Consider the following 48,804-nt stretch of genomic DNA (forward strand, 5'->3'; position numbering starts at 1 on the left):
GCATAAACTCCCAGCCGCCTATCAGCAGACTCGGTTTAACCGAGGACAACCTCCTGAGGCTCCACAGCTAACAAGCCCGGACACCGGGGAGACTGCGTATAAGTCGGAAGCCCATCGCGCAGGGAAGGCCGGGTCGTCCGGCTGACCTGTGGTACCTGCCGCCTGCATTTTTTTCGCAGGCGGGCCACGGGCCTCAGTCGAGGTCTGGCCTTCCCTGCGCCCTCTGTTAGATGAGGGTGATCGATCCTGATAGCTCGGGCGCCGATGGCGTCGCGAGACGGCAGACACGCATGCGGTCGTCATTGCGAGGACCCGAAGGCGACTAAGCAATCCAACCGCAGTGCCGGCTCTGGATCGCGTCGCTGCGCTCGCGATAACGGCAATTGTAGAACGCAATCATCGCCCGCGCAGGCGGGCGACCCAGCAATCACCGGCCGTCCGGGAGGAGTCGGATGTTAAGGCGTACGGGACCCCCCCGCCTACGCGGGGGGTGACGCGGTGTGTGAAATGCGCGACGAGATCGCGGTAAACCTAGCCCCTGATGAACGCCAGCAGGTCCGCATTGATCACATCAGCATGCGTCGTTGCCATGCCATGCGGAAATCCCGGATAGGTCTTCAAGGTCCCATGCTTCAACAGCTTGATGCCGATGCGCGCGGAATCGTCGATCGGGACGATCTGGTCGTCCTCGCCGTGCATCAGCAGCACCGGCACGTCGATCGCCTTCAGGTCCTCGGTGAAGTCGGTCTCCGAGAAGGCCTTGATGCAATCGTAGTGGGCCTTGGTGCCGCCCATCATGCCCTGGCGCCACCAGTTGCGGATCACGCCTTCGGAGACCTTGGCACCGTCGCGGTTGAAGCCGTAGAACGGGCCGGTCGGAATATCGAGGAAGAATTGCGCGCGGTTGGCGGCGAGCGCCGTGCGGAAGCCGTCGAACACCTCGATCGGCAGTCCGCCGGGATTGCTCGCCGTCTTCAGCATGATCGGTGGTACCGCTCCGAGCAACGCGGCCTTGGCGACGCGGCCCTTGCCGTGCTTGGCGACGTAGCGCGCGACCTCGCCGCCGCCGGTGGAGTGGCCGACATGGATCGCGTCTCGCAGGTCGAGCTTCGCGGCAAGCGCAGCGACATCGGCGGCGTAGGTGTCCATTTCATTGCCGGTCTCCGTCTGGCTGGAGCGGCCGTGACCGCGCCGGTCGTGCGCGATGACGCGAAAACCCTTGTCGAGGAAGAACAGCATCTGCGCGTCCCAATCGTCGGACGACAGCGGCCAGCCGTGGTGGAAGACGATGGGCTGGCCCGATCCCCAGTCCTTGTAGAAGATCTGCGTGCCGTCCGATGTCGTCAAGAATCCTGAGCTCATGGAGCATCTGCCTTTCTCACTGGATGGGATCTGCCGCGTTCAAGGCGCGGCGCGATGGCTCTCCTCGCAGGGCCGTTGCGTCGGCGAGGATGAGCGCCGTCACCTTAGCGACGGCGGGTGACGATCTCAGCTACACAGACTCGTGTGCGACATCGTTGCACCTCAACGGGACGCGGGTCGGCTGCTCAATCCGTGAGCGTTGCGACATGCGTCGGCGTCACGTGAACTGCATGATTTTCGGGCCGGGTTGCGGTCCGCGGCCGAAGTCCCGGCTTTTTCCTCGGGGAACCGGGCAGGGCCGTCATTGCGCCCCAGCGCATCATCGCATAAAGCCTGTTCCCAAATCGTTCACGCTAGCTCAGGCTCAAGGGCTAACCCACTGAAAGCTCAACGCGAATGGGAAAATCACTGATTCCGCCGGAACCAGCCGAGATTCACGAGGTGACGCTCCGGGATGCGCTGGAAGAGCGCTATCTCGCCTACGCGCTCTCGACCATCATGCACCGCGCACTGCCGGACGCGCGCGACGGCCTCAAGCCCGTGCACCGGCGCATCCTCTACGGCATGCGGCTGCTGCGGCTCGACCCGGGCACGGCGTTCAAGAAATCCGCCAAGATCGTCGGCGACGTGATGGGCTCGTTCCATCCGCATGGCGACCAGGCGATCTACGACGCGATGGTCCGCCTCGCGCAGGACTTTTCCTCGCGCTATCCGCTGGTCGACGGCCAGGGCAATTTCGGCAACATCGACGGCGACAATCCGGCAGCCTACCGCTACACCGAAGCGCGCATGACCGATGTCGCGCGGCTGCTGCTGGAAGGCATCGACGAGGACGGCGTCGAGTTCCGGCCGAACTATGACGGCCAGTCGAAGGAGCCGGTCGTACTGCCCGGCGGCTTCCCGAACCTGCTGGCCAACGGCGCGCAGGGCATCGCGGTGGGCATGGCGACCTCGATTCCGCCGCACAATGCCGCGGAGCTCTGCGACGCGTCGCTGCATCTGATCGAGAAGCCTGACGCCAAGTCGCGCGCGCTGCTGCGCTGGGTGAAGGGGCCGGACTTCCCGACCGGCGGCACCGTGATCGATTCCAAGGAGTCGATCATCGAGGCCTACACCACCGGCCGCGGCTCGTTCCGTGTCCGCGCCAAGTGGAAGCAGGAGGAGGGCAACCGCGGCACCTGGATCGTCGTCATCACCGAGATTCCCTATCTCGTGCAGAAGTCACGGCTGGTCGAGAAGATCGCAGAGCTGCTCAACGAGAAGAAGCTGCCGCTGGTCGGCGACGTCCGTGACGAGTCGGCCGAGGACGTGCGGCTCGTGATCGAGCCGAAGTCGAAGAACGTCGATCCGGTGCTGATGATGGAATCGCTGTTCCGGCTCACCGATCTCGAGAGCAAGATTCCGCTGAACCTCAACGTGCTGATCAAAGGCCGCATCCCCAAGGTGGTGGGCCTAGCCGAGTGCCTGCGCGAATGGCTCGACCATCTGCGCGACGTGCTGCTGCGGCGCTCGAACTACCGCAAGAAGCAGATCGAGAACCGGCTGGAGATTCTCGGCGGCTATTTGATCGCCTACCTCAACATCGACGAGGTGATCAGGATCATCCGCACCGAGGACGAGCCCAAGCCGGTGCTGATGAAGACGTTCAAGCTCACCGAGGTGCAGGCCGAGGCCATCCTCAACATGCGCCTGCGTAGCTTGCGCAAGCTCGAGGAAATGGAGATCCGCACCGAGGACAAGAATCTGCGCGGCGAGCTGAAGGGCATCAATGCGCTGCTCGGATCCGAGGAGCTGCAATGGGCCAAGGTCGGCGAGCAGGTCAAGACGGTCCGCGACATGTTCGGGCCGAAGACGCCGCTCGGCAAGCGCCGCACCAATTTCGCCGACGCGCCCGAGCACGATCTCGCCGCTATTGAAGAAGCCTTCATCGAGCGCGAGCCGGTCACAGTCGTCGTCTCCGACAAGGGCTGGGTGCGCACCTTGAAGGGCCACGTCGCCGACCTGTCGAACCTGCAGTTCAAGACCGACGATCAGCTCGGCCAGGCGTTCTTCGCCGAGAACACATCCAAGGTGCTGCTGTTCGCCAGCAACGGCAAGTTCTACTCGCTCGATGTCGGCAAGCTGCCCGGCGGGCGCGGTCATGGCGAGCCGATCCGCATGTTCATCGACCTCGACCAGGACGCCTCGATCGTGTCGATGTTCGTCAACAAGGGGGAGCGCAAGTTCCTCATTGCCGCCTCGGACGGCCAGGGCTTCGTGGTCAAGGAGGAGGATTGCGTCAGCAACACCCGCAAGGGCAAGCAGGTGCTCAACGTGACCGCGCCGGCGGAAGCGCGCGCGATCACGACGGTCGCGGGCGATCAGGTCGCGGTCATCGGCACCAACCACAAGATGGTGGTGTTCGGGCTCGACCAGGTGCCGGAGATGGCGCGCGGCCGCGGCGTCCGGCTCCAGAAATACACCAGCGCGCAGCTCTCCGACGTCACCACCTTCGAGCAGAAGCAGGGACTGGCCTGGAAGGATTCCGCCGGCCGCGACCAGGGGCTGAGCTGGAAGGAGCTGGCCGACTACCGCGGCAACCGCGCCGATGCCGGGCGCATCGCGCAGGGGCTGCCGAAGTCGAACAAGTTCAACCGGCCGATCGAGTAGCGACGTAATAGTATCCGTCGAGCGGCCGTCTATATCAGACAGCGGGCGATCGCGAGGCGCGCGATCGCCCGGGGGCACGTTGGATGGCGCACTCGCATTCTCATCATCACGGCCATGACCATTCCCATGATCATGGCCCCTCACATGCCCACGGCCATGCCGGCCACAGCCATGCGCCGGTGAGCTTTGGTTCGGCCTTTGCGATCGGCGTGTCGCTCAACACGGCCTTCGTCATCGCGGAGCTTGTGTTCGGCTATGCCGCGCATTCGCTGGCACTGATCTCGGACGCCGTCCACAATCTGTCCGACGTGATGTCGTTGCTCCTGGCCTGGGGCGCCCTATGGCTGGCGGGCCGGCGGCCGACCGACCGCCATACCTACGGCTATCGCCGCGCCTCGATCCTGGCGGCGCTGATCAATGCGGGGCTGCTGTTGGTGGTGGTCGGCGGCATCGCCGTCGAGGCGTTCGATCGCCTGCGCAATCCGGGCGAGGTGGCTGGCACCACCGTGCTGTGGGTCGCCGCGCTCGGCATCGCCATCAACGGCGCCACCGCGATGCTGTTCATGCGCGGCCGCGACACCGACCTCAACATTCGCGGCGCCTACCTGCACATGGCCGCCGATGCCGCCGTGTCGTTCGGCGTGGTCGTGGCGGCGCTGGTCACGATCTGGACGGGGTGGCTGTGGATCGATCCGGTGGTCAGCCTGGTCATCGCGCTCGTTGTGCTCCTGAGCGGCTGGGATCTCGCCCGCGACAGCGTCAATCTGGCGCTCGACGCCGTGCCGCGCGACATCGCGCTGCCGGAGGTGCGCGAATATCTCGCCTCCCTCGACGGCGTCAGCGAGGTGCACGACCTCCACATCTGGGCGATGAGCACCAACGAGACCGCGCTGACGGCGCATCTGGTACGGGCAGGCGGAACGGATGATGCATTCCTGCATCGCGTTTGCGCCGAGCTGTCACATCGCTTCAACATCCAGCATCCGACCCTCCAGATCGAGGCCGATGGCTGCGCCTGCAAGCTCGCTCCTGCCGACGTGGTGTGAGCCGCGATGGGTCAGTTCCTTCCTGCCAGTCTGCACAGCGCGCCGGCGATTTCGCTCGACCGGCGGAGTTCCCATTCCGGCCGGCGGCGGCGCCGTGATAACAGTGACCAATTCCCGCATCGCGGCCGCACCATCAGGGACACGATGCGTGGGGGGAGACGCATGGCACGGGAATGTGCCTTTGGAACGCAACGACTGGACAGCCCATGCCCGTGACGATCTTTCACAATCCGGCCTGCGGCACGTCGCGCAACACGCTCGCGATGATCCGCGCCTCGGGTGAGGAGCCTGAGGTGATCGAATATCTGAAAAGCCCGCCGAGCCGCGAGCAACTGATTGCGCTGATCAACGCGATGGGCGTCAAGGTGCGCGACGTGCTGCGCGAAAAGGGCACGCCCTATGCCGAGCTTGGGCTGGGCGATCCCAAATGGACCGACGACCAGCTGATCGAGGCGATGCTCGCGCATCCGATCCTGATCAACCGGCCGATCGTGGTGACCAGCAAGGGCGCGCGGCTCTGCCGCCCGTCCGAACTTGTGCTCGACCTGCTCGATCATCCCGTCTCCTCCTTCACCAAGGAGGACGGCGAGGTGGTGAGCCGGCCTGCCTGAAGCTTTCCGGATCGTGACGCGTTGGTGAGCTGAAACCATGGACACGGCGACCCGTCTCGAAGTGGCGAACTGGCTCGTGGCTCAGAGCCTGACCGGCATGCCGGAAAATGAGATCCTGCGCGGCTTCTGCGAGCGCTGCCGCGTGGCCGGGCTTGAATTGTCGCGCAGCCTTGCGATCATCGATACGCTGCATCCGATTTTCGAGGGGCGTGGCTTCCGCTGGAACGATTTCGACACGAACGAAGCCGACAGCTTTGAATATGGCTCCAGCAATGAGGGAGAGGCGGCACAGAATTGGCGGCGCTCGGTCTTCCACCACATGCTGGAGAACGGCCATGACGAGTTCAGCATCGACTTCACGAATTGTGCGCATCTCGATTTTCCGGTCATCGAGGAGCTTTCCGCACAGGGGCATCGGCACTATCTCGCCTTCGTGCACCGGTTCGGGGAAGCCGGAACGCTCGGCCAGATGGACTGCTTCTATTCCAACTGGCTGACGCGACGTGACGGCGGCTTCACCGACACGCAGATCGGCGCATTGCGCGACCTGGTCCCGCTGCTCGCGCTGACGATCAAATCCGCGCAGCAGGTCGATATCGTGCGAACCCTTGGCCGCGTCTATCTCGGCCGCGATGCGTCGGAGCAGGTGCTGCGCGGCCGGATCTCCCGCGGTGTCACCGAGCGCATCAATGCGGTGCTGTGGTTCTCCGACCTGCGCAGTTCGACTGCGATCAGCGAGAGCATCTCGCCGGACGAGATCATCCCGCTGCTCAACGACTATGCGGAGGCATCGATCGACGCGATCTACGAGTCGGGCGGCGACGTGCTGAAGCTGATCGGCGACGGCGTGCTGGCGATCTTCACCGGCGGCGACATGGCCTCGGCCCGTCACGCTGCGCTGCGCGCCGAGCATCGCTTTCGGCTGAACATCATGAAGCTGAACGCGCGGCGCGCCGGCGAGGGACGGCCCGTCACCTCGGCCTATGTCGGCCTGCATGTCGGCGAGGTGTTCTACGGCAATATCGGCAGCGAGGACCGGCTCGACTTCACCGTCGTGGGACCGGCCGTCAACGAGGTCAGCCGCATCGCCTCGATGTGCCGCTCGGTCGATCGCGAACTGTTGGCATCCTCCGAGTTCTGCGAGGGGCTCGACGACGAAGGTCGCCGCTATCTGGTGTCGACCGGTCGCTACGCGCTGCGCGGCATCGGCCGCGCGCAGGATCTCTTCACTCTCGATCCGGAACTTGCCGGCAGCGCGTCGGCCACGCGGGCCTACGAGAACTACCTGGCGGACGAGATGTCGCACCCTTGACCCACGTCAATGCCCCGCAGAAGCGAGTCTGCCCAGCATCCTCTGCCGGGAGGTGAAAGCTCATGTACAAACATATTCTGCTGCCGACCGATGGGTCCGACCTTTCCAAGGCCGCAATCAAGCACGGTATCGCGCTCGCCAAGGCGACCGGGGCCAGGGTCACGGCGCTGGTGGTGTCGACGCCGCTGCATTCGCTGGTCGTCGATCCCCACGCTGCGACCAAGGCGCTTGCGCAATACAAGTCGCTGGTGGCCGATCAGACCGCGAAATACCTCGATCATGTGAAGGACGACGCGGAGCAGGCCGGCGTCGCCTGCGCCACGCTCTGCGTCGAGCACGACAAGCCCTATGAGGCGATCGTCGAGACCGCGCGCAAGCAGCATTGTGATCTGGTGCTGATGGCCTCGCATGGGCTGCGCGGCGTCTCGGCGATCCTGGGCAGCGAGACCTTGAAGGTGCTGACGCATTCGACCGTGCCGATCCTGGTCTATCGCTAGGCGGGCTGCGGCTCCGGCTGGCGTGCGATCGCGACGACCGGCGAGGCGAGGATGACGAGCGCCTGCAGGCCGAAGATGGCGGCCACGAGGTAGAGACACATGTCGGCGCCGTAACGGCCGCCGACGACCGCGCCGAGCAGCGAGCCCAGCGGACGGGCGCCGTAGCTGAGGATGTTGATGGCCGACACCCGCCCGAGCAGGCCCGCCGGAGTCACCGACTGCCGCAGCGTCGTGGTCGAGATCACCCAGAGGATCGGCCCGGCGCCGAGCAGGAAGAAGCTGAGGGCGGCAAGGTAGGGCGAGGGGACGAACGTGGTCAGTGCCATGATGAGTGCCGCGGCGAAGCCGGTGACGGGGCCGAGCCCGATGACGGTGCCGAACGGCAGCCGCCGCATGATGCGCGTCGCCAGCAGCGCACCGCACACCATGCCGACGCCGAACATCGACAGCACCGTGCCGACGCCTCCCGCCGACAGGCCGAGCCGATGCACCGCATAGGGCACGAACACCGCGAGCAGCAGGAAATGCGCGGTGTTGAAGATGAACTGGGTGACGAACACCGGCCGCAGCAGCGGATGATGCAGCACGAAGGCAGCGCCTTCGCGGATGTCGGCGAGCGGATGGCGGCGCGGCACCGGCGCACGGGCGGGCTCGGCGATGCCGGCCAGGCACATGGCTGCGATCAGCGAGAGCGCCGCGGCGCAGCCGAAGGCCGGAGCGCCGCCGATCCAGCCGACCAGCATGCCGCCCAGCGCGGGCCCGGTGGCAAAGGCGATGGTGCGGGCAAGCTCGATGCGCGCATTCGCAGGGGCCAACTGGGCCGGGGCGACGAGGCTCGGCACCAGGGCAGGCGCTGCGACGCTGAACACGACCGTGCCGCACACCGCCGCGAATCCGAGCGCCGCCAGCAGCGGCAGCGTGAGCGCGCCGGACGCGAAGGCGATGAGGATCGCGAGCAGCGCGAGCGCGCGAAGCGTCTCTGCCAGGGCCATCAGCAGCCGTCGCGACATCCGGTCGGCGAGCAGCCCCGCAGGGATCGCGAACAGCACGAAGGGCGCGGTCAGTGCCGTCTGCAGCAGGCCGGTCGCGCCCTCGCCAACGCCGAGTGCGAGCACCGCGACGATCGGTGCTGCGGCGAGCGCGATCTGCTCGGCCGATTGCGCGGTGAGGTTCGACCAGGCGAGGCGGTGGAAGCCGGCGGGCAGGACGGGAGAAGGAGGCATGAAGAGGAACCTGATTTGATGATGTGGCCATCATCGCCGCTCCGTCTCCCTGCGCCCACCCGCTTCCTGATCTCCGGCATCGGCCGTCGTGCTGTGGACGGCCTATGCCGCGGTCGGTGCCTCGGCCAATCCCCATTCCGGGGGCAGCGTGCGGAACGCCAGATGCGTGCCGGCATTCAGCGGCGCCGTCTTGAAGCCGAACCGGTGCCAGGCCAGCGCCAGCGCATGCTGGGTGTAGATCGAGATGTGGCCGTTGCGCGGCGCAATGTACCACCAGGACATGCCCTGGCTGTCGAAGTCGTCCGGCTGGGTCAACGTCGAGTAGAACACCGCGCCCGGTTCGGCCACGCAGGCCGCCATGGCTCCGATCGTCGCCAGCGGATCGGGCACGTGCTCCAGCGTCTCGAAGCAGGTGACGAGATCGAACTTGCGATCGGGGCGGGTGGCGTGCTCGGCCACCATCGGATCATAGGTGACCGCTTCCGCAAAGCCTTGAGCACGCAGGCCGGTGCAGAACACGTCGTTGCCGCCGCCGAAGTCGAGCACCCGCATGCCGGCCTTGTGTGGCGCCCAGAAGCGGGCGACGGCCGCCGCATTGTCGGTCGGGCGCTTGACCCGATAGTCGGGATCCACGGCTTCGTAGCCGTCGTTGTAGATGTGCGTCTTGAACTGCTCGATGCTCCAGTCGTCGAATGCGTCGGTGAACAGAAAGCCGCAGTCCGCGCAGCGCCGGTAATAGATGGGCACGCCCGAGAGCGGCGCGCGATACGCATGCGCCGTCTGGCATGGGCGGTTCATGTCGACGACGCCGTAGAGGTCGGCAGGACCGTCACAGATCTTGCAAGGAACAGGCGCGTTGGAGATCGGTCGGAGGCCAAGGTGGGCAGACATGTTGGATCCGGTCAGTGGGGAGACGGGGACCCGGCCGCGCCGATTCGTGTGTGCTTCAGGCGCTCTCGCGAATCGGCAAGGGCGAGCAGCTGCCATGATGGAATGGTATTGGATTAATACCAACGCTCGCGGGCACCCACCTGCAGCGCTCCTCTACTTGCAAATCAGTTGCATTAAAGGTCGGTTTCGTTCAGGATAGCGGAATGGACGCAAAACCGTCAGATCTTTCGCAACTGCAAGCCTTGGTTCCGCCCAGCGACGGCCGCTCCGGCTGGCGCGGTGAGCGCGGTGAGCCCTCTCTCGGCGACATGTTCGCGACGGTGCGAACCGCAACCAAGGGGTCGCTCTGGCGAAAGCTGCTCGCCTTTCTCGGACCCGGCTATCTGGTCGCGGTCGGCTACATGGACCCCGGCAATTGGGCGACCTCGCTCGCCGGCGGTGCCAAGTTCGGCTACGTGCTGTTGTCGGTCGCGCTGCTGTCCAACCTGATGGCGATCGTGCTGCAGTCGCTGTGCACCCGGCTCGGCGTCGCCACCGGCCGCGACCTGGCCCAGGCGTGCCGCGATTCGACGCCGCGCTGGGTTTCGTTGCCGCTGTGGCTGTCGGCGGAGATCGCGATCACGGCCACCGACCTCGCCGAGGTGATCGGTACTGCGATCGGTCTCAGCCTGCTGTTCGGGCTGCCGCTGTCGATCGGCGTCTGCGTCACCGCGCTCGATGTTTTCCTGATCCTGGCGCTGCAGGCCTTCGGCTTCCGTTGGATCGAGGCGTTCGTGGTCGCGCTGCTCGGCATCATCGCGCTGTGCTTCGCGATCCAGATCGCGATGGCGCAGCCGGACTGGGCCGAGGTGGTGAAGGGCTTCGTCCCCAGCGGACAGCTGATCGCCAACCCAGAGATGCTCTATCTGGCGCTCGGCATTCTCGGCGCTACCGTGATGCCGCACAATTTGTATCTCCACTCGGGTCTGGTCCAGACCCGCGGCTACGGCGACAGCCCAGAGGACAAGCGCGAGGCGATCACGCTCTCCACGATCGATTCGACCATCGCGCTCTGCCTTGCGCTGACCATCAACGCCTCGATCCTGATCCTGGCGGCGGCGACGTTCCACCGGACCGGACAACGCGACGTCGCCGAGCTTGATCAGGCGCATTCCTTCCTGGCGCCGCTGCTCGGGTCGACGCTGGCACCGACGCTGTTTGCGATCGCGCTTTTGTGCTGCGGCCTGAATTCGACGATCACCGCGACTCTGTCCGGTCAGATCGTGATGGAAGGCTTTCTTCACTGGCGGATCGCGCCCTGGCTGCGCCGGCTGATCACCCGCATGATCGCCATCGTGCCGGCCGTGGTGGTGACGATCTGGGCCGGCGAGAAGGCCACCGGGCAACTGCTGATCCTCAGTCAGGTCGTGCTCAGCCTGCAATTGCCGTTCGCGATCGTGCCGCTGGTGCTGCTCACCGCGAGCCGGGCCAAGATGGGGCAGTTCGTGGCGCCGCGCTGGCTGACGGCGATCGCGACCTTGATCGCGGTGGTGATCATCGCGCTCAATACCAAGCTGGTGTGGGATCTGGCCACGGGATGATGAGGAGAGGCGAATAGCGAAGGGGAAAAGCGAATAGGGACGTTCGAAGCGCTCTATTCGCTACTCCCCATTCGCTATTCGCCTCCTCTAGTCCTGCGGCTCGGGCGCGGTGTCGCCTTCGGCATCCACGCGCAGCCAGCCGGCAGCCGCGAGACGTTGTTGCGGCAGATAGCGACTCTTGTAGTCCATCTTCTTCGAACCCTCGATCCAGTAGCCCAGATAGACGTAGGGCAGACCCTGGCGCCGCGCCCGGGCGATGTGGTCGAGGATCATGAAGGTGCCGAGCGAGCGCGTGGTCTCCGAGGGGTCGAAGAACGAGTACACCATCGACAGGCCGTCGCTGAGCACGTCCGTCAGCGCCACGGCGACCAGTTCGCCGCCGCGGGCATTCGGACCGTTGCTCAGATTGCGGCGGCGGTACTCGATGATTCGCGTCTCGACATGGCTGTCCTCGACCATCATGGCGTAATCGAGCACCGTCATGTCGGCCATGCCGCCATGACGATGGCGCTGATCGAGATAGCTGCGGAAGATCGAGTATTGCTCGGAGGTCGGCACGGCGCTGCGCTGCTCGCCGACCAGATCGGAATTGCGCGCGAGCACCTTGCGGAAGTTGCGCGAGGGGCGGAATTCGTTGGCGATCACGCGGACGGACACGCAGGCGCGGCATTGGTCGCAGGCCGGCCGGTAAGCGATCGACTGGCTGCGGCGGAAGCCGCCATGGGTCAGGAGGTCGTTGAGATCGGTCGCCTTGTCGCCGACCAGATGCGTGAACACCTTGCGTTCCTGCCGCCCCGGCAGATAGGGGCAGGGCGAGGGCGCGGTCAGGTAGAATTGCGGGGTGTCACGCGAATGCTGGGTCAAGGAACGTCGTGAGCCTCCGAGGCGATCATCAACAGAATTGCGCTCCGGAGGCGGCCGGTCAATCGCTTTTGCAGTGCCACCGGACGTCTCATCAGGTGCGAGCCGGTTCAGTCAGTTGCGAGCGCACGGACGTGTTGATCACGACGGTACCGAGCACGAAATCGTGCAGCAGCCGGCGGCGGCTGTTGAACAGTCCGATCAGCAGCACGAACGGCGACAACGCCGAGACCGAGATCCAGAAGCAGACCGCGTGCACGGCACCGAGCACGAAATAGCCCGGCGCGCCGTACCAGGTCCGTACCTCCAGATCCATCACCCGCATGCCGATCGTCGCCGAGTTCGGCCCGCCGATCGTTGCGCCGTAGTAGACGATGGCCCAGATCACCGCAGCCGGCGACACCAGCCAGAACAACGCCCAGCCGAGACCCAGCGTGACCACGCCGAACACGGCAATGAAGATCACCGCCAGGATCACCGGGACCGAGAGCACCAGGAGATCGATCAGGAATGCAATCATCCGCCGCGTCAGCACGCCGCGAAACAATTCCGGCTGCTGATAGGGATCGTAGGCGTGTGGCCGAGCACCGGGACCGCCATTGCTATCGCCTGAACCCATATACGCCATGAATAAGCCCTCCGGATTGGCACCCAGGACATGGGAACCCCTCTTGCGCTTGCAAGGGCCGTTCGTGCATGGGACGCGGCAAATTTCCGGCTATTTCGCGACTTGTAAGCCAGAACTTCGCGAGCCGGCGGCCCGCGCAGGCGAAAGGAGCGGCGCGCTCAAGGAGCGTGGGGGTCTCGGAAAGATCCCAGCGCCTCCTCAACGCTGCTGCCGCAGCCGCTCGGCAGCTTGGGGGGCGAAATAGGTGAGCACGCCGTCGGCGCCGGCGCGCTTGAAGGCCAGCAGGCTCTCCATCATCGCCCGGTCGCCGTCGATCCAGCCATTGTTGGCGGCGGCCGTGATCATCGCGTATTCGCCCGACACCTGATAGGCGAAGGTCGGCATGCTGAACGTGTCCTTCACGCGCCTGACGACGTCGAGATAGGGCATGCCCGGCTTCACCATCACCATGTCGGCGCCCTCGGCGATGTCGAGCTCGACCTCGCGCAGCGCCTCGTCGGAGTTGGCGCTGTCCATCTGGTAGGTGCGCTTGTCGCCGGTCAGCGTCTTGGCCGAGCCGATCGCGTCGCGGAACGGGCCGTAGAAGGCGGAGGCATATTTGGCCGCATAGGCCATGATCTGCACGTCGAGGAAGCCGGCTTGATCCAGGGCCTGGCGGATCGCGCCGACCCGGCCGTCCATCATGTCCGACGGCGCGATGATGTCGCAGCCGGCTTCGGCCTGGACCAGGGCCTGGCGCACCAGCACGGCGACCGTCTCGTCGTTGAGAATGCGGCCGTCCTTGATGAGGCCGTCATGACCGTGGCTGGTGAACGGATCGAGCGCGACGTCGCAGAGCACGCCGATCTCCGGGAACTCCTTCTTGATCGCACGCACCGCCTGGCAGACCAAATTGTCCGGGTTGCAGGCCTCGGAGCCGTGCTCGTCGCGCAGCGACGGCTCGGTATAGGGGAACAGCGCGATGCAGGGAATGTCGAGCTTGGCGGCGCGCTCGGCGTCGCGGACGATCTCGTCGACGCTCAGCCGCTCCACGCCCGGCATCGAGGCGACGGTGCTGCGGGTCCGGTCGCCCTGCACCACGAACAGGGGCCAGATCAGATCGTCCGTCGTGAGCACGTTCTCGCGCACCAGCCGGCGGGCCCATTCAGCTTTGCGGTTGCGGCGGGGACGGATGGTGAGGTCGAGCGCCGGCGTCAGTCCAGTGGCCGGATTGCGCGCGGTGTCGCGCAGGTCGATCGGGCGCCCGAATTTGATCGCCATGGGGGGCTGGCTCCTTGCTGACCGGCGAGCCGGATTTTGACTTGTTGTAATTCCAACAATCTGTAGCACTTTGCCCGTCGCCCGTCACTTGACCTGACGCAAGCGGCCCGGTTGATTTCCGGCCCGGTTGATTTCACGGTGCCGGCCGGCCAAGAATCGCCATGCTCCTGGTCTTGAGAGGCCCCAATGACGACCCGCCTGTTCTGCTCGAGCTGCCATGGCTGAGATTCCCTCGGCGCGAGATCTGGCGCGTGACAACGCCGCCATGTCGATTGCCGCCATGTCCTCGGATCGGCGCGAGAGCGACGACAATGTCTGGACGCGGCGGCTCGTGCTGTTCCTGCGGGTCATGGCCATGCTCTCGATTGCCAAGGGCCTTTACCATTGGGCCCAGGTGACCGGCTTCATCGGCGGCGAGGACGACGCGTTCGAGAACCAGGCGATGGCCTGGCAGGCCGCGACGGTCTATTTCGCGGTGATCGAGCTCGTCGCCGCCGTGGGCCTGTGGCTAGCCACGCCGTGGGGCGCGGTGGTGTGGCTCACCACGGTCGTGTCGATGGCGGTCATCGAGCTCATGTTCCCGGGCATCTATGGCGGCAATCTGCTGGTGGTCGCGGGCGAGGCGGTCATGCTCGCCGCCTACCTCGTACTGGCCTGGATGGCGGCCCGGGAGCGGCCACCATAGGTCGTGCGGAAAATTCGTTGCACGCTGTAAATCTTTTCAGCGCGATGCAAGTAATGTTTCGAACACCTTAAGAGCGTCTGCCACAGCCGTTACAGAGACCTTAGCGGCGCTACCCAAGCGTGTTTTGTAATGCGACAGGTGGGTGAAACGAACCGCGAACATCGCTCCTCGACCGTCAACGGACTATTGCAAAAGCCTCTGTAATTACTGAATTAAAAGAGGATTCACTCTCCGCGATTCATTCTCTCTTTATGCTCTTATTTAAGGCGATCTTCAAAGCACGCCCCTTAAGTTCGTTCTATCAGACGGGACAAAAGTTTCGTCGAATAAGTCGACAAAAACGACGACAGGGGAAGTGTCATGATGAAAGCCGTTGCGACGGCCGTGGAGACTGCTGCGCCGGGCCAGGGCGGCACCGTGCAGTCGCTCTATCTGGAAGCACTGACGCTGGTGGAGCGGCTGCATCGCCGTCTGCTCGACGTCATCAAGGACGAGTTCGACCGCCGTGGTCGTTCCGATATCAATTCGGTCCAGGCGCTGCTGCTCTATAACATCGGCGACAAGGAGCTGACCGCGGGCGAGCTGCGCACGCGCGGCTACTATCTCGGCTCCAACGTCTCCTACAACCTGAAGAAGCTGGTCGAGCTCGGCTTCCTCGACCACCAGCGCTCGCGCGTCGATCGCCGCTCGGTCCGCATCCGCCTGACCCCGCAGGGGCAGGAGATCCGCCGCATCGTCGACTCGCTGTATCAGAAGCACGTCAAGACCGTGGAGCAGGTCGGCGGCATTTCGAGCGAGGAGTTCTCCACGCTCAACAAGTCGCTGCATCGTCTCGAGCGGTTCTGGACCGACCAGATCCTGTATCGCCTCTGAGCCGGTCTCACCGTTTCGGCTGAGCCGGCCTCAGACATCGAGAGCCAAGACCGGACAGCCGTTGATCGTCTGGAAGTCGTTCTTGCGCCGGCCCCTTCGGGCCGGCGTTTTCTTGTTCGCCTTGGCAAAAACCTTGGCAAAAACCCCGGTCCGAATTGGAACCAATCGAGGCTCCTGGGCTTATGTCCCTGGACCGGAGGTCGGACCATGCTGCACGATGCCGGAATGCAAGTCATGAACGTGGCGATGGTTGGGGATGCCTATGCCATCGCCTCCAACTATCTGCGTCTCTCCGGCGAGCTGCCAGAGGAGTTCGCGCCGAACGAGAGACTTGTCGACATCATTGTTCAGCTGATTCACCGCGGAGAATTCAACAAGCTCAAGCTCGCCAACAAGGCGATCTCGATGTTCAAGTCTGCCTGACGGCCTGACGTTCAAGAGGGGATGATATGGAAGCCGCCATCGATCGCATCATGCACACTTACGACCTGCTGGCGAACCGCACCGCCGCGGCGAGCGACGAGGCGCGCCGCAAGGTGAGCGCCTATATCCAGACCTTGTTCGAAGCCGGCGAGCGCGATCCGCACCGCCTGACGGTATGCGGCCTGACCTATCTGCGTCAGCTCGATGGCCGCGTCGATCCGGTGAAGGCGGGCTACACCGGCCTCTGATTTCTTTCGGTGCGGCATTGCTCGCCGCGCGCTTGCCTCACAACCTGTATGAGACCGTCCGGTTTCATGCAGGTTGTTTGTATTTGGGGGGGCGATGCATTTGGTGTCCCGAGTCATTGTCGTGGCAGGAATCTTGGCCTTCGCGTGCGGTGAGCTGAGCCTGCCCACGAAGAGTATGGCTGAGACGGTTTAACCCCAGAAGGGACCGAACAGTCGAGAAGCACTGGCCAGAATAGGCGCCTGCGCAGAGACGACGATCACGAAAATTGCTGATCGGTTTGATGAGCCGCTGTCGCCTACCCCGTTCAAGCGCGGCGAGAAGCGCGACAAGTATGGTGATCCCATTATGGATCCGGGGAGGCCCGTGCTGTACCAGAACGGTGCCGAGCAGATCGACGCAGAGTGGAACGCCGCCGTGGCCCATTCCAAACGGGGCGATCCCGTGCGCCTCTGCACCGTCTGGAAGCCGAAGAAATGCCCGCCCGGCGATGATCGGGGGCGAATCTACAAGGCGACCAATCTCCGGACCAAGGAAACGTGGCAGATGTCGGAAAGCTGGCACTCCTGCGGCGGGGCTTGAGCAGGGCTTGCTCCGGACCTCGTCCACCATATCTGGCGCAAATATCCGGTTTGACCCGCAACCGCTTGGCCTGTCCCTTGGCCTGCCGCCGCCCATATGGTAAGGGCAGGGGTCTTTTCCGACCGACTTCACTGAACCGACCGCAGGCCACCTAAGGCCTTGCGGACGTGGAGATATTCCGCCGATGACCGCTTCCAGCGCCAAGCCCGCCTCGTCAGTCGATTCCTTCTTCTCCGCCACCCTGGCCGAGGCCGATCCCGAAATCGCCGCCGCCATCAAGGGTGAACTCGGTCGGCAACGGCACGAGATCGAGCTGATCGCCTCGGAAAACATCGTCAGCCGGGCGGTCCTGGAGGCCCAGGGCTCGGTGATGACCAACAAGTACGCGGAAGGGTATCCGGGCGCGCGTTATTATGGCGGCTGCGAATGGGTCGACGTCGCCGAGAACCTCGCGATCGACCGCGCCAAGAAGCTGTTCGGCGCCAATTTCGCCAACGTCCAGCCGAACTCCGGCAGCCAGATGAACCAGGCCGTGTTCCTGGCGCTCCTGCAGCCCGGCGACACCTTCATGGGCCTCGACCTCGCCGCCGGCGGCCATCTCACCCACGGCTCGCCGGTCAACATGTCCGGCAAGTGGTTCAAGGCCGCGCACTACACGGTCCGCCGCGACGATCATCTGATCGATATGGATGCGGTCGCCAAGCAGGCCGAGGAGGTCAAGCCGAAGCTGATCATCGCCGGTGGCAGCGCCTACTCGCGCCCGTGGGACTTCAAGCGCTTCCGCGAGATCGCAGACCACGTCGGAGCCTACCTCCTGGTCGACATGGCGCACTTCGCCGGTCTCGTCGCCGGCGGCGTACATGCCTCGCCGGTGCCGCATGCCCACGTCACGACGACCACGACCCACAAATCGCTGCGTGGCCCGCGCGGCGGCCTGATCCTCTGGAACGATGAGGCGCTGACCAAGAAGCTGAACTCGGCGATCTTCCCGGGCCTGCAGGGCGGTCCGCTGATGCATGTGATCGCGGCCAAGGCGGTGGCCTTCGCCGAGGCGCTGCGGCCGGAGTTCAAGACTTACGCGAAGAACATCGTCGAGAACGCGAAGGCGCTGGCGGAATCGCTGCGCGCGCACGGCTTCGACATCGTCTCCGGCGGCACCGACAACCATTTGATGCTGGTCGACCTCCGGCCCAAGGCTCTGAAGGGCAACGTCTCGGAGAAGGCGCTGGTCCGCGCCGGCATCACCTGCAACAAGAACGGCATCCCGTTCGACCCCGAGAAGCCGTTCGTCACGTCGGGCCTGCGCCTCGGCACCCCCGCGGCGACCACCCGCGGCTTCGGCGTCGCCGAATTCCAGCAGGTCGGCAGCCTGATCGCCGAGGTGCTGAACGCGATCGCACAGGCGCCGGACGGCAGCGCGCCGCTGGTGGAAGCTGCGGTCAAGGAGAAGGTGAAGGCGCTGACCGACCGGTTCCCGATCTATCAGTAAGGCTTAACGCGAAATGCGCTGCCCGAGCTGCAACAGCCTCGATACGCAGGTGAAGGACTCCCGCCCCACCGAGGATTCTTCGGTGATCCGGCGGCGCCGGGTCTGCGTCACCTGCAATTTCCGCTTCACGACCTTCGAGCGGGTGCAGCTGCGCGAACTGACCGTGATCAAGCGCAACGGCCGCCGCGTGCCGTTCGACCGCGACAAGCTGATGCGCTCGGTGCAGATCTCCTTGCGCAAGCGCTCGGTCGATCCGGAGCGGGTCGAGAAGATGGTCTCGGCGATCGTGCGCGAGCTCGAGAGCGGCGGCGAGTCGGAGGTGTCCTCGGAGGCGATCGGCGAGATCGTGATGGAGCATCTGCGCGATCTCGACGACGTCGCCTATGTCCGCTTCGCCTCGGTCTACCGCAATTTCCGCGAGGCCAAGGATTTCGAGGCCGTGCTCGGCGAGCTCTCGGCGGAGGACGAAGCACCGCGCCTCGCGCCGGTCCGCAAATGATCTTCCGGGTTCTGGTCGATCAGGTCGGCGAGAAGCTGAAGGCTCAGAAGGACGCCGACCGCCGCTTCATGCAGCTCGCGCTGACGCTCGGCCGCCGCGGGTTGGGGCGGACCTGGCCCAATCCCGCCGTCGGTGCCGTGGTGGTCAAGGACGGCGTGATCGTCGGCCGCGGCTGGACCCAGCCCGGTGGACGTCCTCATGGCGAGCCCGAGGCGCTGCGCCGTGCCGGGGAGGCAGCCAAAGGCGCCACGCTCTACGTGACGCTGGAGCCGTGCTCGCATGTCGGCAAGTCGCCGCCTTGCGTGGACGCGGTTATCGCAGCCGGAATCAGCCGCGTCGTCTCGGCGATCGAGGATCCCAATCCGGAGGTCGCAGGGCAGGGACATGCGAAGCTCCGCGCCGCCGGCATCCAGGTCGAGGTCGGCCTCTGCTCGGCGGACGCCAAGCGCGACCATTCGGGTCATTTCCGACGCATCCGCGACGGGCGGCCGCATGTGATCCTGAAGCTTGCCGTCTCGGCCGACGACAAGATTGCAGCCGCGGGCAACACGCCGGTCGCGATCACCGGCGAAGCGGCGCGGACGCGCGTGCATGTGTTGCGTGCCCAGAGCGACGCGATCCTGATCGGCGTGCGCACCGCGATCGCCGACGATCCGCTGCTGACCTGCCGGCTGCCCGGCATGGAATCCCGCTCGCCGGTCCGTGTCGTGCTCGACCCCGTCCTGCGCCTCCCGACCGCCAGCCGTCTGGTGCAGTCAGCGCGGACGACGCCGCTTTGGCTCGTTGCCTCTGAGGTGGCGGAGCCCGCCGCAGCGACCAAGCTGGGAGCCGCCGGCGCGCAGGTGATCCGCCTGCCGCCGCAGGTCGCACCGTCGGCACTGGAGCCACCCGCCGTGCTCAAGGCGCTCGCCGAGAAGGGCATCACCCGTTTGATGATCGAAGGCGGCAGCCGCGTCGCATCATCTTTCATGGCAAGTGGCCTGGTCGATGAAATCTGGCTGCTGCGTGGTCCCAGGGAGATCGGAGCGGACGGGATCGCTGCGCTGGATGCATTGCCGCTGACCGCAATCACGCAGTCGCCGGCCTATCGCGTTCGTGCTAGCGAAACGCTCGATCCCGACACCCTTACGATTTACGAGCGCGCCTAATGTTCACAGGCATCGTCACCGACATCGGCGAGATCGTCAGCCTGACGCCGCGGACCGAGGGCAAGCTGCACCGGCTGCGCATCGCCTGCAGCTACCACCAGGCCACGATCGCCGACGGCGCGTCGATCGCCAACAACGGCGTCTGCCTCACCGTCGTGCGGTCGGGCCTCACCGACGGCAAGACCTGGTTCGAGGTCGATGCCGCCGCCGAGACGCTGGCGCTGACCACGGCCAAGCACTGGCGCGTCGGAACGAAGCTGAACCTGGAGCGGGCGCTGAAGATCGGCGACGAGCTCGGCGGTCACATCGTCTCGGGTCATGTCGACGGTATTGCGACCATCGTCAGCCGCGACGACCTGCCTGATATGGCGCGGTTCGTGCTGAAGACAACGCGGGATCTGGCGCGCTTCATCGCCACCAAGGGTTCGGTTACCCTCGATGGCGTGTCGCTGACGGTCAACACCGTCGACGAACTGGCCTTCTCGGTGCTGATCATTCCGCATACGCTGTCGGTCACCACGCTGTCGTCCTGGCAGGCCGGCAGCGAGGTCAATCTCGAGGTCGACCTGATGGCGCGCTATGCCGCGCGCCTTACGGAAATGAAGTAGCCTCGAAGGGGGCTTTCCGTCTTGGCTTTGCGGGCGCTGGCGCCTACAAGGCCAGCCCTGATTGCGAGGAGGCGCTGATGTGTCGTCTCGCAGCATGAGGCCGATTTCATCTCGCCCTTCGCGAGGCGGCCGGATGGCCGCTCCCTTGGGACGAGGCACCTGAAGACAATGGAAACAGAACCATGGCAGACGCACGGCGCGCGCCGCTCAAAGACCAGACCGACATCTCCGGCGCCCGGGCGCTGATCGTCGAGGCCCGCTTCTACGACGATCTTCAGGATGCCCTGCTGGAGGGCGCCACCGCCGAGCTGAAGGCGGCGGGCGTGGGCTATGATGTTCTCACGGTCACCGGCTCGTTGGAGATTCCGGCGACCATTGCCATTGCGCTCGATGCGGCCGCCAAGAACGGCAAGCCCTATGATGCGGCGATCGCGCTCGGTTGCGTCATCCGCGGCGACACCATCCATTTCGAGATCGTGTCGCAGGAGTCCTCGCGGGCGCTGATGGACCTGTCGGTGGCGCGCGGCCTGCCGCTCGGCAACGGCATCCTGACGGTCAACACCGAGGACCAGGCCTGGGCGCGCGCCCGCGTCTCGGAAATGAACAAGGGCGGCGATGCTGCGCGGGCCGCGCTCGCCGTGCTGCGCATCAAACGCCGTCTGGCGCGAGGCTGAGATGGCCGAGAGCAGCAACAAACCGTTCAAGGGCCCGGTCAGAGCAAACGATCGGAAGGCCAACCGGCGCGGCGCGGCGCGGCTTGCCGCCGTGCAGGCGCTCTACCAGATGGACATCGCCGGCGCCGGCATCAACGACGTGCTGGCCGAGTTCGAGAGCCACTGGCTCGGCAACGAGGTCGAGGGCGAGCAGTATCTGCCGGCCGAGGCCGCCTTCTTCCGCGACATCGTCTCCGGCGTGGTGCGCGACCAGACCAAGATCGATCCCGTGCTGGACAATGCGCTGGAGCGCGGCTGGCCGCTGCAGCGGATCGAGGCGATCTTGCGCGCGGTGCTGCGTGCCGGCGCCTATGAGCTGGAGCAGCGCAGGGACATTCCGGCGAAGGTCGTGGTGTCTGAATATGTCGACATTGCCCATGCCTTCGTCGAGCGCGACGAGACCGGCATGGTCAACGCCGTGCTGGAGCAACTCGCCCGGCAATACCGAGCCGACGAGATGGGGCCGAAGTAGCGATGGGGGGCGCCGGAGCACGATCGCTGCGAACCGGCGCGATGCCAGTCTCTTTCCTCGACTGTCATCACCCGCGACGGCGGGTGATCCCGTATTCCAGAGACGTTCAAGGGATACGGAAGGGCCGTGGCGTACTGGATCGCCCGGTCGAGCCGGGCGATGACAGCAGAGTGTGCAAAGTGTGGGGGACGAGCGCGTGACCCACAACCTCTCCGGCGAAGACTCCCTGATCGCCCGCTTTTTCAAGCCGCTGGCGACCGACCCCGGCGCCTTCGGCCTCGTCGACGATGCCGCGATCATTCCGGCCAATGGTGACGACATCGTCGTCAAGACCGACGCCATCGTCGAAGGCGTCCATTATCTCGCCAACGATCCCCCCGACACCATCGCGCGCAAGGCGCTGCGGGTGAACCTGTCCGATCTCGCCGCCAAGGGCGCCGTGCCCACCGGCTTCGTCCTGACGCTGGCGCTGCGCGAGAAGGACGAGGCGTGGCTGTCGGAGTTCGCGCGTGGCCTCGGCGAGGACGCGGCTGCGTTCGGCTGTCCGCTGCTCGGTGGCGACACCGTGTCGACGCCCGGTCCCGTGATGATCTCGATCGCAGCCTGGGGGCGGGTGCCCCGGGGCCGGATGGTGCATCGGTTCGGGGCGCGTCCCGGCGACCGGGTGATGGTCACGGGAACGATCGGTGATGCCGCGCTCGGCCTGTGCATGCTGACGGGCACAGCGGAGGCGGCGGCGCTGGTCGACGATCCCGCCGCGCGGGATATGCTGATCGGCCGCTATCGCACGCCGCAGCCGCGCAATGCCCTGGCCGCGGCCGTGAGAGACTACGCGACCGCCTCGATGGACGTCTCCGATGGCCTCGCAGGAGACCTGATCAAGCTCTGCGCCGCCTCTTCCGTGAGCGCCGACATCACGCTGTCACACATTCCACGATCGCCGGCGGCGGCGAAGCTGCTCGCTGTCGGGGCCGCGCAGCTTGAAAGCATGATCTCCGGCGGCGACGATTACGAGATCCTCTGCACTGTTCCCGCAGCGCAATGCGCAGCCTTCCGTGGCGCAGCCGAGACGGCGGGCGTTGCCGTCACCGACATCGGCGCCATCGTCGAAGGAACGCGAGCCCCGCGCTTCCTGGACGGGCAGGGCCGTCCCGTCACACTGACGCGTTTGTCCTTCAGCCACTTCTGACACCTATTTGCACCGCACAATGCGACCAAAGAAGCGTCTGAATTTGGAGCGGTTCAGGCGTCGCGGCGTTGCGTCATCATGGCGATTTTGGCAAGCTTCATGATGTTCGAGGCGGCTCCGCCCGGGGCGGCCTGACAGGGGGCGTGCGTCGCACCATCGCGGCGTGACGTAGTTAGAAAAGCAAAGAGCCGAGGAAACTAAATGTCAGCTTTATGGGTGATCGTGCTCTGCGGGGCGCTGTCGATCGTCTATGCGATCTGGGCCACACAATCGGTGCTCAGCGCGGACGCCGGCAATGCGCGCATGCAGGAAATCGCGGCGGCCGTGCGTGAGGGCGCGCAGGCCTATCTTCGCCGCCAATACATGACGATCGGAATCGTCGGTGTCGTGATCTTCGTGCTCCTTGCGTATTTCCTCGGCATGCTCGTCGCGATCGGCTTTGCGATCGGCGCGATCCTCTCTGGCGCGGCCGGCTTCATCGGCATGAACGTGTCGGTGCGCGCCAACGTCCGCACCGCGCAGGCCGCCATCACCTCGCTCGCCGGCGGCCTGGAGCTGGCCTTCAAGGCCGGTGCCATCACCGGTCTGCTCGTGGCCGGTCTCGCGCTGCTCGGTGTCACCATCTATTTCGGCATCCTGACCGGCTTCATGAAGCTCGCGCCGGACAGCCGCACCGTGATCGACGCGCTGGTCGCGCTCGGCTTCGGTGCCTCGCTGATCTCGATCTTCGCCCGTCTCGGCGGCGGCATCTTCACCAAGGGCGCCGACGTCGGCGGTGATCTCGTCGGCAAGGTCGAAGCCGGCATCCCGGAGGACGATCCGCGCAACCCCGCGACCATCGCCGACAACGTCGGCGACAACGTCGGTGACTGCGCCGGCATGGCCGCCGACCTGTTCGAGACCTATGCGGTGACCGCGGTCGCCACCATGGTCCTGGCGGCCATCTTCTTCGCCAAGTCGTCGCTGCTGACCAACATGATGACCCTGCCGCTCGCCATCGGCGGCATCTGCATCATCACCTCGATCGCAGGCACCTTCTTCGTCAAGCTCGGCGCCAGCCAGTCGATCATGGGCGCTCTCTACAAGGGCCTGATTGCGACCGGCGTCCTGTCGCTCGGTGGCGTGGCGCTGGCGATCGCTTGGCTGATCGGCTTCGGCAAGCTCGACGGCGTCGACTACACCGGCACGGCGCTGTTCATGTGCGGCGTGGTCGGTCTGGTCGTCACCGGCCTCATCATCTGGATCACCGAATACTACACCGGCACCGACTTCCGCCCGGTGAAGTCGATCGCGGCGGCCTCGGTGACCGGTCACGGCACCAACGTGATCCAGGGCCTCGCCATCTCGATGGAGTCGACCGCGCTGCCTGCGATCGTCATCATCGCCGGCATCCTGGTCACTTATAGCCTGGCCGGCCTGTTCGGCATCGCGATCGCGACCACGACCATGCTCGCTCTGGCCGGCATGATCGTCGCGCTCGACGCCTTCGGCCCGGTCACCGACAACGCCGGCGGCATCGCCGAGATGGCCGGTCTGCCGAAGGAGGTCCGCAAGTCGACCGATGCGCTCGACGCGGTCGGCAACACCACCAAGGCGGTCACCAAGGGCTACGCGATCGGCTCGGCCGGTCTCGGCGCGCTGGTGCTGTTTGCGGCCTATAACCAGGACCTGCAGTTCTTCATCGCGGATTCGGCGCACCATCCCTATTTCGCGGGGATCAAGCCGGACTTCTCGCTGAACAACCCGTATGTCGTGGTTGGTCTCTTGTTCGGTGGCCTGCTGCCGTATCTGTTCGGCGCGATGGGCATGACCGCGGTCGGCCGTGCGGCCGGCGCGATCGTCGAGGAGGTGCGGCGCCAGTTCCGCGAGAAGCCGGGCATCATGCAGGGCACCGACAAGCCTGACTACGGCAAGGCGGTTGACCTGCTGACCAAGGCGGCGATCAAGGAGATGATCATCCCTTCGCTGCTGCCGGTGCTGTCGCCGATCGTCGTCTACTTCCTGATCTACGCCATCGCGGGCGGCGGCGCGGCCGGCAAGTCGGCGGCGTTCTCGGCCGTCGGCGCCATGCTGCTCGGCGTCATCGTCACCGGCCTGTTCGTCGCGATCTCGATGACCTCGGGCGGCGGCGCCTGGGACAACGCCAAGAAGTACATCGAGGACGGCCACTACGGCGGCAAGGGCTCCGATGCTCACAAGGCGGCGGTGACGGGTGACACCGTCGGCGACCCCTACAAGGACACGGCCGGCCCCGCGGTGAACCCGATGATCAAGATCACCAACATCGTGGCCCTGCTGCTGCTGGCGATCCTCGCGCACTGAGCGGGGCGATGTCCTGACCAATAAAGGCCCCGCGGCGCGAGCCGCGGGGTTTTTCATTGTCTCTCGTTGTGTCGTGACGCCGTCTATTCCGCCGCGCGCTGCCGCGTGCGATACGACTGCAGCGTGCTCTGCGCCATGCGCGGCTGCATTTGCGAGAAGCTCGCCAGATGCTGGTCGAGCTGTGGGCGTGCGCTGCCGCTGGCGCTCGCCTGCATGAACAGCAGCGTCGTGGTCGTGACCCAGGACAAGTCGAGCGCCTTGGCGAGCACAAGGAGCTGGTCCGGCTGCTTGCGCACGAAGGCGCGCTCGACCACGTCGAGCGGCAGGTTGCACATCAGGGACAGCGCCAGCGTGACCTTGTCGAAGCTGCCTTCCTTGGCGAAGCCGTGCAGCTGCGCCTCGTGGAGCTGGCCGGTCGCGTGCAGCAGCTCGACATAGTCCTTGGCGGTGACGAAATCGGCCGAGCGCGTCCGCGCGGCGGCCTGCAGATGATCCGAAGCCTGCGCCACGGCGAGCTCGACGATCTCGGCCCGCGCCGCATCAGCGCTGGCGAGCTGGCTGCGCACCGCGTCGGAGGCTTCGACGAACAGCCGGACCAGCACCTCGCGTGGGCTGTCGGGCCGGCTCCAGAGCTTCAAGGCGAGGCCGGGATCTTCGGATGCCTTCGTCACCAGGCCGGAGAAGCCGTGATCGGAGAAGCGCGCGCCGCCATTGTTGGCGGTGTTCGAAACGACGGCCTGATTGCCGCGATCGACCAGAACGTCGGTGACGGATTCCGTGAGGATCTTGCGGTCGGAGATCGCGAGCAGATGCTCCTGGCCCCGGGTCTGCGCGGTCGCGACCAGGGTCTCGTCATCGAGCCGTTCGCTCTGGCGCAGCACGGAACCTGCCACCGCGATCGTCTCGTCGCTGGCGAGCAGACGGAGCAGCCGCGGCGGCGCGTCAGGCAGCATCGCGAGCCGGCTGCCGAGCTGCGCCCGCGCCGCAATAGCGACGTTGTCGAGCAGCTTGAACAGCACGTGGTCGAACAGATCGACATGTTCTTCGGTGAACTTGCCCGAGCCCACGACGAACAGGTCGGTGACGCGCTCCAGGATCTCGGCGCGCCGCGACACGTATCGGCTGGCGAGAATGTCTTCGAGCTGGTGGAGGACGTCGTTGGGCAAGACACGGCTCATGCGATGGACATCGCCGGTGGCCTTTGCGACGGTCATCGGGCCGCAGCCTTGGGAGGCGATCGGCTCGGCATCCGCCGACGGTATTTCACGACCAAGTCAAAGGCACGCGGTCGTCATCTTTCGCATCCCCTCGCTTAAGGTGCCGTTACACCGCGAGCCCTATTCCGATACTCCGGCGCAAGGCGGCCCGACCAAGGCCGCCCGAGCGGGCTACTTCACGTCCATCTGCAGGCCTTCCCTCTGGATGATCGACGCGAACTTGGCTGTCTCGGCCTGGACGAAATCGCCGAACTGCTGCGGCGTGCCGTAGTCGGCGCGGGCGCCCATGGCCGCGATGTTCTTAGCGATGTCCTCGCGCTCCAGCATCGCCTTGACCTGCAGGTTGAGCGCGCTGACGATCTCCGGGGGGCAGGCCTTGGGCAGGAACACGCCGAACCAGGACGACACGTCGAACTTGGCCAGCTCCGGCGCGCTTTCGCGCATCGTCGGCAGGTCGGGCGCATTGGCGCTGCGCTCCGGCGTCGTCACGCACAGGCCGGTCAGCTTGCCGTCCTGCACCTGCGGCAGCGACGGAAACAGATTGTCGAACAGGATCTGGATGTCGCCGGCGAGCGCGGCCTGCAGCGCGGGGCCGGCGCCGCGGAACGGGATGTGCGTCATCTTCAACCCGGTGAGCTGCAGGAACCAGGCGCCGGTGAGATGCGGGCTCTGGCCGACGCCTGACGAGCCGTAGTTGAGCTTGTCGGGATTGGCCTTGAGGTAGGCGATCAGCTCCGGGATCGACTTGATCCCGGTCGACGGATGCGCCGAGACGATGTTGGGGATGCGGATCATGTTGGAGACCGCCTGCAGCTGATCCGGCTTGTAGGCGAGGTTGCGGAAGATTGAATAGGCGATCGCGTTGGGACCGGGGTTGCCGATCAGGACCGTATGGCCGTCCCCCTTGGTGTTGCGCGCGACCTCGGCGGTGCCGATCGTGCCGCCACCGCCTGAGCGATTCTCGACCACCGCCGACTGTCCCCAAACCGTCTGCAGATGCGCGGCCAGCAGCCGTCCCATCACGTCGGTGCTGCCGCCGGGCGCGGCGGGCACGATCAGCTTGATCGTCTCGGTCGGACGCCAGTCGGCGAGACTCGTGCGCGGCAGAATGGCGGCGGTCGACAGCGCTGCGGCTCCGGACAGAAGCTTGCGGCGCGACAGCGCGATGCTATGAGCCAATGATTCCTCCCTGCTCTTGTTTTGCAGCAGGGTAGGGAAGATTGCATCGCCAGAGCAAGCAGGCCAATTGCGCGCGAGCTGCGCAATTCAGCGCAGCGGTCCGGCTTTGTGCCGTGGCCCGGAATCACATTCCGGGCTGCGGCGATCGTGTCGGGATCAGTTGAAGCTGAGCAGCTTGAACAGCGGTGTCAGGTAGCTGAGCTCCTGGCCGGAGGTCGGCGTGGTGCGGCTGACGAAGTCGAAGATCTTGCCGTCCTTCATGCCGTAATTGGCGAGCCGCCGGACCTGGCGGTTCTTGTCGAAATAGATCGCGATGACGCGCTGATCGACCACCTTCTGGTTCATGAAGGCAACCGGGCGCTCGGCGCGCTGGGAGATGTAGTAGAATACCTCGCCGTCGAGCGTCGCCACCGTCGACGGCGTGCCCATCACGATCAGCACCTGGTCCTGGCTGGCGCCGATCGGGATCTGCTCCAGCGCGCCGGGGGGCATGATGTAGCCCTTCTGGAACTGCTCGCCGGTGCAGGCGGCCAGCGCCAGACAGGTCAGCGCGATCGCGCCGGCGGTGCGCAGTCGGGTGCTCAGGCCGCAGGAGAGCAGGCGGGCAGTCGTTCGCATTGTCTGGGTCATCTTCTTCAGATCGGATCCCGTCCCCTTGCGTCGGGCAGGGCGTTGACGTACCGGGCAAACTTGCGGATTGCAACATGCCCCCGAACAGGGTCAGGGAAACTCGACCGCGGAACCGTCATGCTCTGGCCATTCAACCTTCTCAGCAAATCCCGACCGTCCCCGCGCGGGACCATCGAGCCGATCTATGGCATGATCGTGGCACAAACCCGAGACCCGTTGTTTTATAGACACTTGAATGTCCCCGACACGGTCGAGGGACGGCTCGATCTGCTGATTCTGCACCTCTGGCTGGTGCTGCGGCGGCTGCGCGGGGTGGGGTCGGAGCTCTCGCAGGCGCTATTCGACCGCTTCTGCGACGACATGGACGACAATCTGCGCGAGATGGGGGTGGGGGATCTCACCGTGCCGAAGCGGATGCAGAAGTTCGGCGAGGCATTCTATGGCCGCACCGCCGCCTATGACCTCGCCTGGTCCGAGAGCGAGGCCCGGCTGGCGGAGGCGCTGCAGAAGAATATCTTGAACGGGGAGCATCCGGACAGCGCGGCCGGACTTGCCGCCTATGCGGCGCGGGTGGCCGCGCATCTCGCCGCTCTCGACGACAACAGGCTGCTCGGCGCCGGCTGGAGCTTCCCGCAGCCGGTGCAGCAGGACTAGCGAGATGAGCAGAGACACAGACACATCGCGACAGACGGGGCGAAATCCGGCGAAGGATCCCTGGCGGGCGCCGCCGGTGATCGTGGCGCAGATTCCGGACGCCGGTCTGCATCGCGAGATCGAGGCCGACGAGGCCACGCGCCGCGCGCTCGCCGCGCTTGCCGAGCTGCGCGAGGTCATCTCGGCCCATGCCTCGTTCGACGTCGTCCAGAAGCGCGACGGCAAGGTGCATGTCGAGGGCCGGGTGCGGGCCCGGATCGGTCAGACCTGCGTCGTCACGCTCGATCCGATCGAGATCGAGATCGACGAGCCGATCGACCAGATGTTCGCCCCGCCGGAGCAGATTCCCGAGCTCGCCGATCTGGTCGAGGACGATCCCAACAGCGAGGTGGAGACGGCTGATCCGCCGGAGCCGATCATTGGCGGGCAGATCGACCTCGGCCGGCTTGCCGCCGACGCGCTGTTCCTGGGGATCGATCCCTATCCGCGCAAGCCGGGCGCCGTGTTCGAGCAGCCGATGGCGGCAGCCGCCGAGCCGGAGGACCATCCCTTCGCGGCGTTGAAGGCGCTGAAATCGGCAGATGCCGCCGGGCCGGGTGCCGTCAAAGCGAAGAAAACGGGTGAGGATTGACGCGCCGTTGTGCAGGCCGGAAGCGGTCGATCCTGTCACAAAGCCTCTCGAAATCCTCTCAAGCTGCTGATTTCGATGGCAAAGACGGGTCCCTGCTGGCCCCGGACCGCGTGGCGGTTGCAAATTGCATTGCCCCCGGGAGGTTGTTTCGACACGGAGAGACGCTATTGTCGCGCCCGGGTCGGGGTGCGACGAAAAGGCCCGGACGGCCTCTGGCCTGTCCATCGGCCGCGCAATGCCTCTGAACGACCGCCAAACACGGCCAAGCAAGTTACGGCCAAGACGAGACAAAGCTCGAGATCAGGTTTCCGGGACGTCATGCCTCATAAGGTTCGAATCGCGCTGGACGCCATGGGCGGGGATTTCGGCGCGGCCATCGTCATTCCCGGTGCTGCGATCGCACTGAGCCGCCATCCGGATGCGGAGTTTCTGCTGTTCGGCGATAGCGCCAAGATCGTACCCGAACTCGACCGGCATCCGCGGCTGAAGGCCGTCTCGCGGGTCATCCACACCGACGTGGCCGTCAGCATGGAGGACAAGCCGAGCCAGGCGCTCCGGCGCGGCCGAAAGACCTCGTCGATGTGGCTCGCGCTCGAGGCGGTCAAGAAGGGGGAGGCCGACGTCGCCGTATCCGCCGGCAACACCGGCGCGCTGGTGGCGATGGCGCGCTTCTGCCTGCGCACGCTGGACGGGATCGACCGGCCGGCTCTGGCCGCGATCTGGCCGACCGCGCGCGGCGAATCGGTGGTGCTCGACCTCGGTGCGACGATCGGCGGCGATGCCCACCACCTCGTCGCGCTGGCAGTGATGGGCGGCGCGCTGGCGAGCGTGCTGTTCAACAAGCCGCGGCCGACCGTCGGCCTTCTCAACATCGGCGTCGAGGAGATCAAGGGCCATGAGGAGATCCGCGAGGCGGCCGAGCAGCTGCGCGCGATGAACCTGCCGCAGCTCGACTATATCGGCTTCGTCGAGGGCGACGGCATTGGCAAGGGTGCGGCCGACGTGGTCGTGACCGAGGGCTTCAGCGGCAACATCGCTTTGAAAACGGCCGAGGGCACCGTCCGCCAGGTCACGGATTTCCTGCGCGGCGCGATCCAGGCGAGCTGGCTTGCACGGATCGGCTATCTGTTGGCCCGCGGCGCCTTCGCCGCTTTGCGGGCCCGGCTCGACCCGCGCAAATCCAACGGCAGCGTGGTGCTCGGCCTCAAGGGCATGGTGGTCAAGAGCCACGGTGGAACCGATGCCGAGGGCTTTGCCTCGGCGGTCAGGGTTGGCTATGAGATGGCCCGCTACGATCTCCTGACCAAGATCAATCAAACACTCAATCCCGACGGCGGCGCGCCGGCGTCCGAATCCGTCGTCCAGGAGGCTGTCTCGTGACAATTCGTTCGGTCGTGCTCGGCTGTGGCTCCTACCTCCCGCAGCGGGTCGTGACCAATGCCGAGCTGGCAAGCCGCATCGAGACCTCGGACGAGTGGATCGTCCAGCGCACCGGCATCCGTGAGCGCCATGTCGCAGCCGACGGTGAGTTCACCTCACATCTGGCGATCAACGCGGCCCGGGCCGCCCTTGCGGCGGCCGACGTCGATCCGCAGTCGATCGACCTGATCGTGCTCGGCACCTCGACGCCGGACAACACCTTTCCGGCGACCGCGGTTGCGGTCCAGAACGAACTCGGCATCCACCATGGCGCGGCGTTCGACCTGCAGGCGGTCTGCTCGGGCTTCGTCTTTGCGCTCGCCACCGCCGACAATTTCCTCCGCAGCCGCTCGTTCAAGCGTGCGCTCGTGATCGGTGCCGAGACCTTCTCGCGCATCCTCGACTGGAACGATCGCACCACCTGCGTGCTGTTCGGTGACGGCGCGGGCGCGCTGATCCTGGACGCCCAGGAGCAGGGCGGCACGTCGGCCGATCGCGGCGTATTGACCACGCATCTGCGCTCCGACGGTCGCCACAAGGCCAAGCTCTATGTCGACGGCGGTCCGTCCTCGACCCAGACCGTCGGGCATCTGCGGATGGAGGGCCGCGAGGTGTTCAAGCACGCGGTCGGCATGATCACCGACGTGATCGTTGACGCCTTCGATGCCACCGGCCTGTCGGCCGAGACCATCGACTGGTTCGTGCCGCACCAGGCCAACAAGCGAATCATCGACGCTTCGGCGCACAAGCTGCACATCGCGCCGGAGAAGGTGGTATTGACGGTCGATCGGCATGGAAATACCTCCGCTGCCTCGATCCCGCTGGCGCTGGACGTGGCCGTCAAGGACGGCCGCATCAAGAAGGGCGACGTGGTTTTGCTGGAGGCGATGGGCGGCGGCTTCACCTGGGGCTCGGCTTTGGTGCGCTGGTGAGCCTGCCGTGCGGCGGGATTACGCCCAGAGATCGGCACTACGGCCCGTACTTCTATTCACGCTGCTGTTGACCACCGCCGCTTAACCTCTTAATTTCCGGAGCGAATTATTCGCCGAGAGTTTGGGGCAGGCGATGGCGGGAACCGGAAAAACAGTCACACGCGTCGATCTCTGCGAGGCAGTCTACCAAAAGGTGGGGCTGTCGCGGACGGAGTCGTCTGCATTCGTCGAGCTGGTCTTGAAAGAGATCACCGACTGCCTCGAGCGCGGCGAGACGGTCAAGCTATCGTCCTTCGGGTCGTTCATGGTGCGCAAGAAGGGGCAGCGCATCGGACGAAACCCCAAGACCGGCACCGAAGTGCCGATCTCGCCGCGGCGAGTCATGGTGTTCAAGCCGTCCGCGATCCTGAAGCAGCGCATCAACGGCCAACAGGGCAGCGGCAAGATGAACGGCGAGGCCAGCGCCGAGTTCGGCGCCGAGCCGGAATAGGGTCGGGGCCGTCGCCCCGCCGCATTGTCGGCAGGGCCGTGACGAACTCATATCGTTCGTCCCGCGTACCGTTCGTTCCGCGTACAGTTCGTCCAATCTATTCAGCGTAGTCTGCCACTTTCTTGTCAGCACGATCGAAGGGGAACGGGCATTTGGACAAGGCGCCGGATGCGTTTCGGACGATCAGCGAGGTCGCGCAGGAGCTCGACATTCCGCAGCACGTGCTGCGGTTTTGGGAGACCCGGTTCGCCCAGATCAAGCCGATGAAGCGGAGCGGGGGCCGGCGCTATTACCGGCCCGACGACGTCGACCTGCTCAAGGGCATCCGGCGCCTGCTCTATGGCGAAGGCTACACCATCAAGGGGGTGCAGCGGATCCTGAAGGAGCACGGCGTCAAGTCGGTCCAGGGACTGGCCGACAGCTCTGCCGCGGTCTCGTTCGGCGCCATGGAGGAGACGCTCGGCCAGGCCCTCATGGAGGAGGAGCCGATCGGCGAGGCCGAGGTCGAATCGGAGGACGAGGAGGAGGAGGCCTCCGACGAGGAGGGCATCGACTTCCGCTTCGTCGACACCGAGGACGACATCCTCGACACCTTCCGGGTCGGCCCGCCCGCCCGCGCCGGCATGAAGCCGGAAGACCGCGACAAGCTCCAAGGCGTGCTCAAGGAGCTCCTCGACTGCCGCGCGCTGCTCGATCGCGCCATGAAAGAGGTGTGAAGGTTACGCCCTCCGCAGCATGGTTGGCCTGCGGTAGTGGCTGGCGTTGGTCGGCCGAACTGTGGACGGACGGTGGGCGCGCCGCGAGTCGGCTGCGCTCTCCTCCTTGTGGGGAGGGGTCGGGGGTCCACGAACTCCGCTCGATCGGGTCACCCACGAAACCGTGCCGCCGTGCCTTGCATCCCGCCCCGATCACGGCTAGAGGATCGGCCATCGGAGCGTGGCGCAGCCCGGTTAGCGCACTAGTCTGGGGGACTAGGGGTCGTGGGTTCGAATCCCGCCGCTCCGACCATTTTCTCGAATCGCCACATTTGACATCGGCCGATGCGTTTCAGCGTGGCCCTGCCGCGGCCGCTTCGTCCGTGAGACTGGCTTTTCAAGCCGCAGACCGCCCCCTAAACTCCCGAATTGGGCCGCTGGACGCTGTTCGAGCCGGCTCATTTCATTTGTGACCTTTGTTGCCGAGACTTCCGCCATGGACGCCGCCGTCGCCGACTCCTCCTTTGGGCATTTCGACAACGCCGAACAGATCGCCTTCTGGAACGGTGCCGGCGGTGGGCGGTGGGTCGCGCGCCGCGCCGAGATCGATGCGGTGCTGGCGCCGGTGCAGGAAGCGCTGCTGGAACGCGCGGCGATCCAGGCGGACGAGCGGGTGCTGGACATCGGCTGCGGCTGCGGGGCGACCTTGATCGCGGCGGCCGAGAAGGTCGGCCCCGGCGGCAGCGTGCTCGGCCTCGACGTGTCCGCAGCCATGCTGACCGCGGCCCACGAGTTCGCCCCCGCCGATGCGCCGGTGAGCTTCGTGCAGGGCGATGCCATGGTGCATCACTTCAAGGCCGCGAGCGCCGATCTCATGATCTCGCGCCTCGGCGTCATGTACTTCGCCAATCCAGTGCGCGCCGTGCTCAACATCCGCAATGCGCTGCACTCGGAGGGGCGCGTCGCCTTCGCCTGCTGGGGCGAGTTGCGCGACAACCCGTGGGCGCTGGAGCCGCTGCAGGCGGCCTATGACCACGTGCCGAAGTTGCCGGGATTGCCGCCGCACGCGCCGGACGATTTCGCGTTCGGAGCCGCCGAGTGGATCGAGAAGGTCATGACCGATGCCGGGCTGCGGCGCATTCGGCTGGAACGCCACGACATCGCGCTCGACTTCGGCGCAGGCGCCGGCCTCGACAGCGCGGTGCAGACGGCGCTCGCGATCGGGCCCGCCGGCCGCGCCGTGGCCGGGCAGCCGTCCGAGGCCACGGAGGCCGCGATCGCTGCCGTGAGGAAGGCGCTGGCGCGCTACGCCAAGGGGCCGCGCGTCGTGGTGCCGGCATCGTTCTGGATCGTGACAGCGGTCGATCCGTAATGCGACGGCCGCGCCGGAGCCCAAGCGCGGCGCCATCTATGCGAGCGCGGAACTTGCGATCAGCGCATATGCGACAGAAAGAACGCGTTTCGAGATGTGCAAGATGACGAGACTGCTCTCAGCCGGTGCCGTGTTGGCCGGCTTCCTGTCGGCGGCGAAGGCCGACGTTCAAATCAATATGCAGCCAGGCTCACAATGCTGGTCCTACCAAGGATTGGATACGCGATTTTACGGCAACTTTGCGGGCGGCCAAGCTCTGACCGTCGGGATTGTCGAGCAGCAATTGAACGAGAAAGGTGGGATGGAGGCGGTTGTCTATAGTGGCGCGCAGGTTTGGGTGAACGGTCCTGATGGTTTCCTCAAGGATGGCTACCGCGAGGCGGATGATCGGATCATCTACACGGACAAGCCGGGTCGCTACATTTTCAATTTGTATGAGCATGGAACAGGCGCCGCTTATCCAGTCTTCGTGAAGATATGCGCGAGCAGAACGGACCAGGCCAACAAAAGGTGACCCGATCCTTCGTGCTAGTTTTGCCCCCGTGACAAAGCCGCAAGATCGGTCGAGCGCGTCAGCGTTGAGCGCGCTTAGCTGCTGCGGCCACGGAGTACTGAACGATGAAGGCGGCGCTGCAGAACTACCATGCCCGGATGCAGCGGGTCCTGGATCACATCGACCGGCATCTGGACGATGATCTGGACCTGGACGCGCTGAGCAGCATCGCGGCCTACTCGAAATATCATTTCCACCGGCAGTTCACGGCGACGTTCGGGCTGTCCGTGCATCGCTACATCCAGCTCGCCCGCATGAAGCGGGCGTCCTATCAGCTGGCCTACAGCGATGCCCAAACCGTCACGGAGGTCGCGATGGATGCCGGCTACGATGCACCGGACGCCTTCGCCCGCGCCTTTCGGCAACGGTTCGGGCAATCGCCGTCATCGTTCCGGAAATCTCCCGACTGGGAGCCGTGGCTTGCGGCCTTCGGGCCTTTCGACGAAGCAAGGAGCAAGCTGATGCGGACGACCTATACCCCTGACGACGTGACGATTCGCGAGGTGCCGACCACGCCGGTGGCGATCATGGAGCATCGCGGCGACCCGGCGACGCTCGGCGCCACGATCCAGCGCTTCATCGCCTGGCGCAAGGCTGCCGGCCTGCACCCCAGGACCAATCCGACCTTCACGGTCTGGCGCTCCGAGCGGCGCCCCGCGTCGCCTGCCGATTACAGCGTGGATCTCTGTGTCGGGACCGATCAGCCGGTCGAGACCGATGACGCGACAATCAGGGTCGGCGAGATCCCCGGCGGACGCTGCGCCGTGCTGCGCGTCGTCGGCAACACCCACAATCTGGAGCCGGCCGCGCTGTTTCTCTATCGCGACTGGCTTCCGGCCAGCGGCGAGGAGGCGCGTGACTTCCCGATCTATTGTCAGCGGCTGAACTTCTTCCCGGAGGTTCCCGAGCACGAGACGGCTGCGGACCTGTTCCTGCCGCTGAAATAGCTCCTGACGACCTGCTCCTTCCTAAAACATGTAGCCAAGAGCCATTTCAACCCTCGAGTCCCGCCTGCAGGGCTCGGGGGGAGGGCCGACCTTGGAGCGGTTCCAGTTCTCGTCCGGGAACCGCGATCCGGCCATGTCGTTAACGATCTAGCAGCTCAGTCAGGGCCCACACCCTGACATTGAACCTTTGCGCGCACGCGCGCACCAAACCTGTGTTCGGCTCGTCGCGGAGTCGGGTTTCAGGAAATTTCAGACTGACATCGGGGTTCACCTCGATGTGCTGTTCATTGTCGTTGAAGGAGGCGCGTATGGTCCTCAGGACTTTGAAAGTGTCGCTGTCCGTTTTCGCCGCTGCAACCTCGGTGGTGTCGTTGTTTGCCGTCAGCTGGGTCGGTCTCGCACTGCTCGGCTACTGATAGCTCACGCAAGCATAGAGGCGCACTCTGCCTCGCGAGATATAAAGCGCCCGGATCGAGCTTGATCCGGGCGCGCGTTTTTGCGGATGCGAAGAGCCAAGGCGCTATGCGAAGGCCTTTTCCACCGTCTCGATCAGCACGCGGAATGACTTGTCGTGGCGGGTGATCGGCGGAATCGCCCGGGTGATGCCGAGCAGCTGATAGACCGCCATCTGCGCCGCGCGCACCGAATATTCCACGGTGAACACGACGTCGTCGGGAATCTCGACGAACTGGCTGACGAAGGCGAGATTCTTCGAATTCGCCGGCACCGGCAGCGGGCGGTCGCTGGTGTTGCGCGGCATGAACATGCTGGTGATGTAGGGCAGGCGGCAGGGCACGCAGGTCGCTTTGTCGAACACCGAAAGGTCGAAGTTGAGATGGCCGCACAGTTCCTTGAGGATGTCGGCGCCGCGGCAATCGGCCATCGCCTTCGGCACGAAATTGCCGATGCGGTCGGGATGCAGCGCGTAGCCCCAGAACACCTGCACGTCCGCAGGCTGGCCGGCGAAATGCGGCTGGTGATACAGCACGACCGACATCAGCCAGTTGGACTCGGTGAAGGTAACGAGCCCGCCGGTGCCGGCGACATTGCCGGTGAACGCTTCCATCGCGTCGAAGAAGCGCGGATTGCGGCAGGTGACGGTGAAGGACTCCCAGCAGGATTCGGGGATCGATGAGTTGAACGCGGCGGGATTGCCGAACTCCGGGCGTCCCCTTGCGATCTTCTCCCACAGCGTCCAGCCCTGGCTGTCCTGCTTGGTGAGCCGCGGCGGCGGCGCATCCTGCGTGCCCAGGCTGGTCGCATCCGTCATCGAGCCGTTTTGCAGGAAGACCAGATCGTCGGTTGCTACCACGACCGTCTCCGGCTTGCCGTTGCGATCGAGGGTCAAGCGCTTGACGACGTGCTTGCCGGCTTCCGTCGCGATCTCGATGTCGGTGACATCGACGCCGCCGGCGAAATTCACGTCATGGCCCTCCAGCCATTTGACGAGCGGCACCACGATCGCGTCGTACTGATTGAACACGGTGCGCTTGACGCCGGCCAGCGTCTCGATGCGCGGAAACTCGTTCATGAAGCGATGCAGATAGCGCTTGAACTCGACCGCGCTGTGCCAGGGCTGGAATGCGAACGTCGTCTGCCACATGAACCAGAAATTCGTGGTGAAGAACGGCGGCGACAGCCAGTCGGTGATGCGGGAGTTGCCGAGCTTGTCCTCGGAGGCCTCGGTCAGCCTGACGAGCTCGAGCCGATCCTGCATCGTAAAGCCCATGGTGGAGACGTCGACCTTGTGCCGGTTGCGATCGACGAGGCGCGCCTGCGAATGCGCGACATGGGCCTCGTTGAAGGCGAGCGTCTCGTCGCGCACGGTGCGGCCGGGATCGCCGGCATTGGGGATGGTGGAGAGCAGGTCCCACGTGCATTCGTAGTGATCGGTCGTCAGCATGCGGCCGCCGCGCAGCGAATAGGAACCGTCGGGCAGCCGCGCGCCATCGAGACTGCCGCCATAGGGCAGATGTTTCTCGTAGATAATGATGTCGCGTCCCGCGACGCCGCCGTCACGGATCAGGAATGCCGCGCCGGCCAATGCGCCGATGCCGCTGCCGATGAAATACGCCTTCATGATGGTTCACCCGGATCGTCTGTTACGATCCGGGGCTTAGCCGCTGTGTTCCCTCGCGGAACTGATCCAGGTCAACCGCCGCGGCGCGCGGTGATCACGATCTCGCGTGGTCCCTCATGCGAATGATTTCACCACCGATTGCAGCAAAACCTTCAGCGATTTGTCATACGGCGTGACCGGCGGAATGGCACGGTCGATCTTCAAGAGCTGATAGACCGCATGCATGGCCGCGCGCACCGAATATTCGATCGTGAAAACGGCGTCTTCGGGCAGCTCGACATATTGGCCGATGAAGGCGAGATTCTGCGAGGTGAGCGGCACCGGCAGCGGCCGGTCGCCATAGCTGCGCGGCATGAACATGCTCATGATGTACGGCATCCAGCATGGCACGCAGCTCGCGTCGGCGAACACCGAGAGCGGAAAGCGCAGGTGCCCGCATAGTTCTTTCAGGATCTCGGCGCCGCTGCACTCGGACATCGGCCTGGGCACGAAATTGCCGACGCGATCGGGAAACAGGCCGTAGCCCCAGAAGATCTGGATGTCGTCAGGCTGGTTCGGAAAGTACGGCTGGGTATAGAGCACGATCGACATGCGCCAGTTCGAGTCGGTGAAGGTCACGAGGCCGCCGGTGCCGGCGACGTTGCCGCTGAAGGCCTGCATCGCGTCGAAGAAACGTGGATTGCGGCAGGTCACCGTGAAGGATTCGAAGCTCGACTCCGGAATGCACGCGTTGAACACGGCGGGATTGCCGAACTCGGGCCGGCCGGCCGCGAGCTTCTCCCACAAGGTCCAGCCATGGCTGTCGGCTTTGGTGAGCGGCTTCGGCGGGCTGTCATGGCTGCCGAGGCTGGTCGCGTCGGTCATCGAGCCCGCGGTGTAGAACACGAGATCGTCGCTCGCGAGATCGATGCTGCGGCGTGCGCCGTCCTGATTGAGCACGAGCCGGCTCGCGCGGTGGCGGCCGTCCGTGGTGACGATCTCGATGTCCTCGACGTCGGCGCCGCCGACGAAGTTGACGCCGCGACCCTCGAGCCAGCGCACCAGCGGCAGCACGATCGAGTCATACTGGTTGTAGACGGTCCGCTTGACGCCACCGAGCGTATTCATCATCGGGAATTCGTTCATGAAGCGCCGCAGATAGCGCCTGAACTCGACGGCGCTGTGCCAGGTCTGGAAGGCGAAGGTCGTCTGCCACATGTACCAGAAATTGGTGGTGAAGAACGGCGGCGACAGCCAGTCCGAGATCAGCGAATTGCCGAGCTTGTCCTCGGAAGTCTCCGTGAGCCTCGTCAGCTCGATGCGATCCTGCATCGAGAATCCCATGGTGGAGACGTCGACCTTGTGCCGGTTGGCATCGACCAGCCGCGCCTGCGCGTGCGTGACGTGGAGCTCGTTGAAGGCGACGGTTTCGCCGAGGATGTTCTCCTCGGGCCGTGAGTAGCTGGGAATCGTCGACAGCAGGTCCCAGGTGCATTCGTATTGTTCGGTCGTCAGCATGCGTCCGCCGCGCATGGAGTAGGAGCCGTCGGCAAGCCTGGTGCCGTCGAGGCTGCCGCCATAGGGCAGGCGCTTCTCGAAAATGGTGATGTCCTGACCGGGGATGCCGCCGTCGCGGATCATGAATGCTGCGCCCGAGAGCGAGCCGATGCCGCCGCCGATGAAATAGGCCTTCATGAGATCGACCTGCTATCAAGGGTTTGAAACACAATAACGAAAATGCCGGCAGGCGCGGCGTATCAAAAGCCGAATAAGAACCCGCCGAGGGTCATGTTACCGCGGCGGGATGAATTAGTCGTCAACACGTTGAGGTCGTTTATCCGCGTGCGGCTCAATGTCCCGCCATGTGGCGGCCGATCTCGGTCAGGTCGGCTTCGCCGACGCGGGTCTCGTAGACGGGCTGGCCGTGGAAAATCACGACCAGGCGGTCGGAGAGTTCGAGCAGCTCGTCGAGATCCTCGCTGACCAGCAGCACCGCGGCGCCGCGGTTGCGGGCGGCCATGATCTCGGCATGGATCTGCGCCACCGCCGCGAAGTCGAGGCCGAAGCACGGATTGGCGGCGATCAGCACTTCGACGTCGTGGCCGAGCTCGCGCGCTAGGACGGCGCGCTGCACGTTGCCGCCGGACAGTGCCGAGATCGGCGTATCCGGCGTGCGGGTCTTGATCTTGTAGCGGTTGATCTTGGCGGTCGCATCCTTTCGGAAAGCGGACTTGTTCAGCCACCAGCCACCGCGGGCGAACGGAGCGCGGTCGAACTCGCGCAGCGCGATGTTGTCGGCGACGCTCATGCCGCCGACGCAGGCGTTCTTCAGCGGCTCCTCGGGCAGCAGCGACATCTTGTGGCGTCGCATCTCCTCGCGGCTCGCGGAATAGGATTGGCCGGAGACACGGACAGCGCCGCTCTCGGCCTCACGCTGGCCGGCGAGCACCTCGACCAGCTGGCGCTGACCGTTGCCGGAGACGCCGGCGATGCCGACGATCTCGCCGGCGCGCACGGTCAGCGACAGATCATGCACGGCCACTCCGCCGGCATCGTCGCGCGCCACCAGCTTCTCGACCTCCAGCCTGACCACGCCGGCCTCGCCGGAGCGCGCCGGCTGAACGGTGAGCTGCTCGGCGCCGATCATCATCCGCGCCATATCGTCGGGCGTGAGCTCGGAGACCTTGCCGCGGCCGGCGAGCTTGCCGCGGCGGAGGATCGTGACCTCGTCGGCGAACGCCATCACCTCGCGGAATTTGTGGGTGATCATCAGGATGGTCAGCTCGCCGGCCTCGACCATCTTGCGCAGCATGCCCAAGACTTCATCTGCCTCGCCCGGCGTCAGCACCGAGGTCGGCTCGTCCAGGATCAGGAAGCGCCGCTTCAGATAGAGCTGCTTGAGGATCTCGCATTTCTGCCGCTCGCCGGCGGAGATGTCCGAGACTTGGGCGTCGAGCGGCACGCGGAACGGCATGCGCGCCAAGAAGGCCTCCAGCTCCTTCGTCTCCTTGGCCCAGTTGACCACCGCCGGTACGTCGTCACGCGCCAGCACCAGGTTCTCCGCGACGGTCATCGCAGGGACCAGCGTGAAGTGCTGGTAGACCATGCCGAGGCCGAGCGCGTGGGCGTCCCTGGGGTTGCTGATCGCGCGCTCGCGCTCGCCGATCAGGACGTCGCCCTCGGTCGGGCGGTAATAGCCCATGATGCATTTGACCAGCGTCGACTTGCCGGCGCCGTTCTCGCCGAGCAGCGCGTGGAACGAGCCGGGCTTGACCTTCAGCTCGACATTGTCGAGCGCGGTGAACGCGCCGAAGCGCATCGTCATCGCGATCGCTTCGACCCCGAATGCCCCCGCAGGCGTCGGATCGTCGCCGATCACGACAGCGCCTCGATCAGCGCCGACGATGTCGCGACTGCGCCGAACACGCCGCCCTGCATCTTGATCATCTTCAGCGCGTGGTCGTGATTGCCCTTGTCGGTGGCGCCGCAGCAGTCCGACAGCAGCACGCATTCGAAGCCGCGGTCGTTGGCCTCGCGCATCGTGGTGTGGACGCAGACGTCGGTCGTGATGCCGGTCAGCACGATGTTCTGGATGCCCTTCAGGCGCAGGATCAGCTCCAGATCGGTCGCACAGAACGAGCCCTTGCCGGGCTTGTCGATGACGATCTCGCCGGGCAGCGGCGCCAGCTCGGGAATGATCTCCCAGCCCGGCTCGCCGCGCACCAGGATGCGGCCGCAGGGGCCGGGGTCGCCGATCCCTGCGCCGATCCGTTGCGAGCGCCAACGCTTATTCGCCGGCAGATCTGACAGATCAGTGCGGTGGCCCTCGCGGGTGTGGATGATGCAGAAGCCCTGCGCGCGCATCACCGTGAGCACCGTCTTGATCGGCTCGATGGGGGCGCGGGTCAAGGAGAGGTCATAGCCCATCTTGTCGACATAGCCGCCGACGCCGCAGAAATCGGTCTGCATGTCGATCACGATCAGCGCGGTGTTGTGTGGCCTGAGATCGCCGTTATAGGGCCAGGCATAGGGCTCGGAGCGGATGGTGCGCGCGGTCATATGTGGTCTCCAATGAAGTTCGAGGCCATCGGTACGTCGCATGGCGGCAACGTCACGGGCCTCATGGTTCGAGACGCGTCGCAAATGCGACGCTCCTCACCATGAGGATTTGGAGTCGCGCCGAGTAAACAGTCCTCATCCTGAGGAGGCCGCCGCAGGCGGCCGTCTCGAAGGATGGCCGCAGCAAGATTGTCCGCTCCAACATCTTCAGCATTGCTGGCTCTCATTACCGCGTGATGGACAATTCGGCCGGCGCGCCGCTGAGGGTGCGCTTCGGGGAGCAGGTGATGATCATGATGAGAAGCGTCAGGATGTAGGGCGCGGCGTTGAACAAATGATAGCCGGAGGTGACGCCGACGGACTGCAGCGCCGGTCCCAGCGCTGCGGCACCGCCGAACGCGAGCGAGGCCCACAGGCACAGCATCGGGTCCCAGCGCGCGAAGATCACGAGCGCCACCGCGGTGATGCCTTGTCCCGAAGACAGGCCCTCGTTCCAGCTGCCGGGATAGAACAGCGACAGGAACGAGCCGCCGATGCCGGCGAGGAATCCCCCGGCCATCGTGGCGCGCAGGCGGATCATCAGGACCGAATGGCCCATCGCCCGCGCCGCGTCGGCGCTCTCGCCGGCAGTGCGGATCAGGAGGCCCCAGCGCGTGGTCTTGAATGCCCACAGCAGCAACGGCGCGAGTGCCACGCCAAGCAGGAACAGCACGTTGATGCGCAGCGCGGCGCGAACCTGCGCCACGTCGCTCCACCAGCCGAAATCGATCGCCGGCAGCCGCGCGGCGGTGGGCTCGATCAGCGGCTTGCCGAGGAAGAAGGCGAGGCCGGTGCCGAACAGCATCAGCGAGATTCCTACCGCGACGTCGTTGACGCGCGGCAGCGAGCAGATGCCGGCGTGGAGCGCGCCGAGCAGCGCGCCGGTGAGGCCGGCGGCGAGCACGCCTGCCCAAGGCGATCCCGTGAGATAGGAGATGCCGTAGGCGCTCATTGCGCCCATCACCAGGGTGCTCTCGAGGCCGAGATTGATGCGGCCGGAGCGCTCGGTGATGCATTCGCCGAGGCTCACGAACAGGAAGGGCGTGGAGACGCGGATGGCGCCGCCGAGCACCGCGAGCGGCACGGTCCAGAGCCCGATATTGCCGTCAGCCATGGATCAGGACTTTCCTTTGAGGAAACCGATGCGGCCGTAAAGCGCGTCGCTCGCCAGCACCGAGATGAAGATGATGCCCTGCAGCACCAGCACCGAGGCGTCGGGCAGGCCGAGCCGGCGCTGCAGCAGTCCGCCCGACGCATTGATGCCGCCGAGCAGGATCGCGACCGGAATGATGGCGAGCGGATTCTGCCGCGCCAGGAACGCGACCAGGATGCCGGTGAAGCCGTAGCCGACGGCGAGATTGGCGTTGGTGCGGCCCTGCACGGCGGCGACCTCGACCATGCCGGCCAGCCCGGCGCAGGCGCCGGCGAGGAAGCAGACGGTGAGGATCAATTTGCCGACCGACAGACCGACGATCTTGGCGGCGCGGATGTTGCCGCCGGCGACGCGCGCGGCAAAGCCGAAGGTGGTGTGGTAGATCAGCACATAGGCCGCGATGGCGGTGATCAGGCCGAACACCAGGCCCCAATGCACGTCGGTGCCGGGAATGCTGCCGATCATGTTGGCCGCGCCGATCTCACGCGTCGACGGCTTGTTGAGGCTCGCCGGATCGCGCATCGCACCTTCGACGAGATGATTGAGGATCGCGAGCGCGATGTAGACCAGCAGCAGGCTCGAGATCGTCTCGTTGACACCGCGATACTGCCGCAAGGCCCCGGACAGCAGGATCCACAAACCGCCGCCGGTCATGCCGGCGATCACCATCGCGATCTGCACCACGAGCGGCGGCATGCCCTGCAGCGCCAGGGCCGCCGAGGACGCCGACAGCGCGCCGATCAGCAGCGCGCCTTCGCCGCCGATGATCACCATGCCCAATTGCGCGGGCAGGGCGGTGCACAGCGCCGTCAGGATCAAGGGAGCTGCCCGCGTCAGCGTGTTCTGCCAGGAGAACCAGGTGCCGAAGGCGCCGTAATACATGTACCAGTAGAGATCGAGCGGGTTCTTGCCGAACAGCGCGACGAAGATGCCGAACACGATGAGCGCGGCGACAAGCGCCGCGCCCGGGATCAATATGTACTCGATGCTCCCGCCGTAACGTTGCAGGAAACCTGCCTCGGCGGCCGGCGCGATGGCGGCCGCATCAACCGGATCGGCCGCCTCTGATGTCACGACGTGGCTCCGATCACGCCCTCGACCAGGTAGTCCATCTTCTCGAGCTCAGGATCCTTCTGGCCGCGCTCGGTGCCGGCGGTGATCACGGTGTTGCCCTTGTTGTCCTTGATCGGGCCCTTGAAGATGGTGTAGCCCTCACCGAGGAATTTCGCCTTGATCTCGTCGGCGTGCTTGCGCGCGGCTTCCGACACCGCCTCGCCATAGGGCGAGATCTTGACGACCTCTTCCTTGAGGCCGCCGCGATAGAAGTTCGGGATGCTCTCGCCAGCCTGGAGCATCTTGACGAATTTCGGATACAGCGCTTCCCAATTCCATTCCGCGCCGGTCAGATACGCCTTGGGCGCCAGTGGCGACTGGTTGACGTGATAGCCGGTGACGAAGGCGCCGCGGCGCGCGGCATTCTCCACCATCGTCTTGGGACCGTCGACATGGCAGGTCAGGACGTCCACGCCCTGGTCGATCAGGCTGTTGGTGGCCTCGGCCTCCTTGACCGGCATCGACCAGTCGCCGGTGAAGATCACCTGCGTGGTGGCCTTCGGGTTCGCGAGCTGCGCGCCGAGCGTGAAGGCGTTGATGTTGCGCAGGACCTGCGGGATCGGCTTGGCCGCGACGAAGCCGAGCTTGCCGCTCTTGCTCGTATAACCGGCGACGATGCCGGCGATGTATTGCGCCTCGTCGATATAGCCGAAATAGGAGCCGGCGTTCTTCGGGTCCTTCTCGCTCCACAGGCCGCCGCAGTGCTCGAAGCGCAGCTTCGGGTACTTCGCGGCCATCTTGATCATGTGCGGATTGTAGTAGCCGAACGAGGTCGGGAAGAGCAGGGTGGCGCCGTCGAGATTGATCATCGACTCGATCGTCTTCTCGACCGCGTCGGTCTCCGGCACCTTCTCCTCTTCGATCACCTTCAGCCCAGGCAGCTTCTTCAGCGCCGCCGCGCCTTGCGCATGCGCCTGGTTGTAGCCGTAGTCGTCGCGCGAGCCGACATAGATGAAGCCGATCGTCGTCTCCGCTGCGAAGGCCGGCCGCAGGCCGGCGGCTGCGCCGAGCGTCAGCGCTGCACCACCCTGCAACAGATGCCGTCGTGAAATCCTGCCAAAGTCCATTGGTGAGCTCCCTCGGCGGGTCGATCCGCCCGCGCTGTCATCACGGCTTCACCGGCACGGCGGAGCCTCGAAAGGGAGTGATCGCAAGCTTTGTGCCAGCGGCGCGCGGGCAGGCAGGCGCACCAAGTCGTTGAAATGGCGCCAGTTTGCAGATGATTGCAGCTTAGGCAGACGAATTCCTTGCCTGGTTTCAGCCTATAAAATAATCAATCGACTTCAATTGTATGCAACGAGTTCGGCCGCGTGGGACCGGCGCCAACCGTGCCCGCGAGCCGGAGGCTGCGGCGCGGCGGCGGCCGGCCAGCTCAAAGCGAGGCAGAACGAATGTCGCGATGAGGAGGAGCGGTGGCGCAATCGTCCTCCGCAGGCTGTTCGCCGGTGGGCGAGCCCTTTTCATATCTGCTGCAGACTGTCTGGGGTCTCAGATCCCGAGCAGCCAGACCGCGACGATGGTGCCGATCACAGCGAGCCCGCTGATCGTCCAGCCCGTCACATAGGCGCCGTCGTCCGATCCCGCGGGATCGACCATCGTGTCGCGCCAGCCTTCCTCCTGCCAGTGCCCCTGTTGGTACGCCATGCGAACCTCCTCGAGCCTGCCTCCCCGTGGGATAAGTCGGACGCCCCTCGAGAAGGTTCAACCCCAAGCTGAAATCTTCGTTGCATGCGCTGCAACGCAAATCCCCGACATCCCCTCTGGTCAGGCCCGCGAAACGACCTAAGCTCGGGACGCGTTCCGCGAAGAGAACGAGGAAGTGGCCGGGCGGCAGGGCTGCGCCCGCAGCAGGGAAGGAAGAGCATCTGATGAAGGATTTCGCCGGCAGGATCGCCGTGATCACCGGAGGCGGCACGGGTATGGGCCGCGAGCTTGCCCGCCAGCTCGTGGCCGAGGGCTGCAACGTCGCGATGTGCGACGTCTCGGTCGAGGCGATGGCCGAGACCAAGCGGCTGTGCGAGGCCGAGAAGTTGCCGCAGGGCCTGCGCGTCACCACCCATGTCGCCGACGTCTCGATCGAAGCGCAGCTCCAACGCTTTCGCGACGAGCTCGCCGAGCAGCAGGCCACCGACAAGATCCATCTGCTGTTCAACAATGCCGGCATCGGCGGCGGCGGCAGCCTGTTCACCAACAGCCGCGAGCAGTGGGAGCGCACCTTCAACATCTGCTGGGGCGGCGTCTATCTCGGCGTCCGCACCTTCCTGCCGATGCTGCTGAAGGCGGACGAGGCGCATATCGTCAACACCTCGAGCGTCAACGGCTTCTGGGCCTCGGTCGGCATGGGCGTCTCGCACACCGCCTACAGCGCCGCGAAGTTCGCGGTGAAGGGTTTTACGGAAGCGCTGATCAACGACCTCCGCCTCAACGCGCCGCACATCAAATGCTCCGTGGTGATGCCCGGCCATATCGGCACCTCGATCGTCTCCAACTCGCGCAAGGTGCAGAGCGGCACGGAGTCGGACGAGCTCAGCGAGACCGAGATCGTCCTGGCTCGCCAGCGCATGCAGGGCATGGGCATCGACGTCGCCGCGATGAGCGACGCCGACATCCAGGCTGCCGCCCGCGAGCGCGCCCGCAGCTTCCTCGAGGACGCGCCGACCACGGCGGCACAGGCGGCCAAGATCATCCTCGACGGCGTCAAGGCCGAGCAGTGGCGGATTCTGGTCGGCGAGGACGCCAAGCTGCTGGACCTGCGCGTCCGCCAGTCGCCGGAGCAGGCCTACGAGCCCGAGTTCTTCCAGCGCTTCGCGCAGGAGGCCGGGTGGAAGCTGGGATAGGGCAGGTCCATTGGTGTAGTTGGGACGGGATCTCTCGCCCCGAGACGGTGAGCTCCCCTCCCCCTTGCGGGGAGGGGAGACGAGGCCGCCGCGCCGTCCCCGCAAAATGCGGAGACTAGGCAAAGCGTGAAAGCCATTAGGCCCGTAGGATCTTTGCTACGCCGCCCTCATTACCGCGACGACGCCACCCGATACGCCATTCGCGTATGGCTGGGGCAATACGGCAAGCCCTCGATCGGCTTCGACCCGCAGAAGCAGAAATCATCCGCGCCGGGCGTCGAGATCGGCCAGCGGCAGCGTTCCTTGGAGAGCTCGAACAGCGAGCAGCCATTCACGACGGTGCCGACCGGCTCCTCGACGATCACAGGCGGCGGGTCGTTCTGCACCGCGCGCAGGATGCGGCGGCGCAGCTTTGGCACGGGACGGCGTGCGCCATCGCGTGTCGTCTCGGCGCGGACCACGCGCCTGGAATCGCCGCCATTGTCGCGCGTCAGCGCCAGGCGGGAGATCTTGCCGATCACGGCGTTGCGGCTGACGCCGAGCTCGGCGGCAATCTCTCGGCAGGTCAGCCCGGCCTCAAAGTGCTGCTTCAGGGCCTGGAGCCGTTCCTCGGTCCAGGTGGGGAGTGTCTGTCGTTCGGCGGGCATTGTTGTCGCTTCCAAGTTTGATCCGTCCTGGATCGTCCTGGCCGACGGCTGCACCGAAAACTGTTGTCCGCGTTGCGTGTCCCTAGCTTACGCCCGTCCGTTGTCGCGAATCGACAGCAGCCCATCCTTGATGGCGAGCCGGATGCCTTCTTCAATCAACGTTCTGCAGACACCCGGAACGCTGGTGCCGTGGGTTCCCTGTTTCACGAGCTTTTCGAGATAGCCGATGGTTGCCAGGGCTAGGGTTACGGGGATGCGGTCAGTTTCGGCTTTTTCCGTCGCCATGCCTAAAAGCTAGTCCGTAACCGGTGTACAGAAAAGTAACTTTTTAGACTCTATTAGGAATCCAATAGGTTGTACAGCGGCTTGGGGATAACTGGTTAAGGCATTGAATTTTATGGAAATATGACGGACCGGGCCGGTCGCGACGGTGACTCTCCGCCCGCTCGGCGAGTCCGGGGCCGGAATCCGACGGCGAAGCACGGGTCGAGAAGATTCGCGTGAGCCGCGGTGTCCGATGGTCTCTTCAACCACCGTCGTGCCACGGTGCCTGGTTGGGGAACCCTGGCTGAAATTTCCGCAGAGCAGGCGGCGGCCATCGCGGTCACTGCGAAAAAAATTCGTCATTCCAGAAATTGTTCTTTCGTTTTTACGGAAATTGTGCTTTAGTGCCGCCATCCCGTCTCAGCCGGATGGGGCGTTGCGCGCGATCGTCACGACACGCGAGGCGGGGAGCGATGGCCGCGATGGAGCCGCAGTGTGTCCTTATGGACGCGCGGACGAACGGCTCGGCGCGGACGTGAAGTCGCAGCGTGCTGACACCCCGATGCTGGTGTCCCCGCGGTGGTGCGCGAAAGCGCATCATCGCGCATGGTGGCCAACAAGCCCGGCGCACCAGGCAGACTGCGTATAAGCGTGAAGACCATCGCGCAGGGAAGGCCGGGGGCGGGCTCAAGCGGTGGTCGCAACACCAAGTGTTTTCATTCGTGACAGCAGCTCGTCAAGCGCC

48 protein-coding genes and 1 tRNA gene are annotated in these 48,804 nt (G+C 65.3%); 30 read left to right on the forward strand and 19 right to left on the reverse strand.

All coding sequences use genetic code 11. From position 1 onward, the window contains the following. Nucleotides 1-531: 531 nt before the first annotated feature. Nucleotides 532-1,362, reverse strand: coding sequence for an alpha/beta hydrolase (locus QW881_RS31360; RefSeq protein ID WP_315758580.1), 831 nt, complete (start codon nucleotides 1,360-1,362; stop codon nucleotides 532-534). Between the two features lie 396 nt (nucleotides 1,363-1,758). On the opposite strand from QW881_RS31360, the gene parC reads away from it, so the two are divergent. The 5 genes from parC (at nucleotide 1,759) to QW881_RS31385 (ending at nucleotide 7,477) form a co-directional block, all read left to right on the forward strand. Next, the gene (gene parC / locus QW881_RS31365) at nucleotides 1,759-4,011 is read left to right on the forward strand and encodes a DNA topoisomerase IV subunit A (RefSeq protein WP_315758579.1); all 2,253 of its coding nucleotides are present in this window, start codon (nucleotides 1,759-1,761) and stop codon (nucleotides 4,009-4,011) included. An 83-nt stretch (nucleotides 4,012-4,094) separates the two neighbouring features. Then, nucleotides 4,095-5,057, forward strand: coding sequence for a cation diffusion facilitator family transporter (locus QW881_RS31370; protein ID WP_315758578.1), 963 nt, complete (start codon nucleotides 4,095-4,097; stop codon nucleotides 5,055-5,057). Nucleotides 5,058-5,263: 206 nt separating this feature from the next. After that, entirely contained in the window at nucleotides 5,264-5,668 is a 405-nt protein-coding gene (gene arsC / locus QW881_RS31375; protein ID WP_315758577.1) for an arsenate reductase (glutaredoxin), read from the forward strand. Nucleotides 5,669-5,705: 37 nt separating this feature from the next. Continuing rightward, on the forward strand, nucleotides 5,706-6,980 hold the full coding sequence (locus QW881_RS31380; RefSeq protein WP_315740235.1) for an adenylate/guanylate cyclase domain-containing protein: 1,275 nt from the start codon (nucleotides 5,706-5,708) through the stop codon (nucleotides 6,978-6,980). A gap of 62 nt (nucleotides 6,981-7,042) precedes the next feature. Next, the gene (locus tag QW881_RS31385) at nucleotides 7,043-7,477 is read left to right on the forward strand and encodes a universal stress protein (RefSeq protein ID WP_315740234.1); all 435 of its coding nucleotides are present in this window, start codon (nucleotides 7,043-7,045) and stop codon (nucleotides 7,475-7,477) included. On the opposite strand, the gene QW881_RS31390 is transcribed toward QW881_RS31385, so the two are convergent. Together QW881_RS31390 and QW881_RS31395 are read right to left on the reverse strand one after the other, a co-directional pair. Next, nucleotides 7,474-8,700 carry an MFS transporter gene (locus QW881_RS31390; RefSeq protein ID WP_315758576.1) on the reverse strand — a complete coding sequence of 409 codons (1,227 nt, stop codon included), beginning with the start codon at nucleotides 8,698-8,700 and terminating at the stop codon, nucleotides 7,474-7,476. The two genes, QW881_RS31385 and QW881_RS31390, sit on opposite strands and share 4 nt — an antisense overlap. 102 nt (nucleotides 8,701-8,802) lie before the next feature. Continuing rightward, the gene (locus QW881_RS31395) at nucleotides 8,803-9,591 is read right to left on the reverse strand and encodes a class I SAM-dependent methyltransferase (protein WP_315775170.1); all 789 of its coding nucleotides are present in this window, start codon (nucleotides 9,589-9,591) and stop codon (nucleotides 8,803-8,805) included. A gap of 203 nt (nucleotides 9,592-9,794) precedes the next feature. Here QW881_RS31395 and QW881_RS31400 point away from each other — a divergent pair, with 203 nt between their 5' ends. Then, nucleotides 9,795-11,171, forward strand: coding sequence for an Nramp family divalent metal transporter (locus tag QW881_RS31400; RefSeq protein WP_316159128.1), 1,377 nt, complete (start codon nucleotides 9,795-9,797; stop codon nucleotides 11,169-11,171). Between the two features lie 87 nt (nucleotides 11,172-11,258). Here the strand turns inward: QW881_RS31400 and QW881_RS31405 are convergent, their stop codons facing one another. The 3 genes from QW881_RS31405 to hemB form a co-directional block, all read right to left on the reverse strand. Further along, the gene (locus tag QW881_RS31405; RefSeq protein ID WP_315740230.1) at nucleotides 11,259-12,035 is read right to left on the reverse strand and encodes an arginyltransferase; all 777 of its coding nucleotides are present in this window, start codon (nucleotides 12,033-12,035) and stop codon (nucleotides 11,259-11,261) included. A 91-nt stretch (nucleotides 12,036-12,126) separates the two neighbouring features. Next, entirely contained in the window at nucleotides 12,127-12,660 is a 534-nt protein-coding gene (locus tag QW881_RS31410; protein WP_315758573.1) for an RDD family protein, read from the reverse strand. Nucleotides 12,661-12,858: 198 nt separating this feature from the next. Beyond that, nucleotides 12,859-13,920: a porphobilinogen synthase gene (hemB, locus tag QW881_RS31415; protein WP_315758572.1), complete on the reverse strand. Its 1,062-nt coding sequence runs from the start codon at nucleotides 13,918-13,920 to the stop codon at nucleotides 12,859-12,861. Between the two features lie 217 nt (nucleotides 13,921-14,137). Here hemB and QW881_RS31420 point away from each other — a divergent pair, with 217 nt between their 5' ends. From QW881_RS31420 to QW881_RS31480, 13 genes are all read left to right on the forward strand, one after another. Then, nucleotides 14,138-14,605: a DUF6163 family protein gene (locus tag QW881_RS31420; RefSeq protein WP_315740227.1), complete on the forward strand. Its 468-nt coding sequence runs from the start codon at nucleotides 14,138-14,140 to the stop codon at nucleotides 14,603-14,605. Between the two features lie 360 nt (nucleotides 14,606-14,965). After that, a complete protein-coding gene (gene ldtR, locus QW881_RS31425) occupies nucleotides 14,966-15,478 on the forward strand; it encodes a transcriptional regulator LdtR (protein ID WP_008962376.1) in 513 nt (170 codons plus the stop codon). Between the two features lie 207 nt (nucleotides 15,479-15,685). Then, the gene (locus QW881_RS31430; protein WP_315740226.1) at nucleotides 15,686-15,901 is read left to right on the forward strand and encodes a hypothetical protein; all 216 of its coding nucleotides are present in this window, start codon (nucleotides 15,686-15,688) and stop codon (nucleotides 15,899-15,901) included. Nucleotides 15,902-15,927: 26 nt separating this feature from the next. Further along, nucleotides 15,928-16,149, forward strand: coding sequence for a hypothetical protein (locus QW881_RS31435; RefSeq protein ID WP_315711437.1), 222 nt, complete (start codon nucleotides 15,928-15,930; stop codon nucleotides 16,147-16,149). A 364-nt stretch (nucleotides 16,150-16,513) separates the two neighbouring features. Then, nucleotides 16,514-16,729 carry a hypothetical protein gene (locus QW881_RS31440; protein WP_315758571.1) on the forward strand — a complete coding sequence of 72 codons (216 nt, stop codon included), beginning with the start codon at nucleotides 16,514-16,516 and terminating at the stop codon, nucleotides 16,727-16,729. Between the two features lie 184 nt (nucleotides 16,730-16,913). Continuing rightward, entirely contained in the window at nucleotides 16,914-18,218 is a 1,305-nt protein-coding gene (gene glyA, locus QW881_RS31445) for a serine hydroxymethyltransferase (RefSeq protein WP_315740224.1), read from the forward strand. Between the two features lie 13 nt (nucleotides 18,219-18,231). Continuing rightward, on the forward strand, nucleotides 18,232-18,717 hold the full coding sequence (gene nrdR, locus QW881_RS31450; RefSeq protein ID WP_006612773.1) for a transcriptional regulator NrdR: 486 nt from the start codon (nucleotides 18,232-18,234) through the stop codon (nucleotides 18,715-18,717). Continuing rightward, entirely contained in the window at nucleotides 18,714-19,865 is a 1,152-nt protein-coding gene (gene ribD, locus QW881_RS31455) for a bifunctional diaminohydroxyphosphoribosylaminopyrimidine deaminase/5-amino-6-(5-phosphoribosylamino)uracil reductase RibD (protein ID WP_315758570.1), read from the forward strand. The genes nrdR and ribD overlap by 4 nt, the downstream gene beginning before the upstream one ends. Beyond that, nucleotides 19,865-20,473 (forward strand): riboflavin synthase, encoded by a 609-nt coding sequence (locus QW881_RS31460; RefSeq protein WP_315758569.1) that lies wholly within the window; start codon nucleotides 19,865-19,867, stop codon nucleotides 20,471-20,473. The genes ribD and QW881_RS31460 overlap by 1 nt, the downstream gene beginning before the upstream one ends. Nucleotides 20,474-20,655: 182 nt before the next feature. Further along, the gene (gene ribH, locus QW881_RS31465; RefSeq protein ID WP_315740221.1) at nucleotides 20,656-21,147 is read left to right on the forward strand and encodes a 6,7-dimethyl-8-ribityllumazine synthase; all 492 of its coding nucleotides are present in this window, start codon (nucleotides 20,656-20,658) and stop codon (nucleotides 21,145-21,147) included. Nucleotide 21,148: 1 nt separating this feature from the next. Continuing rightward, nucleotides 21,149-21,658 carry a transcription antitermination factor NusB gene (gene nusB, locus QW881_RS31470; protein WP_316159127.1) on the forward strand — a complete coding sequence of 170 codons (510 nt, stop codon included), beginning with the start codon at nucleotides 21,149-21,151 and terminating at the stop codon, nucleotides 21,656-21,658. A 196-nt stretch (nucleotides 21,659-21,854) separates the two neighbouring features. Beyond that, the gene (gene thiL, locus QW881_RS31475; protein WP_315758567.1) at nucleotides 21,855-22,847 is read left to right on the forward strand and encodes a thiamine-phosphate kinase; all 993 of its coding nucleotides are present in this window, start codon (nucleotides 21,855-21,857) and stop codon (nucleotides 22,845-22,847) included. Between the two features lie 201 nt (nucleotides 22,848-23,048). Then, complete coding sequence (locus QW881_RS31480; RefSeq protein WP_315740218.1) at nucleotides 23,049-25,169, forward strand: sodium-translocating pyrophosphatase; 2,121 nt, start codon at nucleotides 23,049-23,051, stop codon at nucleotides 25,167-25,169. A gap of 83 nt (nucleotides 25,170-25,252) precedes the next feature. Here the strand turns inward: QW881_RS31480 and QW881_RS31485 are convergent, their stop codons facing one another. From QW881_RS31485 to QW881_RS31495, 3 genes are all read right to left on the reverse strand, one after another. Further along, entirely contained in the window at nucleotides 25,253-26,335 is a 1,083-nt protein-coding gene (locus QW881_RS31485; RefSeq protein ID WP_315758633.1) for a DUF2336 domain-containing protein, read from the reverse strand. Nucleotides 26,336-26,557: 222 nt separating this feature from the next. After that, on the reverse strand, nucleotides 26,558-27,565 hold the full coding sequence (locus QW881_RS31490) for a tripartite tricarboxylate transporter substrate binding protein (RefSeq protein ID WP_315758566.1): 1,008 nt from the start codon (nucleotides 27,563-27,565) through the stop codon (nucleotides 26,558-26,560). A gap of 156 nt (nucleotides 27,566-27,721) precedes the next feature. After that, nucleotides 27,722-28,183: an outer membrane protein assembly factor BamE gene (locus QW881_RS31495; protein ID WP_315758565.1), complete on the reverse strand. Its 462-nt coding sequence runs from the start codon at nucleotides 28,181-28,183 to the stop codon at nucleotides 27,722-27,724. Nucleotides 28,184-28,312: 129 nt separating this feature from the next. On the opposite strand from QW881_RS31495, the gene QW881_RS31500 reads away from it, so the two are divergent. From QW881_RS31500 to QW881_RS31545, 10 genes are all read left to right on the forward strand, one after another. Continuing rightward, complete coding sequence (locus QW881_RS31500; RefSeq protein ID WP_315758564.1) at nucleotides 28,313-28,849, forward strand: ubiquinol-cytochrome C chaperone family protein; 537 nt, start codon at nucleotides 28,313-28,315, stop codon at nucleotides 28,847-28,849. Between the two features lie 4 nt (nucleotides 28,850-28,853). Next, entirely contained in the window at nucleotides 28,854-29,480 is a 627-nt protein-coding gene (locus QW881_RS31505; RefSeq protein WP_315758563.1) for a DUF177 domain-containing protein, read from the forward strand. Between the two features lie 318 nt (nucleotides 29,481-29,798). Then, on the forward strand, nucleotides 29,799-30,860 hold the full coding sequence (plsX, locus tag QW881_RS31510) for a phosphate acyltransferase PlsX (protein WP_315758562.1): 1,062 nt from the start codon (nucleotides 29,799-29,801) through the stop codon (nucleotides 30,858-30,860). After that, nucleotides 30,857-31,831 (forward strand): beta-ketoacyl-ACP synthase III, encoded by a 975-nt coding sequence (locus QW881_RS31515; RefSeq protein ID WP_315758561.1) that lies wholly within the window; start codon nucleotides 30,857-30,859, stop codon nucleotides 31,829-31,831. Before plsX ends, QW881_RS31515 begins: the two co-directional genes overlap by 4 nt. 133 nt (nucleotides 31,832-31,964) lie before the next feature. Next, complete coding sequence (locus QW881_RS31520) at nucleotides 31,965-32,321, forward strand: integration host factor subunit alpha (protein WP_315758632.1); 357 nt, start codon at nucleotides 31,965-31,967, stop codon at nucleotides 32,319-32,321. A 152-nt stretch (nucleotides 32,322-32,473) separates the two neighbouring features. Beyond that, nucleotides 32,474-33,037: a MerR family transcriptional regulator gene (locus QW881_RS31525; RefSeq protein WP_315758560.1), complete on the forward strand. Its 564-nt coding sequence runs from the start codon at nucleotides 32,474-32,476 to the stop codon at nucleotides 33,035-33,037. 214 nt (nucleotides 33,038-33,251) lie between these two features. Continuing rightward, nucleotides 33,252-33,329: transfer RNA gene (locus QW881_RS31530), tRNA-Pro, on the forward strand. Between the two features lie 183 nt (nucleotides 33,330-33,512). Beyond that, a complete protein-coding gene (locus QW881_RS31535) occupies nucleotides 33,513-34,388 on the forward strand; it encodes a class I SAM-dependent methyltransferase (protein WP_315758559.1) in 876 nt (291 codons plus the stop codon). Nucleotides 34,389-34,491: 103 nt separating this feature from the next. Continuing rightward, nucleotides 34,492-34,902, forward strand: a complete 411-nt coding sequence (locus tag QW881_RS31540) for a hypothetical protein (RefSeq protein ID WP_315758558.1) — start codon at nucleotides 34,492-34,494, stop codon at nucleotides 34,900-34,902. A 104-nt stretch (nucleotides 34,903-35,006) separates the two neighbouring features. Beyond that, nucleotides 35,007-35,888: an AraC family transcriptional regulator gene (locus tag QW881_RS31545; RefSeq protein WP_315758557.1), complete on the forward strand. Its 882-nt coding sequence runs from the start codon at nucleotides 35,007-35,009 to the stop codon at nucleotides 35,886-35,888. 520 nt (nucleotides 35,889-36,408) lie between these two features. Here QW881_RS31545 and QW881_RS31550 read toward each other — a convergent pair. The 8 genes from QW881_RS31550 to QW881_RS31585 form a co-directional block, all read right to left on the reverse strand. Then, entirely contained in the window at nucleotides 36,409-37,968 is a 1,560-nt protein-coding gene (locus QW881_RS31550) for an oleate hydratase (RefSeq protein WP_315758556.1), read from the reverse strand. 114 nt (nucleotides 37,969-38,082) lie between these two features. Beyond that, nucleotides 38,083-39,642, reverse strand: a complete 1,560-nt coding sequence (locus tag QW881_RS31555) for an oleate hydratase (RefSeq protein WP_315758555.1) — start codon at nucleotides 39,640-39,642, stop codon at nucleotides 38,083-38,085. A gap of 154 nt (nucleotides 39,643-39,796) precedes the next feature. Beyond that, a complete protein-coding gene (locus QW881_RS31560; protein WP_315758631.1) occupies nucleotides 39,797-41,272 on the reverse strand; it encodes an ABC transporter ATP-binding protein in 1,476 nt (491 codons plus the stop codon). Nucleotides 41,273-41,322: 50 nt separating this feature from the next. Further along, nucleotides 41,323-42,006: an isochorismatase family cysteine hydrolase gene (locus QW881_RS31565; protein ID WP_315758554.1), complete on the reverse strand. Its 684-nt coding sequence runs from the start codon at nucleotides 42,004-42,006 to the stop codon at nucleotides 41,323-41,325. 226 nt (nucleotides 42,007-42,232) lie between these two features. Then, nucleotides 42,233-43,159, reverse strand: a complete 927-nt coding sequence (locus QW881_RS31570; RefSeq protein ID WP_315758553.1) for an ABC transporter permease — start codon at nucleotides 43,157-43,159, stop codon at nucleotides 42,233-42,235. A 3-nt stretch (nucleotides 43,160-43,162) separates the two neighbouring features. Next, complete coding sequence (locus QW881_RS31575; protein ID WP_315758552.1) at nucleotides 43,163-44,272, reverse strand: ABC transporter permease; 1,110 nt, start codon at nucleotides 44,270-44,272, stop codon at nucleotides 43,163-43,165. Beyond that, entirely contained in the window at nucleotides 44,269-45,378 is a 1,110-nt protein-coding gene (locus tag QW881_RS31580; RefSeq protein WP_315758551.1) for a BMP family ABC transporter substrate-binding protein, read from the reverse strand. Before QW881_RS31580 ends, QW881_RS31575 begins: the two co-directional genes overlap by 4 nt. Nucleotides 45,379-45,799: 421 nt before the next feature. Next, entirely contained in the window at nucleotides 45,800-45,955 is a 156-nt protein-coding gene (locus QW881_RS31585; RefSeq protein ID WP_315740199.1) for a hypothetical protein, read from the reverse strand. A 224-nt stretch (nucleotides 45,956-46,179) separates the two neighbouring features. Here QW881_RS31585 and QW881_RS31590 point away from each other — a divergent pair, with 224 nt between their 5' ends. Beyond that, entirely contained in the window at nucleotides 46,180-47,148 is a 969-nt protein-coding gene (locus QW881_RS31590) for an SDR family NAD(P)-dependent oxidoreductase (protein WP_315758550.1), read from the forward strand. Between the two features lie 170 nt (nucleotides 47,149-47,318). Here the strand turns inward: QW881_RS31590 and QW881_RS31595 are convergent, their stop codons facing one another. Continuing rightward, nucleotides 47,319-47,795 (reverse strand): GcrA family cell cycle regulator, encoded by a 477-nt coding sequence (locus QW881_RS31595; RefSeq protein ID WP_315740196.1) that lies wholly within the window; start codon nucleotides 47,793-47,795, stop codon nucleotides 47,319-47,321. A gap of 87 nt (nucleotides 47,796-47,882) precedes the next feature. Next, the gene (locus QW881_RS31600; RefSeq protein ID WP_006614936.1) at nucleotides 47,883-48,080 is read right to left on the reverse strand and encodes a hypothetical protein; all 198 of its coding nucleotides are present in this window, start codon (nucleotides 48,078-48,080) and stop codon (nucleotides 47,883-47,885) included. Between the last annotated feature and the right edge of the window lie 724 nt (nucleotides 48,081-48,804).

It is taken from the genome of Bradyrhizobium sp. SZCCHNS3016 (assembly GCF_032484535.1).
GTDB lineage: Bacteria > Pseudomonadota > Alphaproteobacteria > Rhizobiales > Xanthobacteraceae > Bradyrhizobium.

Excerpts from the sequence above, each read along its gene's own strand:
- QW881_RS31360 (WP_315758580.1), bottom strand. The coding sequence starts at position 1,362 with ATGAGCTCAGGATTCTTGACGACATCGGACGGCACGCAGATCTTCTAC.
- parC (WP_315758579.1), top strand. The coding sequence starts at position 1,759 with ATGGGAAAATCACTGATTCCGCCGGAACCAGCCGAGATTCACGAGGTG.
- QW881_RS31370 (WP_315758578.1), top strand. The coding sequence starts at position 4,095 with ATGGCGCACTCGCATTCTCATCATCACGGCCATGACCATTCCCATGAT.
- arsC (WP_315758577.1), top strand. The coding sequence starts at position 5,264 with ATGCCCGTGACGATCTTTCACAATCCGGCCTGCGGCACGTCGCGCAAC.
- QW881_RS31380 (WP_315740235.1), top strand. The coding sequence starts at position 5,706 with ATGGACACGGCGACCCGTCTCGAAGTGGCGAACTGGCTCGTGGCTCAG.
- QW881_RS31385 (WP_315740234.1), top strand. The coding sequence starts at position 7,043 with ATGTACAAACATATTCTGCTGCCGACCGATGGGTCCGACCTTTCCAAG.
- QW881_RS31390 (WP_315758576.1), bottom strand. The coding sequence starts at position 8,700 with ATGCCTCCTTCTCCCGTCCTGCCCGCCGGCTTCCACCGCCTCGCCTGG.
- QW881_RS31395 (WP_315775170.1), bottom strand. The coding sequence starts at position 9,591 with ATGTCTGCCCACCTTGGCCTCCGACCGATCTCCAACGCGCCTGTTCCT.
- QW881_RS31400 (WP_316159128.1), top strand. The coding sequence starts at position 9,795 with ATGGACGCAAAACCGTCAGATCTTTCGCAACTGCAAGCCTTGGTTCCG.
- QW881_RS31410 (WP_315758573.1), bottom strand. The coding sequence starts at position 12,660 with ATGGCGTATATGGGTTCAGGCGATAGCAATGGCGGTCCCGGTGCTCGG.
- hemB (WP_315758572.1), bottom strand. The coding sequence starts at position 13,920 with ATGGCGATCAAATTCGGGCGCCCGATCGACCTGCGCGACACCGCGCGC.
- QW881_RS31420 (WP_315740227.1), top strand. The coding sequence starts at position 14,138 with ATGGCTGAGATTCCCTCGGCGCGAGATCTGGCGCGTGACAACGCCGCC.
- ldtR (WP_008962376.1), top strand. The coding sequence starts at position 14,966 with ATGATGAAAGCCGTTGCGACGGCCGTGGAGACTGCTGCGCCGGGCCAG.
- QW881_RS31430 (WP_315740226.1), top strand. The coding sequence starts at position 15,686 with ATGCTGCACGATGCCGGAATGCAAGTCATGAACGTGGCGATGGTTGGG.
- QW881_RS31435 (WP_315711437.1), top strand. The coding sequence starts at position 15,928 with ATGGAAGCCGCCATCGATCGCATCATGCACACTTACGACCTGCTGGCG.
- glyA (WP_315740224.1), top strand. The coding sequence starts at position 16,914 with ATGACCGCTTCCAGCGCCAAGCCCGCCTCGTCAGTCGATTCCTTCTTC.
- nrdR (WP_006612773.1), top strand. The coding sequence starts at position 18,232 with ATGCGCTGCCCGAGCTGCAACAGCCTCGATACGCAGGTGAAGGACTCC.
- ribD (WP_315758570.1), top strand. The coding sequence starts at position 18,714 with ATGATCTTCCGGGTTCTGGTCGATCAGGTCGGCGAGAAGCTGAAGGCT.
- QW881_RS31460 (WP_315758569.1), top strand. The coding sequence starts at position 19,865 with ATGTTCACAGGCATCGTCACCGACATCGGCGAGATCGTCAGCCTGACG.
- ribH (WP_315740221.1), top strand. The coding sequence starts at position 20,656 with ATGGCAGACGCACGGCGCGCGCCGCTCAAAGACCAGACCGACATCTCC.
- nusB (WP_316159127.1), top strand. The coding sequence starts at position 21,149 with ATGGCCGAGAGCAGCAACAAACCGTTCAAGGGCCCGGTCAGAGCAAAC.
- QW881_RS31480 (WP_315740218.1), top strand. The coding sequence starts at position 23,049 with ATGTCAGCTTTATGGGTGATCGTGCTCTGCGGGGCGCTGTCGATCGTC.
- QW881_RS31495 (WP_315758565.1), bottom strand. The coding sequence starts at position 28,183 with ATGCGAACGACTGCCCGCCTGCTCTCCTGCGGCCTGAGCACCCGACTG.
- QW881_RS31500 (WP_315758564.1), top strand. The coding sequence starts at position 28,313 with ATGCTCTGGCCATTCAACCTTCTCAGCAAATCCCGACCGTCCCCGCGC.
- QW881_RS31505 (WP_315758563.1), top strand. The coding sequence starts at position 28,854 with ATGAGCAGAGACACAGACACATCGCGACAGACGGGGCGAAATCCGGCG.
- plsX (WP_315758562.1), top strand. The coding sequence starts at position 29,799 with ATGCCTCATAAGGTTCGAATCGCGCTGGACGCCATGGGCGGGGATTTC.
- QW881_RS31520 (WP_315758632.1), top strand. The coding sequence starts at position 31,965 with ATGGCGGGAACCGGAAAAACAGTCACACGCGTCGATCTCTGCGAGGCA.
- QW881_RS31535 (WP_315758559.1), top strand. The coding sequence starts at position 33,513 with ATGGACGCCGCCGTCGCCGACTCCTCCTTTGGGCATTTCGACAACGCC.
- QW881_RS31540 (WP_315758558.1), top strand. The coding sequence starts at position 34,492 with ATGACGAGACTGCTCTCAGCCGGTGCCGTGTTGGCCGGCTTCCTGTCG.
- QW881_RS31545 (WP_315758557.1), top strand. The coding sequence starts at position 35,007 with ATGAAGGCGGCGCTGCAGAACTACCATGCCCGGATGCAGCGGGTCCTG.
- QW881_RS31550 (WP_315758556.1), bottom strand. The coding sequence starts at position 37,968 with ATGAAGGCGTATTTCATCGGCAGCGGCATCGGCGCATTGGCCGGCGCG.
- QW881_RS31555 (WP_315758555.1), bottom strand. The coding sequence starts at position 39,642 with ATGAAGGCCTATTTCATCGGCGGCGGCATCGGCTCGCTCTCGGGCGCA.
- QW881_RS31560 (WP_315758631.1), bottom strand. The coding sequence starts at position 41,272 with ATGACGATGCGCTTCGGCGCGTTCACCGCGCTCGACAATGTCGAGCTG.
- QW881_RS31565 (WP_315758554.1), bottom strand. The coding sequence starts at position 42,006 with ATGACCGCGCGCACCATCCGCTCCGAGCCCTATGCCTGGCCCTATAAC.
- QW881_RS31570 (WP_315758553.1), bottom strand. The coding sequence starts at position 43,159 with ATGGCTGACGGCAATATCGGGCTCTGGACCGTGCCGCTCGCGGTGCTC.
- QW881_RS31580 (WP_315758551.1), bottom strand. The coding sequence starts at position 45,378 with ATGGACTTTGGCAGGATTTCACGACGGCATCTGTTGCAGGGTGGTGCA.
- QW881_RS31585 (WP_315740199.1), bottom strand. The coding sequence starts at position 45,955 with ATGGCGTACCAACAGGGGCACTGGCAGGAGGAAGGCTGGCGCGACACG.
- QW881_RS31590 (WP_315758550.1), top strand. The coding sequence starts at position 46,180 with ATGAAGGATTTCGCCGGCAGGATCGCCGTGATCACCGGAGGCGGCACG.
- QW881_RS31595 (WP_315740196.1), bottom strand. The coding sequence starts at position 47,795 with ATGCCCGCCGAACGACAGACACTCCCCACCTGGACCGAGGAACGGCTC.
- QW881_RS31600 (WP_006614936.1), bottom strand. The coding sequence starts at position 48,080 with ATGGCGACGGAAAAAGCCGAAACTGACCGCATCCCCGTAACCCTAGCC.